The sequence below is a fragment of the Clostridium sp. C2-6-12 genome (genome assembly GCF_009928485.1).
Lineage (GTDB): Bacteria > Bacillota > Clostridia > Clostridiales > Clostridiaceae > Clostridium.
Genome location: NZ_JAABNP010000014.1, coordinates 57,672 through 115,342, shown reverse-complemented (window position 1 = coordinate 115,342; position 57,671 = coordinate 57,672). Strand labels below are relative to the sequence as shown.

The 57,671-nt window shown below is 29.0% G+C and carries 56 protein-coding genes and 2 pseudogenes (2 of these 58 cut by a window edge); 11 read left to right on the top strand and 47 right to left on the bottom strand.

The annotated features are described in order from the left end of the window. From GXK56_RS13500 to GXK56_RS13445, 12 genes and pseudogenes are all read right to left on the bottom strand, one after another. Positions 1 to 1,468 carry the 5' portion of a sigma 54-interacting transcriptional regulator gene (locus tag GXK56_RS13500; protein ID WP_243156117.1) on the bottom strand. The gene continues 80 nt to the left of window position 1, outside the view, so 1,468 of the gene's 1,548 nt are visible here — the first part of the coding sequence; the start codon lies at positions 1,466 to 1,468; its stop codon lies beyond the left edge, outside the window. A gap of 157 nt (positions 1,469 to 1,625) precedes the next feature. After that, positions 1,626 to 2,447 carry a phloretin hydrolase gene (locus tag GXK56_RS13495; protein WP_243156116.1) on the bottom strand — a complete coding sequence of 274 codons (822 nt, stop codon included), beginning with the start codon at positions 2,445 to 2,447 and terminating at the stop codon, positions 1,626 to 1,628. A 385-nt stretch (positions 2,448 to 2,832) separates the two neighbouring features. Further along, positions 2,833 to 3,768, bottom strand: a complete 936-nt coding sequence (locus GXK56_RS13490) for a cyclase family protein (protein ID WP_160688189.1) — start codon at positions 3,766 to 3,768, stop codon at positions 2,833 to 2,835. A gap of 166 nt (positions 3,769 to 3,934) precedes the next feature. Next, the gene (locus GXK56_RS13485; RefSeq protein ID WP_160688188.1) at positions 3,935 to 4,720 is read right to left on the bottom strand and encodes an SDR family oxidoreductase; all 786 of its coding nucleotides are present in this window, start codon (positions 4,718 to 4,720) and stop codon (positions 3,935 to 3,937) included. Between the two features lie 41 nt (positions 4,721 to 4,761). Further along, the gene (locus GXK56_RS13480; protein ID WP_160688187.1) at positions 4,762 to 5,103 is read right to left on the bottom strand and encodes a cupin domain-containing protein; all 342 of its coding nucleotides are present in this window, start codon (positions 5,101 to 5,103) and stop codon (positions 4,762 to 4,764) included. A 24-nt stretch (positions 5,104 to 5,127) separates the two neighbouring features. Next, entirely contained in the window at positions 5,128 to 5,787 is a 660-nt protein-coding gene (locus GXK56_RS13475) for a 3-oxoacid CoA-transferase subunit B (protein ID WP_160688186.1), read from the bottom strand. Beyond that, complete coding sequence (gene atoD, locus GXK56_RS13470) at positions 5,787 to 6,440, bottom strand: acetate CoA-transferase subunit alpha (RefSeq protein WP_160688185.1); 654 nt, start codon at positions 6,438 to 6,440, stop codon at positions 5,787 to 5,789. The genes GXK56_RS13475 and atoD overlap by 1 nt, the downstream gene beginning before the upstream one ends. A gap of 326 nt (positions 6,441 to 6,766) precedes the next feature. Then, positions 6,767 to 7,834: a butyrate kinase gene (gene buk / locus GXK56_RS13465; RefSeq protein WP_160688184.1), complete on the bottom strand. Its 1,068-nt coding sequence runs from the start codon at positions 7,832 to 7,834 to the stop codon at positions 6,767 to 6,769. A gap of 459 nt (positions 7,835 to 8,293) precedes the next feature. Then, positions 8,294 to 9,202 carry a hypothetical protein gene (locus tag GXK56_RS13460; RefSeq protein WP_160688183.1) on the bottom strand — a complete coding sequence of 303 codons (909 nt, stop codon included), beginning with the start codon at positions 9,200 to 9,202 and terminating at the stop codon, positions 8,294 to 8,296. Between the two features lie 440 nt (positions 9,203 to 9,642). Continuing rightward, positions 9,643 to 9,837 (bottom strand): annotated as a pseudogene (locus tag GXK56_RS13455) (AAA family ATPase); the annotation flags it as partial. 184 nt (positions 9,838 to 10,021) lie between these two features. After that, the gene (locus GXK56_RS13450; RefSeq protein WP_160688182.1) at positions 10,022 to 11,479 is read right to left on the bottom strand and encodes an AraC family transcriptional regulator; all 1,458 of its coding nucleotides are present in this window, start codon (positions 11,477 to 11,479) and stop codon (positions 10,022 to 10,024) included. Between the two features lie 271 nt (positions 11,480 to 11,750). Continuing rightward, the gene (locus tag GXK56_RS13445) at positions 11,751 to 12,704 is read right to left on the bottom strand and encodes a flavodoxin family protein (protein ID WP_160688181.1); all 954 of its coding nucleotides are present in this window, start codon (positions 12,702 to 12,704) and stop codon (positions 11,751 to 11,753) included. 230 nt (positions 12,705 to 12,934) lie between these two features. Between GXK56_RS13445 and GXK56_RS13440 the strand changes: the two genes are divergently transcribed. Then, positions 12,935 to 14,185, top strand: a complete 1,251-nt coding sequence (locus GXK56_RS13440; protein WP_160688180.1) for a helix-turn-helix domain-containing protein — start codon at positions 12,935 to 12,937, stop codon at positions 14,183 to 14,185. A 193-nt stretch (positions 14,186 to 14,378) separates the two neighbouring features. Here GXK56_RS13440 and GXK56_RS13435 read toward each other — a convergent pair whose 3' ends face one another. The 9 genes from GXK56_RS13435 to GXK56_RS13395 form a co-directional block, all read right to left on the bottom strand. Next, positions 14,379 to 16,313: a Cache 3/Cache 2 fusion domain-containing protein gene (locus tag GXK56_RS13435; RefSeq protein WP_160688179.1), complete on the bottom strand. Its 1,935-nt coding sequence runs from the start codon at positions 16,311 to 16,313 to the stop codon at positions 14,379 to 14,381. Positions 16,314 to 16,612: 299 nt separating this feature from the next. Then, the gene (locus tag GXK56_RS13430; protein ID WP_160688178.1) at positions 16,613 to 17,941 is read right to left on the bottom strand and encodes a nucleobase:cation symporter-2 family protein; all 1,329 of its coding nucleotides are present in this window, start codon (positions 17,939 to 17,941) and stop codon (positions 16,613 to 16,615) included. 302 nt (positions 17,942 to 18,243) lie between these two features. Then, complete coding sequence (locus GXK56_RS13425) at positions 18,244 to 18,795, bottom strand: Uma2 family endonuclease (protein WP_160688177.1); 552 nt, start codon at positions 18,793 to 18,795, stop codon at positions 18,244 to 18,246. 228 nt (positions 18,796 to 19,023) lie between these two features. After that, a complete protein-coding gene (locus GXK56_RS13420; RefSeq protein WP_160688176.1) occupies positions 19,024 to 21,306 on the bottom strand; it encodes a molybdopterin cofactor-binding domain-containing protein in 2,283 nt (760 codons plus the stop codon). A 3-nt stretch (positions 21,307 to 21,309) separates the two neighbouring features. Beyond that, the gene (locus tag GXK56_RS13415; RefSeq protein WP_160688175.1) at positions 21,310 to 21,768 is read right to left on the bottom strand and encodes a (2Fe-2S)-binding protein; all 459 of its coding nucleotides are present in this window, start codon (positions 21,766 to 21,768) and stop codon (positions 21,310 to 21,312) included. After that, the gene (locus GXK56_RS13410) at positions 21,758 to 22,558 is read right to left on the bottom strand and encodes an FAD binding domain-containing protein (protein WP_160688173.1); all 801 of its coding nucleotides are present in this window, start codon (positions 22,556 to 22,558) and stop codon (positions 21,758 to 21,760) included. Before GXK56_RS13410 ends, GXK56_RS13415 begins: the two co-directional genes overlap by 11 nt. A gap of 292 nt (positions 22,559 to 22,850) precedes the next feature. After that, the gene (locus GXK56_RS13405; protein ID WP_160688171.1) at positions 22,851 to 24,563 is read right to left on the bottom strand and encodes a methyl-accepting chemotaxis protein; all 1,713 of its coding nucleotides are present in this window, start codon (positions 24,561 to 24,563) and stop codon (positions 22,851 to 22,853) included. 253 nt (positions 24,564 to 24,816) lie between these two features. Next, a complete protein-coding gene (locus tag GXK56_RS13400; protein ID WP_160688170.1) occupies positions 24,817 to 25,380 on the bottom strand; it encodes a GNAT family N-acetyltransferase in 564 nt (187 codons plus the stop codon). A gap of 37 nt (positions 25,381 to 25,417) precedes the next feature. After that, complete coding sequence (locus tag GXK56_RS13395; protein WP_160688168.1) at positions 25,418 to 25,996, bottom strand: nucleotidyltransferase family protein; 579 nt, start codon at positions 25,994 to 25,996, stop codon at positions 25,418 to 25,420. Between the two features lie 280 nt (positions 25,997 to 26,276). Here GXK56_RS13395 and GXK56_RS13390 point away from each other — a divergent pair, with 280 nt between their 5' ends. Continuing rightward, entirely contained in the window at positions 26,277 to 27,341 is a 1,065-nt protein-coding gene (locus GXK56_RS13390) for a galactose ABC transporter substrate-binding protein (protein ID WP_160688166.1), read from the top strand. Positions 27,342 to 27,416: 75 nt separating this feature from the next. Here GXK56_RS13390 and GXK56_RS13385 read toward each other — a convergent pair whose 3' ends face one another. From GXK56_RS13385 to GXK56_RS13315, 15 genes are all read right to left on the bottom strand, one after another. Beyond that, positions 27,417 to 28,199: an alpha/beta hydrolase gene (locus GXK56_RS13385; protein ID WP_160688164.1), complete on the bottom strand. Its 783-nt coding sequence runs from the start codon at positions 28,197 to 28,199 to the stop codon at positions 27,417 to 27,419. 83 nt (positions 28,200 to 28,282) lie between these two features. Next, positions 28,283 to 28,432 (bottom strand): hypothetical protein, encoded by a 150-nt coding sequence (locus GXK56_RS13380; RefSeq protein WP_160688162.1) that lies wholly within the window; start codon positions 28,430 to 28,432, stop codon positions 28,283 to 28,285. 184 nt (positions 28,433 to 28,616) lie between these two features. Then, positions 28,617 to 29,654 (bottom strand): selenide, water dikinase SelD, encoded by a 1,038-nt coding sequence (selD, locus tag GXK56_RS13375; protein ID WP_160688160.1) that lies wholly within the window; start codon positions 29,652 to 29,654, stop codon positions 28,617 to 28,619. A gap of 67 nt (positions 29,655 to 29,721) precedes the next feature. Continuing rightward, on the bottom strand, positions 29,722 to 30,378 hold the full coding sequence (locus GXK56_RS13370; RefSeq protein ID WP_160688158.1) for a class I SAM-dependent methyltransferase: 657 nt from the start codon (positions 30,376 to 30,378) through the stop codon (positions 29,722 to 29,724). 164 nt (positions 30,379 to 30,542) lie between these two features. Next, entirely contained in the window at positions 30,543 to 31,445 is a 903-nt protein-coding gene (locus GXK56_RS27800; protein WP_202127882.1) for a GGDEF domain-containing protein, read from the bottom strand. Position 31,446: 1 nt separating this feature from the next. Next, positions 31,447 to 32,094, bottom strand: a complete 648-nt coding sequence (locus tag GXK56_RS13360; protein WP_160688156.1) for a cobalamin-dependent protein — start codon at positions 32,092 to 32,094, stop codon at positions 31,447 to 31,449. 33 nt (positions 32,095 to 32,127) lie between these two features. Beyond that, complete coding sequence (locus GXK56_RS13355; protein WP_160688154.1) at positions 32,128 to 32,532, bottom strand: hypothetical protein; 405 nt, start codon at positions 32,530 to 32,532, stop codon at positions 32,128 to 32,130. 359 nt (positions 32,533 to 32,891) lie between these two features. Then, positions 32,892 to 33,182, bottom strand: a complete 291-nt coding sequence (locus tag GXK56_RS13350) for a DUF5316 domain-containing protein (RefSeq protein WP_160688152.1) — start codon at positions 33,180 to 33,182, stop codon at positions 32,892 to 32,894. Positions 33,183 to 33,236: 54 nt separating this feature from the next. Then, complete coding sequence (locus GXK56_RS13345; protein ID WP_160688150.1) at positions 33,237 to 33,716, bottom strand: NUDIX domain-containing protein; 480 nt, start codon at positions 33,714 to 33,716, stop codon at positions 33,237 to 33,239. Between the two features lie 14 nt (positions 33,717 to 33,730). Continuing rightward, entirely contained in the window at positions 33,731 to 34,189 is a 459-nt protein-coding gene (locus tag GXK56_RS13340; RefSeq protein ID WP_160688148.1) for an 8-oxo-dGTP diphosphatase, read from the bottom strand. A gap of 26 nt (positions 34,190 to 34,215) precedes the next feature. Beyond that, the gene (locus GXK56_RS13335; RefSeq protein ID WP_160688146.1) at positions 34,216 to 34,554 is read right to left on the bottom strand and encodes a nuclear transport factor 2 family protein; all 339 of its coding nucleotides are present in this window, start codon (positions 34,552 to 34,554) and stop codon (positions 34,216 to 34,218) included. A 21-nt stretch (positions 34,555 to 34,575) separates the two neighbouring features. Beyond that, positions 34,576 to 35,088, bottom strand: coding sequence for a GNAT family N-acetyltransferase (locus tag GXK56_RS13330; RefSeq protein ID WP_160688144.1), 513 nt, complete (start codon positions 35,086 to 35,088; stop codon positions 34,576 to 34,578). Between the two features lie 337 nt (positions 35,089 to 35,425). Next, positions 35,426 to 36,052 (bottom strand): sulfurtransferase-like selenium metabolism protein YedF, encoded by a 627-nt coding sequence (yedF, locus tag GXK56_RS13325; protein ID WP_160688142.1) that lies wholly within the window; start codon positions 36,050 to 36,052, stop codon positions 35,426 to 35,428. Between the two features lie 75 nt (positions 36,053 to 36,127). Next, positions 36,128 to 36,574 carry an HIT family protein gene (locus GXK56_RS13320; RefSeq protein WP_160688140.1) on the bottom strand — a complete coding sequence of 149 codons (447 nt, stop codon included), beginning with the start codon at positions 36,572 to 36,574 and terminating at the stop codon, positions 36,128 to 36,130. A 36-nt stretch (positions 36,575 to 36,610) separates the two neighbouring features. Beyond that, positions 36,611 to 37,378, bottom strand: a complete 768-nt coding sequence (locus GXK56_RS13315) for an acyl-CoA dehydratase activase (protein ID WP_160688138.1) — start codon at positions 37,376 to 37,378, stop codon at positions 36,611 to 36,613. A gap of 245 nt (positions 37,379 to 37,623) precedes the next feature. On the opposite strand from GXK56_RS13315, the gene GXK56_RS13310 reads away from it, so the two are divergent. Next, the gene (locus tag GXK56_RS13310) at positions 37,624 to 38,028 is read left to right on the top strand and encodes a pyridoxamine 5'-phosphate oxidase family protein (protein WP_160688136.1); all 405 of its coding nucleotides are present in this window, start codon (positions 37,624 to 37,626) and stop codon (positions 38,026 to 38,028) included. A gap of 162 nt (positions 38,029 to 38,190) precedes the next feature. Here GXK56_RS13310 and GXK56_RS13305 read toward each other — a convergent pair whose 3' ends face one another. From GXK56_RS13305 to yqeC, 3 genes are all read right to left on the bottom strand, one after another. After that, positions 38,191 to 39,342 (bottom strand): double-cubane-cluster-containing anaerobic reductase, encoded by a 1,152-nt coding sequence (locus GXK56_RS13305; protein WP_160688134.1) that lies wholly within the window; start codon positions 39,340 to 39,342, stop codon positions 38,191 to 38,193. Between the two features lie 32 nt (positions 39,343 to 39,374). Continuing rightward, on the bottom strand, positions 39,375 to 40,166 hold the full coding sequence (yqeB, locus tag GXK56_RS13300) for a selenium-dependent molybdenum cofactor biosynthesis protein YqeB (RefSeq protein ID WP_160688132.1): 792 nt from the start codon (positions 40,164 to 40,166) through the stop codon (positions 39,375 to 39,377). A gap of 76 nt (positions 40,167 to 40,242) precedes the next feature. Next, a complete protein-coding gene (gene yqeC / locus GXK56_RS13295) occupies positions 40,243 to 41,049 on the bottom strand; it encodes a selenium cofactor biosynthesis protein YqeC (RefSeq protein WP_160688130.1) in 807 nt (268 codons plus the stop codon). A 781-nt stretch (positions 41,050 to 41,830) separates the two neighbouring features. Between yqeC and GXK56_RS28745 the strand changes: the two are divergent. After that, a pseudogene (locus GXK56_RS28745) lies at positions 41,831 to 42,736 on the top strand (cysteine synthase family protein); the annotation flags it as partial. A gap of 75 nt (positions 42,737 to 42,811) precedes the next feature. Continuing rightward, on the top strand, positions 42,812 to 43,405 hold the full coding sequence (locus tag GXK56_RS28740; protein WP_347707955.1) for a class I SAM-dependent methyltransferase: 594 nt from the start codon (positions 42,812 to 42,814) through the stop codon (positions 43,403 to 43,405). Between the two features lie 259 nt (positions 43,406 to 43,664). On the opposite strand, the gene GXK56_RS13285 is transcribed toward GXK56_RS28740, so the two are convergent. The 7 genes from GXK56_RS13285 to GXK56_RS13255 form a co-directional block, all read right to left on the bottom strand. Next, positions 43,665 to 45,365 carry a methyl-accepting chemotaxis protein gene (locus GXK56_RS13285; protein ID WP_160688126.1) on the bottom strand — a complete coding sequence of 567 codons (1,701 nt, stop codon included), beginning with the start codon at positions 45,363 to 45,365 and terminating at the stop codon, positions 43,665 to 43,667. A gap of 435 nt (positions 45,366 to 45,800) precedes the next feature. Beyond that, complete coding sequence (locus GXK56_RS13280) at positions 45,801 to 46,850, bottom strand: NADH:flavin oxidoreductase (protein WP_160688124.1); 1,050 nt, start codon at positions 46,848 to 46,850, stop codon at positions 45,801 to 45,803. A gap of 182 nt (positions 46,851 to 47,032) precedes the next feature. Continuing rightward, positions 47,033 to 47,350 (bottom strand): metalloregulator ArsR/SmtB family transcription factor, encoded by a 318-nt coding sequence (locus GXK56_RS13275; protein ID WP_160688122.1) that lies wholly within the window; start codon positions 47,348 to 47,350, stop codon positions 47,033 to 47,035. Between the two features lie 114 nt (positions 47,351 to 47,464). Continuing rightward, positions 47,465 to 47,815 (bottom strand): PilZ domain-containing protein, encoded by a 351-nt coding sequence (locus tag GXK56_RS13270; RefSeq protein ID WP_160688120.1) that lies wholly within the window; start codon positions 47,813 to 47,815, stop codon positions 47,465 to 47,467. 656 nt (positions 47,816 to 48,471) lie between these two features. Next, positions 48,472 to 50,406 carry an ABC transporter ATP-binding protein gene (locus GXK56_RS13265; protein WP_160688118.1) on the bottom strand — a complete coding sequence of 645 codons (1,935 nt, stop codon included), beginning with the start codon at positions 50,404 to 50,406 and terminating at the stop codon, positions 48,472 to 48,474. Continuing rightward, complete coding sequence (locus GXK56_RS13260; RefSeq protein WP_160688116.1) at positions 50,393 to 52,132, bottom strand: ABC transporter ATP-binding protein; 1,740 nt, start codon at positions 52,130 to 52,132, stop codon at positions 50,393 to 50,395. Before GXK56_RS13260 ends, GXK56_RS13265 begins: the two co-directional genes overlap by 14 nt. Before the next feature lie 55 nt (positions 52,133 to 52,187). Then, positions 52,188 to 52,619: a MarR family transcriptional regulator gene (locus GXK56_RS13255; protein ID WP_160688114.1), complete on the bottom strand. Its 432-nt coding sequence runs from the start codon at positions 52,617 to 52,619 to the stop codon at positions 52,188 to 52,190. Between the two features lie 255 nt (positions 52,620 to 52,874). Between GXK56_RS13255 and GXK56_RS13250 the strand changes: the two genes are divergently transcribed. The 6 genes from GXK56_RS13250 to GXK56_RS13225 all read left to right on the top strand — a co-directional run bounded on the left by GXK56_RS13250 (position 52,875) and on the right by GXK56_RS13225 (position 56,988). Further along, positions 52,875 to 53,720, top strand: coding sequence for a Spo0B domain-containing protein (locus tag GXK56_RS13250; protein ID WP_160688112.1), 846 nt, complete (start codon positions 52,875 to 52,877; stop codon positions 53,718 to 53,720). Between the two features lie 153 nt (positions 53,721 to 53,873). Next, positions 53,874 to 54,365: an NfeD family protein gene (locus tag GXK56_RS13245; RefSeq protein ID WP_160688110.1), complete on the top strand. Its 492-nt coding sequence runs from the start codon at positions 53,874 to 53,876 to the stop codon at positions 54,363 to 54,365. Positions 54,366 to 54,391: 26 nt separating this feature from the next. Next, a complete protein-coding gene (gene floA, locus GXK56_RS13240) occupies positions 54,392 to 55,387 on the top strand; it encodes a flotillin-like protein FloA (protein WP_160688089.1) in 996 nt (331 codons plus the stop codon). Between the two features lie 72 nt (positions 55,388 to 55,459). Then, positions 55,460 to 55,858 (top strand): hypothetical protein, encoded by a 399-nt coding sequence (locus GXK56_RS13235; RefSeq protein ID WP_160688087.1) that lies wholly within the window; start codon positions 55,460 to 55,462, stop codon positions 55,856 to 55,858. Positions 55,859 to 55,875: 17 nt separating this feature from the next. Beyond that, positions 55,876 to 56,619, top strand: a complete 744-nt coding sequence (locus tag GXK56_RS13230) for a LytTR family DNA-binding domain-containing protein (protein WP_160688084.1) — start codon at positions 55,876 to 55,878, stop codon at positions 56,617 to 56,619. Positions 56,620 to 56,754: 135 nt separating this feature from the next. Further along, positions 56,755 to 56,988 (top strand): hypothetical protein, encoded by a 234-nt coding sequence (locus tag GXK56_RS13225; protein WP_160688082.1) that lies wholly within the window; start codon positions 56,755 to 56,757, stop codon positions 56,986 to 56,988. Positions 56,989 to 57,091: 103 nt separating this feature from the next. Here the strand turns inward: GXK56_RS13225 and pulA are convergent, their stop codons facing one another. Continuing rightward, positions 57,092 to 57,671 carry the 3' portion of a type I pullulanase gene (pulA, locus tag GXK56_RS13220; RefSeq protein ID WP_243156115.1) on the bottom strand. Its footprint extends 2,420 nt past the window's final position, so only the last 580 of its 3,000 coding nucleotides appear in the window; its start codon lies beyond the right edge, outside the window; it ends in the stop codon at positions 57,092 to 57,094.

Genomic DNA, 57,671 nt, shown 5'->3' with positions numbered 1-57,671 from the left:
CTTTATAGGTACTTCCATGTTTTCTTAATGCATTTTCTATCATTTCTTTTTCTAGCATATCAACTGCTTTTTTTAAAGGCATATCACCTTCTAAACCAGGAATTGTGATTTTGTCCATACCTACCATATTAGCTATTTCTGTTGAATTGATGTATGGATTATCATTTATAACTACTAATCTTTCTATAGCATTTTCTAATTCTCTTACATTCCCAGGCCAATCATGATATTGGAAGGTGGCTAAGGCAATATCTTCAAATTGTTTCTTTTTATTATATTTAATATTAAGCCTTTCAAGAAAACCATTTGCCAAAATAGGTATATCATCTTTTCTTTCTCTAAGTGGAGGAATTTTTATAGGTACTACATTTAAACGGTAAAATAAATCTTCTCTAAATTTCCCTGCTTTAATTAATTCACCTATATTCACATTTGTAGATGCTATTATTCTTACATCTAGTTTTATTGTTTTTGTACCACCAACTCTCATTAGCTCTTTTTCTTGAATAACCCTTAATAATTTTGATTGAAGATTCAAAGGCATTTCACCTATTTCATCTAGCAATATTGTTCCCCCATTAGCCATTTCAAACATACCCAGCTTATCTTTATTTAAAGCTCCAGTAAAAGCTCCCTTTTCATATCCAAACAGTTCTGATTCCATAAGGCTGTCAGGAATAGCAGCACAATTAACTTTTATATATGGCATATTTTTTCTATTGCTTTCATTATGAATCTGCCTTGCAAATACTTCTTTACCACTTCCAGTTTCACCTGTTATTAGCACTGTAGCCTCTGTCTTTGAAACATATTTTATTAATTCTTTTAATTCTTTAATTTTTATATTTTCCCCTATTATGCCTTCTGTTTTTCTATATTTATTTTTAAGGGATTTTAATTCATCTAAATATCTTTTGCTTTTATTTTCTGCTTCTTCTAGTTCATCTTTCAGCTTAATAAGTTCTGTTAAATCTCTCATTACTGTTAATACATGAGAAACCTGACCCTTTTCATCAAAAAAAGGTGTTCCCGTTATCAAAACCTTTTTATTATTTTTCATAATAACTGATAAAGAGGAAACCTTCTTTTTCTTTTTTATCACTTCTAAGGATACTGCTTCAGTAAAATATCCTTCTTTAATTAGCATATCAATATTTTTCCCAAGTATATCTTCTTCAGTAATACCAGTTATTTCTGTGTATCCTTTACTTATTGATACTACAGTGCCCTTATTATCAACTACGCATATACCATCAGAAATGGCATCTCCTATAGAAAATGGACTTAATTGTATTCCTTTATAAAAATTTAGTTCACTAATTATTTCCTTTTGCTTCTTAATCGTTTTCTGAAATGAATTTAATAAAGCTAAAGTAACATCATCGACCTCTATAGATTTCTTATCTTTTAATATGGCTACTTCATTTCTTATATCATTTTCTATTTCAAAAACATTCTTATTCATCATTAAAAACTCCATTCAAGAATATTTTAGTTTTCTTTTTTTAGATTATTACACACTAACTATATCAAACTAATTTAATGGATTCAATGACAATTTCATCAAAATTTAGACTTTCATATTATTCTTATTTATACGTTCTATCATTGAACTTAATTTGATTTTAAAAATTATTCTTTTCTTCTTTAAATATTTCTGGAAGTATTTGAGCTAAATGTGAATATTCCTTTATATTATGTAGCAATAAATTTTTAGGTACATCTTCTGATATAGTCATTTCGTCAGTAATACCTTTAATTTCTCTTCCTTCTTCTACATTCCATCCTATCCAAAAGCGAGTTCTAAGCTCTACTCCACCTTCAATTTCCCTTAAAAAATGCGTTATTACAGTTGGAATTGAAGTCTTTGAACCTTCTTTATCAACATGACCTACTCCACAAATTATAGTGCTACAGTCTTCAGTTCCTATCTTGCTCACATTAAACCCTAAATCCTCTGGATTTTTAAAGTTAATCTTTATCTTATCTAATCCCATTCCTGTATCTTCAGTAATTTCATAGGTTGTATTCCATAAACGCTCTCTATAGGATAAACTATTATTATTAATACGTTCTTTTCCAACTATTTCAACTTTATGATGATCTTCTAAATTCCATATTTTATATCTAAGGTCGTCAAGTCCATGCCAAGCAAACCACCATTCAAACATTTCAGCAGTCACTCCAGGCATTATAGTTAAATTAGCTAAGAAGCCTGTCCCATCATCCATTACACAATATCCAATTTCAGTATCCAAATATCCTGGATCAAATAAATCATTTCTGTCTTCAAATTTCAAAGCAAGTGCTGGCTCTATTTGCCCCTTATTAACCATATCATAAAAAGCATCATGTGCTGGTGCCATTTCTAAATTATAATATTTATAATAACTTTTTGATTTATCCTCTTCCATTATTGGAACCTTTTGAAACATATTTTCTTCCATCTGATACTATCCCTTCTTTTATTAATTATTCCTTATTACATATTTCTATATTTTTGTATTACGACCAATACATTATTGTATTGGTAAATTGCAAATAAAAAACACATAAATATATTTTTGTGCTTTCTCTTAATAATTATTTTATTTTTACTCAGTTTAATTTTTTAAATTTTAAGGATACTTCATAGAAGCATCCTCAAAATTTATCTTAAATATAAGGTAACTTTTTGTAATTGGTTTACTTAAAAATTAATCTATCACGTTTAATTAATCATTTATGGTTATTAACTTAATTATTGAGGATCATATTGCTTTAATAATATCTATATATCACTGGATTGAAAAGCCGCAGGCTTTTCTTTATTAATGTTAACTGTTAACTGACTTAAAATCCTCCGTAAGTGTATGTTCTCTCTGGAACATCATTTACATCATCTTCATCTATTTCAGCAACGCAACGAACCATTGAACCATCTCCCATGTACCATCTGATTGGCATACATAAGAATTTGAAGCGTTTTCCAGATACTTTATCTAAATTTCCACCAAGGTTTTCAACACCAACAATACCGTGTCCTAACATTTGCTTATGGCATGGTTCCCAAGTTCCCCAGCAGCCAATTGCTTCTAAATCACCAAATTTAGCATCATATGCTTCTTTACCATGAATTCTAATGTATTCATCTTTATCAAATTCAGCATATGCTTCTTCACCAAATTTTTCTTTGTATTCTTCTGTGATTGGTCTTCCTGAATTACCAATTAAGTTCATACGAGTACCGCCATTATTACCCATAGCAGTATGTAATGGATGGTCTAAAGCTTGCATATCCATAGCTACGCATTTAACTTTATGTTTTACAAACCATTTTCCAGCTTCAACACCTGTACCACATGAATAATGGTAGTATTCTTTTGAATCATCAAATTTACGATGCATTCCTGTATTTAAACAAAGAACCATTCCTTCTAATTCTTCTGGTTTGATATTTGCACGCTTACAAGCATCTTCAAGATGTTCTGGTAAGATTAATCCCCAAGGTTCAATGTTTATTTCTAAACATACTGCATCTCCCATGTATGCATCAACTGGCATTTCATGAGTGTAACGAGCACGTCTTCCGTCAAATTCATATTCCATAACGTGACGTGGAGCATCACAGTGAGTTCCTGTATGTTGAACACAATCTATTCTTTGTGTAAGAACTCCACCTTTTGCTAAAGTATGCATTGAATCAATTACTGGCTTTACGAAATAAGGCCATCTTGGTATATCTGCACTAAAAGGATGTGTTAAGTCTACATATATTTTTTTTCCCATTTTAAATTCCTCCAAATATCATATATATTTATTTTTATATTTTTCTAATTTCGATTTATATTAACTTCGCATTATTATTTACATTATTAGTTGTTTAATTGTTAGTGTTATAGTGTTTAGTTAGTTTTGTTCATATATTTCCCCTAAAAAGATACGAACTGGCTTATTAGTTAGCCCAATATCCACCTTCAGTAGCAACGTTAGCTCCTGTCATAAAGTCACTAGCACTTGATGCTAAGAAGATACATGGTCCTACAAAATCTTCTGGTTCTCCAAGACGTCCTACTGGAAGACGTTTTAAGAAGTTTTGATAAACAGCACTTTCTGGATCAAACATCCATTCAGTTAAATCTGAACGGAACACTGTTGGGTTGATTGTGTTAACATTGATTTTATATTTTGCTGTCCATTCACAAGCAAGTGATTGAGCCATGAGGTCAATACCACCTTTAGCTGTACAATAACCTGTGTAATTTGCCATTCCCATTTTAGAACGTGCTGAAGATACTAATATAACTTTTCCACCCTTACCTTGAGCTATCATCTTTTCTCCAACATATTTACAGAATAACCATGTACCTTGAACATCTGAGTCCATGATTTTTTTCCATTCTTCTAAAGCTTGTTCAACTATTGGTTGTGGGTTATTGTACCCTGCTGCTGTTACTAATACATTGATTTCGCCAAATTTAGCTACTGCATCATTAACAACTTTGATTACATCTGCTTCAACTGCTGGATCTCCTGTAGAATATCCACATTCAATTCCTTGAGCTTCTAATTCACTGCAAAGTTCTTGGCACTTTTTATCACTTCTTCCTGTAACAAAAACCTTCATTCCAGCTAAACCATATCCAATAGATACAGCTTTTCCTAAAGCTCCTGTTGCACCAGTGATTACTGCTACTTTACCTTTTACATCAAATAAATTATTAATAAATTTTGAATCCATTTTTTCTCCACCTTCCTGCCTATTAGGTCTTTGGAAATATATTAATTATTGCTTACAACTACTAAAACAGTAGCTATTTTATTAGTTTCATTAATCATTTCTCTACCTTCATTTGGTCCAATAAAGATAGAATCGTCTTTTTTAAGTACAAAAGTTTCGTCTTTTGATTTTACTGTTATTTCACCATCTAAAACGAAATAGATCTTTTCAGTTGGAGAATCTTCATAAGCATATTCAGCTCCTCCACCTGGTAGGAAATATGACATTCCCATCCAAAATTGTTTTGCACCTGTTTCTGCTTCTCCGTGTAACTTCATAGCTTTCATATCAAAATGCTTTGGAGCATTATAAGGTGATACATTTTTTAATTCTACTTTTTTCATTTAAATCACTCTCCTAAATATTATTTAAACTGCAATGACTCTTAAGTCATCAGGTATAATCAATTCAGCTTCAGTTGCATTTATTACATCTTCAACTGTTAAGCCTTCAGCAATTTCTTTTAATAGAAGCCCTTCTTTAGTAACTTCCATAACTGCCATATCTGTAACTATTAAACTTACCTTACCTACTGCTGTCAGAGGAAGTCTACATTGTTTAAGTATTTTTGACTCTCCTTTTGCAGTATGAAGCATTGCAATTATTACCTTCTTTGCACCGCTTACTAAATCCATAGCCCCACCCATACCAGGAACCATTTTTCCAGGTATCATATAATTTGCAAGGTTACCTTTTTCATCAACCTCTAAAGCCCCAAGAACTGTGACATCAACATGTCCGCCTCGAATTATTCCAAAAGATGTAGCACTATCAAAAAATGCTGCTCCCTTGTTAATAGTCACATACTGTGCTCCTGCATTAACAATATCCTTATCTTCTTTTCCATCTTCTGGAGCATTGCCTAATCCAACAAAACCATTTTCAGATTGAAATATTACATCGATTCCATTTGGAAGATAATTTGCAACCATTGTTGGTAATCCTATTCCTAAATTTACAACATCTCCATCTTTAAGTTCCATTGCAATTCTCCTTGCAATAAACTCTTTAGCATTTTTACTATCCATTAATTGCCACCTCCAACAATATAATCAACAAAAATACCAGGTGTCATAACATGATTTGGATCTAATTCTCCAACTTCAACTATTTTTTCTGCCCCTACAATAACTAAATCTGCTGCTGTAGCTATTAAAGGATTAAAGTTTCTTGTTGAAGCATTGTAGAAAATATTCCCCTTTTTATCTACTACCGATCCTCCAATTAGTGCTATGTCTGCTCTTAGAGGCAATTCTAAAATAAACTCTTTATGGTTTAATTTAAGTTTTTGCTTTCCTTCTTCAACAGCTGTTCCTATGCCTGTCTCAGTTAAAAAACCTCCAATTCCAGCTCCACCGCATCTGATTCTTTCAGCTAAAGTACCTTGTGGTACTAAATCCACTTCCATTTCTCCACTATTCATTTGCTTCCCTGTCTCTGGATTTAATCCAATATGGGATGCTATTACCTTTTTAACCTGCTTATTAACAACTAACTTTCCTATACCTTTATCTGGCAGTCCAGTATCATTTGCAATAATAGTTAAATCTTTTACGTTTTTCTTAACCATCGCATCAATAAGCATCTCAGGAGTACCTACTCCCATAAAACCACCTACCATAATAGTCATACCATCTTTAATATGCTCCATTACTTCGTCGATACTTTTAACCTTTTCCACTTCATACACCTTCTTCTTACTATGTATCTTTCAACGATAATATATAAAGCAATTACCATGCCAACTTTTTATAAAAATTCGAATTATTTTTTTAATATTTATCAAAACCTGTATTTTGCTCGTTTTTTTCATTAGTAAACCTTTTGAATTTTAAATTAAAGCTATAGTTTTATTGCTACTATTGAAAACGTTCTTATTAAAAATCAAATATTTTTAATACAAAAATGTATTAAAAACAAAAAAGAGAAGCCATTAACTAACTTCTCTAAACGTTTTCTCTTTTAATACATTTCTGCATTAATAATACACAAATGTATTAAAGTTTTCTAATACTCTTTTGCTTCTTCTTTTCCTTTTAATATTCTAATAGTTCCTTGAGCTAATGCCAGCATTTCATCCTCTCCAGGATATACTATTACAGGCGCTATAAAGGATATATTATCTTTAATATAATTAACCATAGGTTTTCCAAAGGCCATACCACCAGTTAAAATTATTGCATCAACTTTTCCTTTAAGAACTGCTGCTGCAGCTCCAATATCCTTTGATACCTGATACCCCATTGCATCATGAATCAATTTTGTTTTTTCGTCTCCTACAAGCATGGCTGCTTCAACTACCCTGCCATCATTTGTATTAAGATAAGATACAAAACCACCTTTACCTGTTATCTTTTTTAACATCTCATCAAGAGTATATTTTCCACTAAAACACATACGTGCCAAATCACCAGCTGGAACGCTTCCACTTCTTTCTGGTGAAAAAGCCCCTTCACCATCAATTGTATTATTAACATCAATTACTCTTCCATTTTTATGAACACCAACAGAAATGCCTCCACCCATATGAGTCACTATAAGATTTAAATCTTCATAAGCTACACCCTTTTCTTCCGCATATCTTTTAGCAACAGCTTTTTGATTTAAAGCATGAAAAAAACTCTTTCTCGAAATCTCTGGCATGCCTGATATTCTTGCTATATCCTCCATTTCATCAACAACTACTGGATCTACTATATAAGCTTCTTTGCCAATAGACCTTGCTATTTTTTCAGCAATTATAGCTCCTAGATTAGCAGCATGCTCTCCTTGAGGATTATTCTCCAAGTCATCCAGCATTTTTTTATTAACCTTATATGTACCACTATCCAATGGTTTTAAAAGGCCCCCTCTTCCTACTATTGCATCCAAGTCATTTATATCTACCTTATTATCTTCTAGTATTTTTAATATTACTTCTGTTCTAAAATCCTTTTGATCTATTACTTTGTTAAATCTACCTATTTCTTCTGATGAATGTCTTATAGTATCTTTAAATATTTCCTTTTCTCCTTCATATACAGATACTTTTGTTGATGTTGATCCTGGATTAATTACTAATAATTTATACTTCATATTTCCTCCTCTTATTAATTCTCAAGAAATTCCGTAGGAAAAGTTAATAAGTTCTTCGTTAGAGATAAGTTCCGTATTGTGGCATAGCCACTCCTTTTATAGGTGAAAAGTTCCTAATTGCACTTCGTGCTCCTTTTATAGGTGTATATTTTGTTCTTCGAACTTTCTCTTTAGAGCTTTTATATTTGGAAACCTGAACTTTCTCCCTGGAACTTTCATCATTAATTGTTAACTGTTAATTGAAATATATATTAGCAACTTGTATGCCAAAGTGATTTTAAGCGCTAATTACTTATTTTCAGGGTAATATTATTAATAATGTTATTTTTGTTTCTTTTAATCAATACATTTTAATATTATTTTCAATTCATAATTGTATCAAATATATAAAAAAGCAAAACCCATACTAATGTATCTATAGGTTTTGCTTAAAAATCTCAAATTTAAATTTTTACCTTATTAAAAGTTATTCATATTATTAATTTCTCCAAGTTTTGAATAAAACTCTACTAAGTCCTTATTATTTTCAGTAAAATAGAAATTAAATTTATTTACTTTAGTATTAATAGCTACCATTTCAATATTTTGATGTTCTTTACTCTTCTCAAACTTTATATTATTTATTTTTTCTATTGGTATATATACAAAGCTATAGCTATTTACAGGTTTTTTCCCATACTGAATTGGATCACCTTTATTTATAATCAATAATTCTTTATGATTTAATAAATGTACTGTACTCAAAAGTAGCTTTGATCTAATTAATCCAAGTATTTTTTGCCCTATTCTCTTATTATTATTTAAATTAATAGCAGGTTGAGAAACCATTATAGGAAAAACATCATCTTTTAATGCCATTTCTTTTATAAGGTTTTCATATAGCATGTCAATTTCACTATTATTAGTTTTATTAATTACTGGCACATTTTCATAAGTACTTTTAGTATACTTATTTCTTATTATTTTCATAAGTTCATATATTATTCCTATTGATACAGTATTATATGGAATAACTAATGTACTGCTTTTTAAGTAAATGGTCAGTCTTCCTAATAATAAAGATCTATAATTTTCTATGCTTTCTACTTCATTATAATAAAATCTTATTTCTTCAACTTCTTTTTGGTTACGCTTTAAGATATACCCATAGTCTTCATACATTCCAATAACATAATCATATAAATCCATTTCTGGTTTTGCTTTTCTTCTCTCTATATCTCTAGGTATTTTTATTAGCATTAAATACTCTTGATTTTCTTTATAGTATGGTATAAATAATGGTGGCATTGGATTTTTCTCGGTGATTTTGTAAATCCAAGGACCAAATGCATCATATTCACTAACTATAATTTTATTTGGTTCTATCATTTTAATCAGTACCTCAAACTTTCTCTTTTCCTTCTAAATAAATGTTGATTATACATACACAGTAACTATTTCTTTGTTATTTGCAATAATTGATTCCTTTTTGTATTCTTTATTTCGATTAAAATTAAATACAAGTAAAAATATATTTACTCATATCTTTGTAGGTTGTTCTTGATTTTGAAAGCATATAATTGTAGATTATTTCTTCAAATATTTTATTACTTATTTCGATTCCACTAATACCCGGTTTAAAAATACCATAAGTTAAACCTATGTTGATTAATGGATCAAGCGCATTAAATAATATCATTTCTCCATTTATTAAAATCCTTTTTACTAAGTCATATAATTCTTGATTATTTTCAAGATTTTTAACTATACTTTCAAATAAGGTATTAACTTAAGTCGCCTACCCCTTCAAAGCTTATAGAAATAACTTAATACTCTTCATTTTGGGTTAAGTTTTTTTCAAGCATAAATAATGCTGTTGTCTTCCCATATTGTCTTGGCCTGTTTATTATGAAATATTTCCCTTTATCTATAAGTTTAATAACTTTTTCTAATTTATCAGATATATCTACCATATAATGTATTTCAGGTATGCACGTTCCTGTTACATTAAATTCCTTTTCCATATTTCTCACCATCCCATAGTATTATTCTATCATATATGTATTTTATTTAAACACTCTAGATTGGCTTTTTACCTAAAAAATATCAAAAGCAGTAGTATCATTTTATCTACTGCTTTATCTCACCTATTATATAAATTTGTTCTCTCAAATTGTAATTTATTATGACATTTTTCATAGATTCTGTTTATATTTTATTTTGTAATATTATTTCAATTTGTTTAATAGCCTCCATATCATTATACATAGCTTTATATCCTTCATCAGCAAGAATCTTTCTCATTTTTGGATCTCGAAACTTTTCAAAACCAGCTTCATCAAATGTAAATCCCTGACTCCATAAAAAGCCTCCATATTTTGCGCATTCTTCCCATGAGTTTATCGCTATCTTTAATTCTTCCGCCCACTCAGGATATTTTTCTATAAGAGTTCTATAATATCCTACTATTTGGCCTCGTTGGTTAATTTGGCAAAGTGCATCACAGTATATAATAAATCTATGTTCTAGACTATTCACACCATGCTCATCATTTGGATTATCTTCGGATGGATGAAGTGAGCATTTTGAAAAATCATCATTTTCAAGCTGCCTTAAAAAAGATCTCCATGCTGCAAATCCAACCTTTTTTCCACGTATTTCATTTTTCTTAGAGTGCTCTACAATCCTTTTAAATGCTTCTATAATACAATTTTTTTCTATTTCAGGTTTAGTTTTTTCTGTCAAAATCACGTAGCTTTTGAGTTCTTTTTCCCAATCAGCTCTTATAAAAGGTTCTCCATTACTTTGATAATAATCCCAACCTATAATTTTTTGTCCATTGTCTTCATATCCATAAAAGACACCATAATCATGTTTACAACCGTCATCTGTAATTCCTTGCGCTAAAACTGAAATCCCCTTATTTAATGAATTAACAAAATCTTCCCTTATTTGTTCTTCTGCTATGTTTATTGGTTTTCCATTTTCATCACGCTGAATATCTATTCTTCTAACCTTCCAACCGATTGCATCTAGTAATTGACTTTGAATTTCAAACGGAGTTTCATTACAATTTTCAAAATCTTCATTTCCGAAAATCCATTTACCTTCTGTCCAGCAAAATCTGTTTCCAAATCCGCTATATGCCAACAATTGAGGATTATTAATATCTTCATCTAACCCCTTAAGAGCTCCATATAAAGCTCCAGTAAATGAAGTTAAATAAGCAAAACCATCTGCAGACATTGTAATTAACGGGACATTTGAAATTACCTTTCTTTCCATATTAAAACCACCTCTTATATCTATTTGTATTGAAAGTGGAGAAAAACATTTTAACTTACCCATAGATTTTTTAGCAGCAGACGGTGTAACACCATGAAATCTGATGAAGGCCTTTGTGAAGCTTTCTGCCGTTTCATATCCATATTTCAAAGCAATATAAACTATCTTATTGTCGGATGTGGTTAGTTCACTGCCAGCAAGTGTTAGTCGTCTGTATCGAATATAATCGCCAATTGTTATTCCTGTTACAATACTAAAAATTCTTTGAAAATTTGCGTTTGATGAATAAACACTTTTAGCAACTTGTTCAAGGTTAATATCTTCAAGCAAATTATCTTCAATATAATTAATTGCTTTTTGCATACTTTGAATCCATTCCATATTTATCCTCCCCTCATACAAAATAATAACAAAAAGGTTTACAAAAATCTTGATTTAAAATGCTCCAATGTGTCCGATAATACTTCAATATTCCTGTTCCAATCCGAACATTATTTAAAAACATTATAACCCATATACTTACAGCTAACAAGACACCTTATCACACTCTAAAAATCCAAGTATATATTCTATAAAAATTCATTATTTTTATACTCTCTAAAATAAAGGACTTATGCAAATCAGAATGGTTTTGCATAAGTCCTTTATCAATCTATTTATTTATCTCTATAGTTGGGAATTTTAAATTTTTGTACTTCTCAAACTTTTCTTTAACTACTGCTAAATTTTCTGGTGTATAGAAGCCACCTTGTGTATGCATAATTTCTTTTACATGCTCTGCTCTTCCTTCAGTATCTGTACGATCACGGCTTAATCCATCTTCTTGAATTACAAACTTCCACTTACCGTCTTCTGTCTTTTCTAAATTTCCGCCTGCACCACAAACTTGGCATTCAACTGGGAAAAATAATCCATCCCATTGTTCTTCTCCTAAAATTAATGCATTTGAATGACAATGTGGACACCATCCCATACCTTCATCTCCAAGCCATTCTCTTTCTGCTACTGGTGTATTTAATGATTTCATTATGTTTTCACCCATCTTATGAGCACGTTCAATCATATCATCATGTAATAAGCATTGTTTTGGAGCTGGTACTCTTGTTGCTAAATACATATCAACTACTTTGAAGTCATTTGTAAAGCAAGTAGCTTGCATACTTTCTAAAGCCATTGATTGCCACGAACGAGTAGATCCTCCAACTGCAATTAAACCTGCAACTCTGTCTCTATGTTCAATTGCTCCAATAAATTCTAAAAATGCTGATTCATAAGCTAAGTTTCTATGCATAAATTTTGAAAAAGTTGCTGTTGGCATTAAATCATATGTTGGTGCTGTTGCAATTATAGCATCTACATTTAACATAACCTCCATTATTGCCTCTTTATCATCTGCTTTACTTAATGTACAGCCTACATTTTTACCATTACTCATACCATGTGTACATGCTGTACATCCTGAACATTCTTCAATGTGATAATCTCTTAGATTAATCATTTTTACTTCTGCACCCTGCTCTTGACATGCTAATAATGCTTCCTTTAATAAAATTTCTGAATTTGAATCTTTTCTTCCTGCAGTAATACCTAATACTGTGAATCCCATAATATCTTCTCCTTTTCAAAATTAAATATTTTAATAAAATTTGTTTATACTTTTGGATTTTCTCACTATAATTAAATAAGAATTATATTATTAATCTACAAAAATACACTTTGTTATAATATTAACACTTCATAAAATCGTCTTCATCAAAAATAAGTCTTAAAATATGACTCATAAATTTATATAATTAAGACATTTTTTCAATTTACTAAAGTGAGGAGAACTTTACCATGGATAAAGAAATTATATATAAGAAAAAATACGAACTTTACGACGGTTTATTTTCACAAAATAGTATAGATGGTATTCTTAATTTAGCAGAAAAGTCTTTAAATAATCCTATTTTTATTTTAGATACAAGCTATAGAGTCATTACGCGTTCAAAGCTTGCTAAAGTTGAAAATTCAAGTATAGAAACACGTAATGGTTCTAATTATCTATTATTAGAAACAATAAATTTGATGAAAAAAAATAAGTGCATAGATAATATCTACAAAAGCAATACTTCTTTTTTTCATCATGATGAGCAAAATTTAATATTCTGTTCTATTAGAATAAACGATATTTCTATTGCCTACATAAGTGTTTTGGAAAGTAAACGTAATTTTAAAGAAGAAGATTTAGAATTAACAAATATATTATCAAAAGTTCTATCTATACAAATGCAAAAAGAAAATCTATTTATAAGTAATACAGGTTTAGACGAAGAATATTATTTAATGGATTTATTAGTAAACGGTATAGATAATGTTGAATATGTTAAGGAACGCTTAAAATATATAAATTTTAATTTAAATGATCATCTTTTATTACTTTCAGTCCCTTTTAAACAAAAATATAAAGATTATAGGCATAATTTTGGATTAAAGCAGCTTATAGAAAGCTGTAAAAATATTTTAGGCAATTGTATTTCTACATACTATAAAGATAGGATTATTTTTCTTGTAAGCAGTGAAAATGAAATTGTTATAAATGAAAATACAAAAGAAAATTTATTAGAATTTTTGAAACTAAACAATTTACGTTGTGGTATAAGTATTAATTTTCAAAATTTGTTTTACATAAAAGATTACTATAATCAATCTATTTATGCCTTAGAATTATCATCTTATATGAATTCAGCTGATACTATTAATTCCTTTGAAGATTATGTTGAATATTATTTTTTTTACATGTCTACATCCCAAAACAATGACTTATATAAGGTTAATTTATTAACTTTAATTCATCCTTGGATTAATAAACTAATTAAATATGATGAGCAAAATAAAACAGAATTTTTTAACACTATAAAAACTTATATTGAATGTAACAGAAATGCAAATGATACTGCTTCTAAATTAAATATACATAGAAGCACACTATTTTATCGCTTTAATAAGATTCAGAATCTATTAGATATTTCAATAGAAAATTATAATAACTTGTTTAAATTAGAACTATCTCTAAAAATTATGAATTTCAAGAAATTCGCAAAATAATATAATTGTAATATTATCTATCCTTAATCAATATAAAATCTCTATAATTATGCTATTAATAAGATTATTCAAAAAGTATAATACAAAATAATAAAAAGAAGCTAACCCACACAAGTTAGAGTTAGCTTCTTTTTAGAAATTTCTAAACTTATTATATAAAATCACAAGCTTTTCAGCTATAAACTGATTTAATTTATTTATAAATATCTGAAAACTCAATATTAATACTTTGAACATAAGCTTCTTTTGAACAATCTCGGCTTACATCCGCTTCCTTTTCATCTGGAATAATATTTGCTGGAAGACCTATTATAAATTCAGTTCCCTCTTTATACTTACTCTTAACTTCTATGGTTCCTTTATGAAGCTCTACCAATGCTTTTACTATAGTAAGTCCTATGCCACTGCCTTCATGACTTCTATTTAAAAGCGGATCTACCTGTTTGAACCTTTCAAAAAGCAACAGCAGTTTTTCCTCTGGAATACCTATTCCTGTATCTTTAACTGAAATAACAACATGATCATCTTTATCATACAAATTCACTTTAATGGTATCTCCAGGATTCGTGAATTTAGTTGCATTTGAAATTAAATTAAGTAGAATTCTCTCTAGCTTTTCTAAGTCAAAAGCCATAATTTTTTCTTCTTGATCTGTGTCAAATACAACAATTCTTCCCATAGATTGCAAATAATCAGCGGTTGATTGTATTATGTCCTCTGTAACTTCAACTATATTTTGATTTCTCAACTTAAGTTCCATAGATCCTGAATCTATCCTAGTAATATCTATCAAATTATTTACAAGTCTAATTAATCTGTAACAATTTTGTTTTAAATTGTTTATATAGTTGTTTATTTTATTTATATCTATTGACTCATTTTTACTTATAACCACATCAAATAGTTGTACTGTTGAAAAGATAACATTTAAAGGTGTCCTTAATTCGTGAGACATATTAGCTATATATTCAGTTTTCATCTTATCATATTCAAGTCTTTCTTCTAACAATCTGTTATTTTCCACAAGCATTTTATTAAAACTATCAGCTAGTACACCTATTTCATCATTGCTTTTTACGTTGCATTTTATTTTTAAATCACCTTTTTCTGCTATCTCCATACATCTTTTTAATCTATTAATAGGCTTTACAAAACTACTTGCCATAAATAAGGCTATAATTGCACCTATAGCAATTACTATTGTACCAGTGTATATTGTTGTTTTTACAATCATTTTAGCTGGACTTATTAATTCATCGTAATCAGCAGTAATAACTATGCACCATTTCCAAGGTTCAAAATATTTATAATATCCTATTTTTCTTACACCTTTATAATAGTATTCAGTAGTTCCATTTTTAGTTGAACATATATTTTGAACAAAATCATAATCCTTTACATTTTTGTCTATTTCCTTGGGATGTATTACTACATTTCCATCTGAATCTAATATGTATGCATATCCAGTTTCTCCAAATTTAATGTTTAATAAAGTATCTTCTAGATATTTATTAATAACTATATTACCAATTCCTATTGCTCCAATGATTTTTTTATCTTTATCAAATATAGGTTTCATTCTAGTTATGTATCCATTACCTTCTATATCAATATTTCCTATGTACTCTTCACCTTTAATTGTCTTTTTATAAGCTTCTGAATTGCTCGATATATATGTTCCAATTAAGCTTTTATTCTCTTCAAATAAAGTACTTGAAACTCTAATTAATTTATCGTCGTTTAATAAAAATATAGTTGCAACAGTTCCTGTAGATAATTTTATCTTATTAAGTAAAGCATCATCTAAAGAAATTCTTTGATTTCCTGAATATAAAATAGGTAAATCAAACTCTCCAATCCTTATGTATTCATTATAATCTACTCTAAAATCATTGAAATTATTCAATAAACTGCTTGCAAAATTCAAATCACTATAGGACTTTTCTTTAAGCAAGTCATTTCTTACACTTAGGGTTGTACTAATTGATTCAGTTAAAAGCTGACTTTTTTCATTTACTGCTTTTAAAATTCCACTTTCTGCTTTTTGAGCAATTAAAAAACCTAACACATTTACAGTAAATAAAATCAATACTAAGTAACTAATCACAAGTTTATATTTTATTCTCATTAAAAATCCTCTTCTCATGTCTATAATAAACTTTAAGTCAAAATAAATTAATATAACTTTTACTAAAATACACTTCATTTATTATACCATAAACCTAAGAAATCACACCTATATTTTTCATAAAATTACAGTTTTAACTTTAATAACAATTGTGGTGTATATTAATTTTTTATTGTAGTAAAGTATTTTCTCAATTTTATTAGAAAAAATTTTTTCTTCACTAAAAAAGCAAACTAAATATTTCTACTTAGTTTGCTTTTTTAATTGATTTATTTATCACATATAATATTCAAGAATAACTATTTTATATCACTTTCAACTTCTTTAACATTGTAATTTAAAAATCCATTTAAAACTACGGCTACTATAGAAGTTGTAACTATACCACTGCTAAAAATTGATTTAAATATACTAGGTGTTTGAGCTAAAAAGTCAGGTACCATTGTAATTCCAAGTCCTAAACCAATAGATACTGCAACTACCATCATATTTGTACTTTTGCTGAAATCAACTTTTGAAAGCATTTGTATTCCAGCAACTCCTACCATTCCAAACATTATAGTAGTAGCACCTCCTATAACTGGTTGTGGAATAATTGTAGCTAATGCTGCAAATTTAGGCATTAATCCAAGTAAAACAAGGATACTTCCTGAAGCAATTACAACATAACGACTCTTTACCTTGCTTAAAGCTAAAAGCCCCAAGTTTTGATTGAAAGTTGTATATGGGAAGGAGTTGAATATACCACCTAAAAGTGTTGCAACACCTTCTGCTCTTAATCCACGAACAATATCTTTTTCAGTGATTTCTTTTTCACATACTTTACTAATTCCAATAAATGTTCCTGTTGATTCAATCATTACTACTAACATAACAAAAGTCATCATTATTATTGATCCAAGATCAAATTTAGGAAGACCAAAGTTAAATGGATGAACGATGCTTATCCACTTTGCATTTAATACTACATCGAAATTAACTTTCCCCATAAAAGCAGCAACTATTGTTCCTACTACTATACCATTCAATACTGAAATTGCTTGAAGAAAGCCTTTTAAAAATTTATTAGATATTAGTACAACAATCATTACTACTGCTGCTAATAAAAGATTTTCCATACTTCCAAAATCCTTAGCACCAGCACCACCACCAGCACTTTTAATTCCAACACTTACCAAAGAAAGACCAATCATTGTTACTACTGTTCCTGTTACTACTGTAGGGAAAAACTTTAATATCTTTCCATAGAGAGGTGCAGCTAGTACAACTATAACAGCTGCTACTATTATGGAACCATAAGCTGTTTCCATACCTAAATTTTTACCAATAATAATTAATGGACTTACAGCTGCAAAGGTACATCCTAAGATTGCTGGTAATTTAATACCTACATATGGACCTATTCCAATTGCTTGAATTAAAGTTGCTAAACCACATGTAAATAAATCTGCAGCAACTAAAAATGCTAACTGCTCTGTTGATAAACCTACAGCACCACCAATAATTATCGGAACTGATACTGCACCTGCATACATAGCTAGTACATGTTGCAAACCTAAAGCAGCAAGCTGACTCATTGGCAGCATTTCATTTACTTGGTCTTTAGCCGAAATATTGTTTTTTGACATAATGAACCCCCTTAATTTACTTTTTAAAATAAATTTAATAATTTCATATAAATTTTATAAATATAAACAAACAATTTTCAAAAATAATCTATAACTATACATTATTCTTGTTAATTTATTGTTTTTAGCTCTAAAATTATTCTACCATATTTTTCAGAAAAGTCGAATGTTTTTTTTAGTTTTTAAAAAATTATTCGTGAACTCGTAAAAATCATTTATTTTAATTAGTAAATCAGAAAATATCTTTAAGTAAATATCTCATAACAAAAATTAAAAAGAGCTGCTACTAAAGCAACTCTTTACTACTTAAATATATCATTTAAATTTATTTTTAAATCTGGAAAAACTACAGATACATATTCATCATTATTCTTATATACATTAACTATCTCATATGCTCCATCAATTAATTTATGCTGAACAATAAATCCATTCTGTTCAACAAAATTATATTCTAAAACACCAAATTTCTCATAAGTATCATATTTTCTTCCCTTATCAAATTTGGCTGTAGATTTTGAAAGTATTTCAAAAATTAGTTTAGGAGCCGAAGTGAAACTTTCCCCTTTTTTAGTAGCATCTTCACACATAACAAAGATATCGGGCTTATATTTTCTAATATCATCTTTATAATTAAAAATAACTTCTATTTGTTCATCATAAACTTTACATTTTGAACCCTTTAAATATATTGAAAGTTCAGTTAAAATATTGCTTTTAATTTCATTATGCTTTATTGAGGTGGTTGAACTCAAAAATATTAATCCATTATCATATTCAGCTCTTCCATCATAATGAGATTGAATGTCCTCAAATTCATCTTCACTATAATTATGGATGTAATCGTAATTCACACACTATTCCTCCTTTATTATTTCATTAACACTACATTGTTATAGCTTAATATAGTTAAATTATTAATCTATTCTATAATTATTATATCAAAAAAACTATTAACACTCATTAAATTTAGCAATATTTAATTTACCCGCTTAGCTATAGCTTTTATAATGATACTACAAAATCATAAAATAAACCTACCATTTTTATTTTCTATGGTAGGTTTATTTTAATACAATTTGTTACTTTTTATCACCTAGCATTCCCATAACTATTTTTTCAGCTGTTATAGGCAATGTTCTCACATTAACTTTTGTACCATTATAAACTGCATTTGCAATAGCTGGCGCCGGTGTATTTATTACTATTTCCCCTATTGATTTAGCTCCAAATGGACCCGAAGGCTCGTAGCTGCTTTCAAATTCAACTCTTATAGTCCCTACGTCAAGACGAGTTGGAATTTTATATTGAAGGAAGGTATCATTTCTCATTCTTCCATTTTTGTCATAGCTTACTTCTTCATATAAAGCCATACCTATACCTTGCCCAATTCCTCCTTCTACTTGAATTCTTGAGAGGTTTGGATTTATAACAGTTCCACAGTCAACTACTGCAACGTAATCAATTATATCCACTTTACCAGTTAACTTATCAATTTCAGTTTCAACAAGTCCAACCATAAATGGTGGTGGTGATATTTTTGAATAATGGGATTCAAGGGCACTTAATACTTTACTTCCACCAACAAAACTTGCATAGCCTAACTCTCTTAATGTCATTTCCTTGTTATCTTTAAGTGAAAATACCTTTTGTCCATCAAATTCTACATTTTCTATAGGACATTCAAGTAATTTTGCTCCTTCTTCTACTATCTTATTTCTTAAAGTTTCACAAGCCTTTACTACTGCTCCACCAGTAATATAAGTTGTACTTGAAGCATAAGAACCAGTGTCATATGGAGATTGATCAGTATCCACACCATGAACAACAATATTATCCACTTCACAGTCTAAACAATCCGCTGCCATTTGAGCAAGAATTGTATCACAGCCTGTTCCCATATCAGAAGCACCTATCATTAAAGTATAAAAACCATCATCATTTAATTTTATTTCAACTGATGCAGTGTCAACATTAGATATACCTGATCCTTGCATTGCCATTGCAGCACCTACTGATCTAACCTTACCATTACCCATATCTCTGCATGGATATTTATTATCCCAATCTATCATTTCCTTAGCCTTAGCTAAACATTTATCTAAGGTACAGCTATTAAGCTTTTCATTGTAATATGCAGGCATTACTTGTCCTTCTGCAACCATGTTCATTTCTCTTATTTTTACAGGATCAATATTAAGCTTAGCTGCTAATTCATTTACCGCAGATTCTAAAGCAAATAAACCTTGAGTTGCTCCATATCCTCTATAAGCTCCACTGCTCATAGTGTTTGTATAGACAACATCATATTCAAATTTATAAGCATTAGCCCCATTATATAATGGCATTGATTTATGACCAGATAAACCTACAGTTGTTGGTCCATGTTCACCGTAAGCACCATCGTTAGATAAAGTATACATATGTATAGCCTTTATAATACCATTTTCATCAGCACCTAAACGTACTTTAATTTCCATTTCATGCCTTGGACTTCCAGCTATCATACTTTCTTTACGAGTGTAAACAATCTTAGCAAGCTTTCCTGTTTTCATAGTTACAATTGCAGGGAAAACTTCTGCAACAACAGTTTGCTTAGCTCCAAAACCTCCACCAATTCTAGGTTTAATAACTCTTACTTTTGATTTTGGTAATTCAAGAGCATTTGCAAGTATACGTCTTACATGGAAAGGAACTTGAGTCGAACTTGTAATGTTTAATCTTCCATAAATATCAAGTTCAGTGTAAGTTCTGAAAGTTTCCATCATAGCTTGGCTATTAGCTTTAGTATGATATGTTCTTTCAATTACATGAGCACATTTTTTAAATTCTTCTTCCACATCACCAAAGGTAAAGCCTCCAGTTGAGCAAAGGTTTCGTTTTGGATCATTTCCAATCTCACATAAAGCTTTATAATTATCTTCTGGATGAATTATAATTTTATTATCCTTAGCTTGTCTAAAATCTAATACAGCTTCTAAAACTTCATATTTCACTTTTATAAGTTTTAAGGCTTTATCTACACATATATCATCTGCTCCCGCAACTATAGCAACGGGGTCTCCTACACATCTTAGTCTTTTATCTAAAATCAATCTATCATATGGACTTGGCTCTGGATAAGATTGTCCTGCCATAGTAAATCTAGATTTTGGTACATCTTTATATGTTAAAATACATTCTATACCTGGCACTTTTTCAGCTATAGTTACATTTATATCTTCAATTAATGCATGAGCATGAGGACTTCTAAGTACTTTTACTACTAAACAGTTGCTTGGAGCTATATCATCTGTATACACTGGTTTACCAGTTAAAAGAGACATGGCATCTTTTTTTCTTATTCCTTTACTTACTGCTTTCATCTCTTAGTCCTCCTTCCTATATGCTAAATAATTCTTAACTGCTCTAAGCTGGCTCATATAGCCTGTACATCTGCATAAATTGCCACTTAAATATTGTTTAATTTCTTCTTCTGTTGGATTTACTAATTCCTTTTTCATAGCTAATATGTTCATAATAAATCCTGGACTGCAATAACCACATTGATCTGCCCCTTGATCTGCCATAAATCCAGCAAATTCTTCTACTTCTTCTTTCATTCCTTCAAGTGTTGTTACATGTAAGCCATTTGCCTTAGCTGTTAGTGTACTACATGACAAAATAGGCTTTCCTTCTAAATGAACAGTACATAATCCACAATTTGCAGTATCGCACCCTCTTTTTACACTATAAAAGCCCTTGCTTCTTAAATAATCAATTAATAAAATGTCTGGTTTAATATCATCTTCAAATACTTTATTATTTATCCATAATTTAATTAACATGAGTACCTCCCATAATTTCTTCTATTCCTCTATTTATTAAGGCTTTAGCAAGAATTTGTCTATATTCTCTGCTTCCTCTCATATTAGTTCCAAATTTAACTTCTTTTATTATATAATCTGTCAAAGCTTCAATTTCTTCTTTAGTTGGAGCTTCACTAAGGATTTTTCCTGATTCTTCAACTAATGTGGCTCTTTGAGGTCTTGCACCTAAAACCACCTGCCATTTATCTTCTACTTTTGAAACCGCTACAGCAAGGACTGGAATATCTGTTGCACTCATTCTATGTGTCAAATAAGCTGTTTTTCTAGAATCTTTTTTTATTATAATCCTTACTAAAACATCTCTGTCATAGTACATATCTTTATAAGATGTTAAGGATATAACCCCTCCATTATGAAGTTCTACATAAGTATCTAAGGCCAATAAACAAGTTAAAATATCTGAGAAGCCAAACCTTGAATAAATACTTCCTCCAATGGTTGCACAGTTTCTAAACTGTACTCCTACAATGTGTGCTAGAGCTTTAGCTATAGCTCCATTAAAGTAAGAATTTAAATTTTTATTAGTTTCCATGTCTCTCAAAGTACACATACAGCCTATTTTAAAGCTTCCTTCATCTTCTTCAATCTTATCTAAGCCTAACTTTGATAAATCAATAGCTGTTTGAATGTTACGACTCCCCATCTTTAACCAGCCAATGCCACCTAAAATAACATTGTTTCTTTTTTGATTTAATTCATAAGCCTGTTCCATTGTTTCTGCAACTACATAATTTTTAATTGTAAACAAGTTTTTCCCCCCTATATTTTAGGCACATTCTAAAAAATAATAGATTAATATATCTGCTATTTTCTTTTATGTTCCTTAATTGCTTAAAATGCGTCATTTTACTTTATTACTCATTTCACAAAATAAATAAAAATGGACTAATTCATCAAAAATTGCCACTATCTAGTTTATATTATAAACGAAACTAATTAATATTAATATGAAAATTTATCATTAAAACATCATTGACAATTTATATCACATTAGAAAAACCCAACAGAATCTTATATTTTCTGTTGGGTAGAATTTAACATTAAATATTAAATTTTTGAATTATTTCATTAAGTTTTTGAGCTAGCTCTGCCTGACTTTGAGCTGTTAATGCTACATGCTCTAGTGCTTGAGTGGTTTCATTCATACTTTCTTTTATTGTTTCTGCCTGTTCACTAGATTTTTGTGCTGTTTGCGCCATGTTCTGCATTGCTTCACTAACTTGTCCTACTGTTGCAGTAATTTCTTCTGACATGGCTGCTATATTTTCAGACATATTACTTACAAAGTCAGCATCACTATAATATTGATTGCCTGTTTTTTCATAGTCAACAAATTGTTCTTGTACATTTTTATCAATAAATTCCAATATGTCATTTCCAGTATCAATACTATTTTTAAATGCTTTTTGTACCTTTGTAATAGTTTCTTGAATACTTTTTACAGCTTCTCCTGATTGTTCAGCAAGCTTTCTAACTTCTTCTGCTACAACTGCAAAACCTTTTCCTTGCTCTCCTGCTCTTGCTGCTTCAATAGCTGCATTAAGTGCAAGCAAATTAGTTTGTTCTGCTATACTTGCTATTGCATCTGCCATTTCTTTAACATTTTCTACTACTTTTCCATCTTCAACAGCTTTCATCATCTTTTTTTGTTTTTCATTGAATATTTTTTGAGATTCTTCAATTGCTTTTTGACTATTATCTTTAACTTCTTTAGCCTTTATTTTAGATGTATTAGCATTATTACTTCCTTCCATAGCTTTTTGTGATAATACATTTATACTTGAATCTACTTCTTGAATTGATGCACTTATTTCTTCTGTTTCAGCACTCGATTCTTGCATATTGGCTGCAATATTATTTACTGCTTCATCTACACTAGCTGCTTTAGATGATATTTCTTCTACTGTTGCAGAAAGTTCTTCTGATGTTGAACTCATATTTTGAGAATTATCAACGATGGTTTTAACAAGTTCTATTATATTAACTTGAGCCAGAGATAAGGATCTTCCTGTTTCTCCAAACTCATCTGTTCTATTTACTTCAAAGTTATAAGTCAAATCATAATTAGCTAGTTTTTCACCAAATGCTTTTATTTTTTGAAGTGGTTTATTTATATCGTTTGCTAGTATTAATCCAAGTATAATTGCTAAAATAAAACCACCAAAGCTCATAATTGTAATAATTATATTATTTTTTTCATTAATAGCTATAATATCATCATTTGCTAATTTTGCATTATTTAAATTTATTTCTATTAAATTATCCAGTGATTTAAACATTGGTTCAGTAACTTTAGGTATTTGAAGATATTCTTTTCCGGCTTCCTCAAATTCACCTTTGTCTACAAGACTAAGAACACCTTCTCTTAATGTCCTATATTGTGTTAAATTAGTTTTAAAAGTTTCATATTCTTTCTTTTCATTACTGCTTATATTAATACTTTCAAATTCACTCATATACTTGTTATTTTCTTCTTTATCAAATGCTATACTTTTTTGTAATTCAGCCTTTTTAGAGTTATCTTTCACATATGCCAATTCAGACATATTGCCTCTAATACGTTCTAAATTCGCTTGCATATCTGTTAATATATATACAATTCTGAGATTTTGGTTATATATACCTTCAGCATTTTTACTTACTTCTTTAAGTGATAATATTCCTATTCCACCAACTAAGCCTATTAAAAGTGATACAATCACAAATGCACCTATAAGTTTAACTTTTACTCTTATATTTCCTAAGGATTTCATAATACCATACCTCCTCAAATGAATTTTCTGAAAAGTCTGACAATTTATTTAATTAATTATACAATATTATCTCTTAATTATCAATTTTATCCAAAAATTTTTTTTCGACATTAATTATTTTTTATTTCTTTACTATAATTTTATATATAAAATTCTTATAGCCTCTGGGATAGTTTTTCAAAATAATAGATTTTCTCCATATAAAAAAACACCTTCCCTAATTCCAAATAATTAGGCAAAGTGCTTATACAGCTTATATTCTTTTATAATAATATGAAGAATATTCAGTTCCATCATGACCAATCAAACTGTTTTCAGTAGGTAAGAAACCAAATTTCTTCAAAGCATTTATTCTTTCCTTTGCAATAGGAATAACTTTTGTAGCTATCATATTACATTCAAACAATGAGTAAGTTTTATCTATAATCAGCTTTAAAATATCAACTATACTTTCTTCTTTTTCATAATCGCTTCTTAAATCTAAACGAAGAAGCCCGCAATTAGTGAAATAATCCTCCGCATCTCTATGAAATAATTCTATAGTTCCAATTGCAATATTATAGTTTTTATCTACAATAGCCCATCTTACAAACCACTTTTCATCATATGATAACTTCCAAAAATCCATAGCCTGCTTCATTCTTTCACTTGTAGTATAGTAAAAATCATCTCCATTACAATTATCACTATTAAATAAAGGAACTGCTTTCTTATCGGAATATACTTTTAGAAGATCATCACAATCCTCTATGGAAATAAATCTTAACTTGAATCTTTCATTTTCAAATTCAGGGCAATTAACATATACACTATTCATATTTATTCTCCTTAAATATTAATAATCTAATTTATTTTCAGATTAACTTCTCCAGTTCTTCTCTAGTATCAATATCCATAAGCTCTGCTTCATTATTAATTTTAACTTTCTCTAAATCTTCAAGATGTTTTTTCATAACTGCTTTTCCTCCAACATCTCCATTTAAATTTAATAGCTCCTCTTTATACTTTGCAGAAAATATAGTTGGATTACCAAGTGTTTCGTTATATGCACAAGCCATTCCCTTGTCACTTATTATAAAGCTGCTTATTAATTCTTTAATACTTTCTAAGGATATAAAAGGCTGATCACAAACCATGAACATATATGCATCTGCTTCTAAGTCGGCATTTATACCTAGCTTAATAGAATAAGAAATACCAAGTTCACTTTTATGGTTCAGAACAACTTTTATTGGATAATTAAGTAAAGCTTCTTTAATCACTTCATATTGAGTAACTAGAATTATTTTATTAAATTTTAATTTAATAACCTTTTCTATTACATTCATGTACATTGGCTTTCCATTAACTACCTCTATTAATTTATTACCCTTAAATCTAGTGCTGTTTCCCGCTGCCAATAATATTAGATTTATCTTTTTTGATTTATTCATAATTTTTTTCCTATAACATTAATATTGTTTTTATATTAATAATAAACCAAATTTTAAATAAAGGCTATATTTTTACATAATATTTAAATTCATACATAAAGAAAAAACAATATACTTATAGCTCACTCAAATTCATTGAATACACGATTTTAACAACTAAGTTATATATAGTTTTTCTAGCCTCATTAATTTAATAATCTAGATTAATATTTCTATATAATACACAATCTAGTATTGAATATTATTTCATAAAACAATTATATTAATTGGAGGATTATTAATGAGAATATTACGCAAACTAACAATATTAACACAAGTTATATTAATTATTTTTACATTGATTAGTTCCACTGAAATTAAAGCATATTCTAATTCGAACATAAATACAAGTAATAGAAAAGTAGCAAATATTGCAGTATTATTGTATAGTTTTGATGATCTGTATATGTTACAAATCAAACAAAGTCTAGAAGAAATTGAAATGGCAAATAAAGATAAAGTTAAGTTTACTTTCTATGATGGAAAAAATAATATAAGTGTGCAAAATGAAACAATATATTCTCTTCTAAAAAGCGATATTGATCTATTTATATTAAGATTAGCTGATACAAAAGAGGAATTCATAAAAGATATTATTTTTAAAATTAAATCCAAAAACATTCCAATTATTTTTATGGAAATTCCTCTTGATATAGTATCAAAGTTTTCCCAATACTATAATAAAGCAGTTTTTCTATATTCAACTTCCAGTCATGAAGGCGAATTACAAGGCAAAATTATTGCTGACCAATGGAATACCAATAAGAGCTTTATAGATAAAAATAATGATAACATATTACAATATGTATTGCTAAAAGGTGCTGTTGATAATCCATATGCTATTGAAAGAACCAATGATGTTATTTCTGCAATAAATAAGTCAGATATAAAGACTGAGCAGCTTGCTCTTGTAAATGCTAATTGGTTTAAAGATTTAGCAAAAACTGCTATTGAGAACTTATTTCTTAAATATGATGGTCGAATTGAAGCCATCATAGCTAACAATGATGCTATGGCAATAGGTGCTATTGAAGCACTACAAAAATATGGATATAATCTAGGTGATAAAAACAAATATATAACAGTTGTTGGAATTGATGGACTAGAAGAAGCAAAAGATCTAATTGATAAAGGACTTATGACTGGTACTCTTATTCAAAATACGAAAATGGTAGCTGAAGCCGTATATAATATTGCTATGAATTTAGTTAACAATGAAAATCCTATAGAAAATACACCTTATCAATTAAATAATGGATCAATTATAGTTCCAGAATCCTACCAAGAATATATAAGTAAAAATTAAACTAATACTCCATAAAATTTTTCAATGAATTAAAAAATAGTGCTTGTACTCAATAGGTGCATGCACTATTTTCTATTAAGCATTTTTTCTTGAATAAATTATGCCTTTACCTATAGCTTCCGCTAATCCCTTTGGATTCTCCCAAGCCATAGAATGACCTGCATCTTTTACAATTTCAATATTTATTCCTTGTTTATCTAATTCATTTTTATCATCATCTGGCAAAGATTCTTCCCCAAAGATAAACGTTCTAGAACATTTTAGAGAATATAATACTTCGCGCCATGACGGTATTCCTCCAGCAATTGCTGACTTTGAAATTCTGCTTACTGCTTCTGGAGACCATACAGATAAGGTAGCTGCCCACATAGAATTTTTTCTTGAATTTTCAATAACAACTTCATCATATATGGAATTTACAAAATCCTCTTCTTCATAGGAGCCAAACTCATATGTTGGTGCCCCTGGTTTACTTTTGTCTAAATTTGATTCACTTAAGATAATAGCTTCAACAATATCTCTGCATTTATGCGCAAGTTCAATTGCTACAGGTCCTCCCAAGCTGTGTCCGAAAATAATAACTTTATCAAGCTTTAGTTCTTGAACAAATTCAAATAAATAATCTGCATGTGCCTTCACTGTATATGGAAAGGCCTCTGGCTTATCACTAAATCCACTTCCAAGTAAATCCACTAATATTCTTCTATGGTTAATTAAATCAGTTTGTGCCGCCACCTCGGGATAATCAAAAGAACCTGCACATCCTAAGCCATGAATAAATATTATTGGCGTATCTTCACCTGGAAAATCATGATATCTCATTTTATTATTCAAATTATCTACTACATACTCTTTCATAAAAATCTTCCTTTCTATACATTAACTTTCTCTTATACCCTACATTTTTAAGAAATATTATAAGTTTATAAATTTAAATGTATTTAATTAATGCCTTCAATTTCCGAATATAATCTGCTAAAATATTCATCCATAAATTTAAGTCTTTCTTTGCCTATTTCTTTTGCTTTCTTCGTATACAGTTTATCTGGAACAATTTCTATTATTTTTTTATGCTTCATTTCAATATTCATATACTAAACCTCTTGTAAAATATTTCTACAATATATGATACAGAACAAATGTTCATTTGTCAATTTATTCTATTTCTTCTTTATTCCTTGTTAAAGTACAATGACTTAATAATTTACCTTTCCTATAAAATATATAAAAAAATCGCACCATTCTCACAATAGAACAATGCGATAATTATATTGACTATCTAATAACTATATCTACCTGGCCTTTATCAATAACCTGTCCAATAACTTTAGCATGAGCTGTAAATTCACCTATTCTAGCTAAATATTCTTTAGCATTTTTTTCAGGAAGTGAAATTAAAAGCCCCCCAGAGGTTTGTGGATCTAATAATACATCCTGCATTTCCTGGGAAATATTTAAGTTTAAAGTAAACTTATCTTTTAAATAATCCAGATTATTATACATACCTTCTGGAATAATTCCCATTTTAGCATATTCTAAAGCTTCTCCAATGATAGGAACTGAATCACTGAAAATTTCAATAGTCTTATTACTTCCATTAGCCATTTCGAAGCTGTGTCCAATCAAACTAAAACCAGTTATGTCTGTACACGCATTTACTTCTAGCCCATTCATACATTCTTTAGCATATTTATTTAAAGTACACATTATGGCTGTAATTTCATTGATTTTACCTTCATTAAGCAATTCTGCTTTTGCCGCAGTATTCATTATTCCAAGGCCTAAAGGTTTTGTAAGTATCAAAACATCTCCAGTTTTTGCATTGCAATTTGAAAGAATTTCTCTTGGATGTGCAAAACCAGTAACGCTAAGTCCATATTTAGGTGTTGGATCAGCTATAGTATGCCCTCCTGCAATAACAGCACCAGCTTCCTTAACTTTAGCATATCCACCTGAAAGTATTTCTCTCATAATAGATATATCCAAGCAAGATGGGAAGCAAAGCAAATTCATAGCAGTTGCAGGGTTTCCTCCCATTGCATAAATATCACTTAAAGCATTAGCTGCTGCAATCTGACCAAAAGTATATGGATCATCAACCATTGGTGGAAAAAAATCTACTGTTTGGATAGCTACTGTATCATCATTTATCTTATATACACAAGCATCATCATTAGTTTCAAAACCTACCAAAAGATTAGGATGTTGAAATTTAGGTAAACTGCTTAAAGCCTCATGAAGAATTCCTGGACCTATTTTAGCTGCACAGCCTGAAGTTTTAGTTAAACTTGTAAGTTTTATTTTGTCTGTCATATAGCATTATCCCTCCTAATATATAGGTTCTATCATTAGTTATTTATTTTAATCAATTGTCTATTACCTATTTTTTCTGTCCACTTATATAAAAATATTTATTATCTTGTTTTTTATCATTCATATAACAATAATCAATATGGCGCACTTTTTCAATATTAAAATTGCTAAATAAATTTAAAATATCTTCAAGATTAGCATAAAAATGAGGAACATCATTTTCTGGTCCTTCTTCTTTATTTAATACTGTGTTATCATCAATTTTAGGAAACCCAGACTTACTGAAATCCCAAGATTCTTTAGAACACATTGAAGTATATATTTCTCCGCCTTGCTTTAGAACTCGTTCTATTTCACTTATAATCTTCTTTATACCTTCTGAATCAGCATGTGATATAGCATGATAAACAAATACACAATCAAAGGAATTATCCTCATATGGTAATGTAACCATATCCCCTGTTCTCGCGTCAATATCTAAATTTTCTTTCCTTGCCCATTCTTTCAAGTAATTCACACCATAATCCGATATATCTATAGATGATACATCAAAACCATTTTGTGCAAAAAATATTGAATGTCTTCCTAATCCAGCGCCCAAATCCAAAACTTTTTTATACCCTAAAGCTGACCATTTATTTGCAAGATAATAAACATCCTCAGCTGGTATTAACCAAGGTGATTGGTTTGCTTTTTCCCATTCCCATCCTTTTGAATCAATCATTAAAATCCCTCCAATTAAAATAATACTGAATTAAGTTATAAAATTAAACATTATTTTTCAACTTTTAACTATTTTAATAAGCCTTTCTTTTTGTTCCGCTTGAAAGAATACATCTTTTCATCAACTTCTTTTAAATATTTATCAATGTCGAAATCATTTATGATTTAGCTTGCTTTAATACCTATTATTCCATAAGACAATTCTGATATTTTTGTACATTTTTTAAATTGTTTATTTATTTCCTCTATAAATTTTGTAGCTTCTTCTTCATTTATATTTAAACTCATAATTATAAATTCATCTCCGCCTATTCTAAAAATTAAATCTAAATCCTTTCTTAGAATATCCTTACAAATCACTACAAATTTTTGCAGTAACTCATCTCCACTTGAATGTCCAAATTTGTCATTTACCATTTTAAAATTATCAAAATCAATGGCTGTTAATACTATTACAGAATTATCTTTTCTTATTCTCTCAGCATATTCATTAATTTTTATATTAAAACCTCTTCTATTATAAGCACCTGTTAAAGAATCTAATAGAGCTATATTTTCTAGGGACTTTGTATATTCCAAAAGCTTTGCATTCTGCTTTTCTATAACTCTTTTAGAATTTATCAACTCATTATTCAATCTTGATATTTCAGAATATACTGATTGATCTAAATTTTCATTGTTTAAGTAATAATCTTTTATTTTGCTTCTTAGTTGATTTACATATGAACTATTCATTCTTAAAACATCATTTAAAATTTCATTTAATTCAATATGTGGACATAATCCAAATATAAGAATCTTACTTTTTTCATAAATTCCATTTAAACTCATATACAAACTATTCCCTTTAAAATTAAAATTAACTTCAAAATCAATCACATATCCTTTAGTTCTTATGGCCTTTAGAAAATCAAAATATTTTTCATTAGATTTTGCCTCTATATATTCATATAAATTATTTCCCACATTAAAAATCTTTTCAATATTACCTTTACTTATTATACTTAGAATATTCCCATTTTCATCACATGAAATTGCAAAGTTATTTATATTGTTACATGCATTCATATCATCCTTCCTTTACCATATAACGCTCTTGCTTCTCCACTAATTCATTTCCTATTCTAACTGATTCATATGCATTTTCCCCATACCCATCAGCATTAGTCTTTTTCCAAAGGCCCTTTACTTGGTTAAAAATGCGTCCTCCAACTATAATCTTAATATCCCTTAAAGCTTCATTACTTCTAATATTACTTATTAAATCCGTTGCAAATTGAATATTATTTCCCATTGTTATTGAAATTGCAAGAAGATCAACTTTTTTCTCCTTTAATTCTCTAATGATAGCCTGTATTGGCAGATTTGCTCCTAAATAATAAGTATCCCATCCATCTAATTCAAAAAAATCTGTAACCATTCTAATTCCAATTTCATGTAATTCATTACCTGCACTTACAGAAAACATTACTTTTCCTTTATTAGTGCTATTTTGAAACAAGTATGGATAAATAAGTGATACAATATGTTGAATAAGAGCTGTGCAGTAGTGCTCTTTTGCAATAGATATCTTTCCATTCATCCATAAATCACCTATTTCATAAAGTGCACCTTGAAGGTATTTAATATAAACTTCTCTTATATCTACATTATTTTCTAGCTTATCTAAAATAAATTTAGCTGCCTTTTGCTTTTCAAAATTCAGTAAATAATTCAAAAATTCCCTAGCTTCAATACATATTTCACTATTTTACTCTTCTTCTCTTTCATAAATATCAATTAGTTTTTTAATACTCTCATCTATATATTCATCAACAGTAAAATGATCTTCTAAAATCAATTCGTTATTTAGAACCTGTTTCATACATTTGAAACTAATAAGTAATTCCTCCATAGGAATTTTAATTTTTTTCATTAATTTAGCAAGCCATTTTATATAATTAAGATAAACTTCTTTGCTATCAATTCTTATAGCTGATGATAAAAAGCTTAAATTGGTTTTTATATCTTCCAAAAATTTTTCTTTTTGTATTTTATTATATTTTATTATCAATTGTGGTTGTATTATAAGCTGCAAATCCATAATTGTTTTTGAGTATTCATCCAAATTACTATTTATTTTTTTAGAAAATTTTAAATTCACATTCTTTACCATAGCAATCTTACTCCTCATTAATGTACTGTTTATAAATTAATTAAGCTCTACAAACCTATTATTATGTTTAAATTGTTGGTGAACATTTACTTTTCGATAGTTATTTTAAAATTTTTCTAACCTTATGCTATATTTAATATATTTCTACATCTACATATTTTTTCCTTTATAAATTTACCTTCATTTTCCCTTTATTTCCTTCTTTATTCTACATTTTATGTCATTTATTATTTCCAAAAGCTTTTTAATAAACATTATGCTAAAATTATTACTTTAGCATATAGTGACCAAATTAATAACAACAGAAAAAAAGAGCTATCCACTAATTAGGACAGCTCTATAGGCATACTAGGCTAATATTATTTTATAATCAACAATACTATAATAGACAATAAGTTGGGTATTGAAAATAATAATACATATTTTATTATTTTCATCTTGTTATTTCTGTCATCTTTTGTTTCACTCAAAAAATTATTTCTATACATTTCTCCACTAATGAATGATCCATTTAATATGCCTGCTACAATAAAAGCACCAGCAACAATAATACCCGTTATTTTTAATGTTATAGTATAATCATTTAGGAAAAAACCTATTAAATTTGCTATAATTACAAAAAATAATCCAATTATAAATGATGCTTTCAAAGCCTTCCCCCCATATCAATTATTATTTTTTTAAGAAAGTTAAATCAAATATTTTTAGCCATGATTATATGCTATATGGTCAGCCCCATAAAATTTAGGAACTTCGCTATGTATCATTTCTAAAATATTATCATTTAAAAAATCAGGCATAATACGTATTTTCTTTAAATCGCTAATATTAATCCATTCACTTTTAAGTTGCATATCATCTATTTCTGTAGGACTAACTGTTTCTTTATTTTTTAGTTTGCAAATAAAAATATGATACATTTTATGAATATATTCTGGGTACAATTCTATGGTTTTAGGATTTTCACATATTTCTTCATACAAGGCTGAAAATCTCACAGGTATAACATTATATCCAGTTTCTTCAAGACATTCTCTTATTACAGCCTCATGCAAGGTTTCGTATGTGTCCTGCCCACCACCTGGCAATGAATAATAACTTCCATGATACTCATCAAAACACTTATTTAATAATATTTGGTTTTCATTTAAAATAATTGCTTTTGCTGTACTTCTAATACTCATTTTTGCCTCCTTAATTAATATAACTTAACTATCCAATCTTCACCTAACTTGTTGCGTTCATACATAAATTCACTATAACCATCTGAATCAAAAACTTTTAATAATTCCATAAAATCCTCTACTAACTTATAATCCTTTAAAGAATCTCTATGAATCCATTTCATTTCTCCCTCTTCAGAAGAAGTTAAAGTTCCTTCAAATTTATCAGTCTTAAACAACAAAACAATATACCTTTCATCTTCGTCTGTTTGAAATTGCTTAACTCCACATAGTTTAGGTTCCCTTATAGCTAAACCTGTTTCCTCGTAAATTTCACGGATAATTGCCTGAACAAAAGATTCTTCCTTTTCAACATGTCCTCCTGGAAACGTAAATCCACGCCAATCTTTCTTAATTCTATTTTGTAACAAGATCCTATCCCCGTCATAAACCATTCCGAGTACTGTTACTATGGCTTTTTCAGATCTGCTCATTGTTTTCTCCTTACAAAAAGTTTAATCTAATTTATATCAAAAACAAACCAAACTTTTTTTATAAAATTGTTCTCAACTTGATAAACTGCCACAGCTTTTTTTATCTTACCTTTTTCTAACCCTGTAACCTCTTCATGATCAATAACTTTATTTCCTATTACAATTCTATTTTTAATTTCTGCATGTACCTTTAATACTTCAAATCTTTCTCTATAATTATTTCTTAATTGATCTTTACCCTTTATCATAATTGAATTATCATCTAAATTATAGATTTCAATATTATCATCGTAGGTAGATACAAAGCCCTCTAAATCATGGCTATTATAAAACTCTAATTGTTTTTGAACTAATTCTTCTATCATTAAATTTACTCCTTCACTTACTTAATTATCTATAAATCTTCCCATTATTATCATATCTAAATAGCCTTCATCTGTTTTTATGAACTTCTTTCTTCTTCCTTCTTCAAGGAATCCAAATTTCCTATAAAGCTTAATTGCTGAAAGGTTATTTTCAAAAACCTCTAGCTCTATTTTTTCAATTCCCTCAGCCTTTGTATATTCAATAATCTTTTCCATTAATATACTTCCTATACCTAAGCCACAGTATTCTTTTAAAATAGTTATTCCAAAGGTAACATTATGCTTTAATTTTTTTAAATCACTTCTATCTAAAGTAGCTGATCCAACTATTTTCCCATCTATTTCAGCTAATAAGAAAAGTGCTGTACTTTTCATATATTCTATTTCATTATCAACAGTTATATTAAATTCTTCTGCAGTGTGAGGAAAGAAGCCTGTTTCCTTCATAACCTGTTTAACCATTAATATAATTTCTTCTGCATCTTTTGGCTCTGCTTTCCTTATTTTTAAACTGCTATTCTTAATTTTCTCCATAATTATCCCTCTTTATCATTTATCAAAATTTAAGTTCTGATTAAAAATGTACGCTAATATTATTATAGAAATTCTAAAGGAATTCCACCATTCATTATGAATTGTTAAGATACATTATTAATTCGAACTTATATATCACATATTTTCATAGTTTAATATAAACATATATTTATATTAACCTAGGTTCATATTTTTATATTTACCTAGATTTATATCTTCATATTTAAATATATAAATAGTTAAATATTTATAGTAATAATCAGCTTTTCACGACATTTATACAATTTCTATTAAATAATACAGTAGATATGATGTTGTATCAAATTTAAAATAATAACTAAAGTGTAATAACTTTTGCAGCTTCCTTCATTTGATTTGTTATATCATACATATTGCTCACTTTTCCAACTTTAAGTTTTTCCTCAAGTCCATAAAAATTTAAACAAGCTCCACATACTAATATTTCAACACCTTTATTTTCTAAATCCTTCAAATGTTCTATTGCTTGTTCATTTAATGTAGGAACCTTTACTCCATCATTCATAAATAAAATAGATTTCGGTAATTCCTCTCCTTCTGAAATTGTATAAAAGTACATTTTCATTAATGACTTTCCAAGTTCTTCGTTTCCTGCACCAATAATTTCTTTACCTATAAAAACAGTCCAAGCTCCTAAAGAATTTTTATTTTCTTCTACTTTATTTAATATTTCATTGCATTCTAAACATTCCTCTTTTTGATTAGCTATTTCTGAGTCTTTTGAAAAATAAACTTTAAAATTATTCTTATCTTCCTTCACTTCAGTTATAAACCCTTGACTATTCGCTAATTTTTGAAGATTTTGTACTGCTATATTATTATCAACTTCAACTGCAAAACTTTTATTTCCACCATCAATCTCTTTCTTTGCCATTATTACTGGAATTGGACAATTCTTGCCTTTTGCATCTATTACTTTATTCATTTCATCTACTTCCTTTCTGTACTCTTTTGTTTTAATTTAAGAATATTAACTACCATTCAATTATTTACTTGATTTTTATTTTGAACATAGGCGTACAATTTCATTTTTAATCTTTTCTTTCAGTTCTTTTCTCTGCTCTTCATTTGGTCTTGTAGATTCATCAAACAATTCTTCATTTGACAATTGATATACAGAGCTAATTATTGGAGTATCACCTTTTACTCTCGGATATAAATGCCAATGAATATGCTGACATCCATTTCCAAGTAGTTCATAGTTCATCTTATCAGGTTTAAATACATTATAAATAGCCTCTGCTACAATAGACATTTCTTCAAGATGTTTGATTTTAAAAGAGCGTTCTAAATTATGTAATTCAGGACCATGCTCTTTACAATTAAAAACCGTATAGCCCTTGAACCTCTGAAACCATCCTAAAATCACATATCCTGTTTCAAGTTCCATAATAAAATATGGATCTTCCTTAATGTTTTTTTGCATATCACACATTTTACAGTTCATTCTATAACCCCTTGCATAAAATAATATTAATCCTAATTATTTAAACTCACCAATTTTTCTATATCCAACAACAGCTGCACCAATTGCGCCCACATATTGGCATAAGTCATTAGTTAATACTTTTCTATTGAGATAGCTTTCAAGGGTTTGCCTAAAACTTTCAGATTGAGCAAGTCCACCACTAAAAAATATATCTCCATGTAAATTTAATCTTTGTGCAAAATTAGCTGTTCTTTTGCAAATTGAATGAATTATTCCAAAAGCAATATCACCTCTATGAACATCTTTTGCAAGAAGGCTTATAATTTCACTTTCTGCAAATACAGTGCACATGCTGGATATGCTTACAGGATTTCTATCTTTCACAAACTCATCTATATTTGCCACATCTTCTTCTAAAGTCCTCATCATAACATCAACAAATCTACCAGTTCCAGCTGCACATTTATCATTCATTAGAAAATCAACAACATTTAAAGAATTATCTAATAAAATAACTTTAGAATCCTGTCCTCCTATATCTATAACCCCTCTAATAGTAGGATTAAGAAAAGCAGCTCCTTGGGCATGACACGTTATTTCTGTTATAGCTTTATCAGCTTCTTCAAGTAAAGCTCTTCCATACCCTGTAGTTATTGTATATTTTACATCATTTGAATATAATTCATTATAAATTTTGTATATACTTTCTTTTGGTTTTGCAGAAGTTTTTAAAATTATTTTCTTTATAATTGTACTACCATCAAACAGGACTCCCTTTGTAGTTGTTGATCCTGAATCTATTCCTAAAGTATATTTACTCATTATTTTTCACCTTGTTTTCTATGTTTATTTATATACAAATTATAATAAACTAAATTCTTACAAAAAGATATACCATGGAAAATTTTAGTTGATTAACAAAAATATATTGCAACTTATTTCTGAGTATGATATAGTTAAAACACAATTTAATTGAATTAAATTTAATTTTATATTTTTGAGTTAAATTAAACTTAATTTCACAGAAGCATTTATAAATAATATAATTATAAAAGGAGATTTTTAAGATGGAAAAAATAATTAACTTTTTAGAAAAAAATAATGTAGGTATAGTGGCAACTTCTGAAAATAATATACCTCATGGCAGACCACAACATATTCATTTAATAAGAGATGGTAAGTTTTACTTTACTACTGCTAATGTAAAAAAAGCTTATGCTCAGCTTAAAGAAAATCCATACATTGAATTTATAGTAACTACTCCAGATTACATAACAGTTAGAATGAGCGGAAAAATCGAATTTACAAATGATTTAAAGGAAAAACAACTTGTTATAGATAATGCACCTTTAGTTAAAAAAGGATACGAAACAGCTGACAATCCAATTTTTGAAGTTTTTTATCTTCAACATGGTGAAGCTTCTTACACTAATTTGTTATCTGGTGAACCTTCTGAAAATTTCACTTTTTAGAAGATAAACTTTAATATATTTTTACATAATATATAGCAGATCTTTAATATAAGTAAATCCTATAGCAAGAACTGCTATTTAATAGATTCCTTAAATAGAATGCAAAAAGTGAGAGACTGTATTTATTCTTAAATCTCTCACTTTTATTTTCATTTATTATATTTAAAGCATTTCTATAAATGCAGCCATTCTTGTATTTAATTGACCTATATCATTTGTAGAAAAATCAGTTTCAACACTCATATAAGGTTTATTCTTATCATTATTTACAAATCTTTTTATTGATAAAGTTTCCACATTATATGTATGACAAGCCGTTAATATTACATCAACAACAGCATCCACCTTATATTCATCCATCATTTTATTAAGTAATTTAATTCTATTAGGGTTAGGACTCATACACGAACATCCAATTGATAAATATTTACGTGAAAGTGCATCATAAACATCTGGATTTTCTTCATCTACTAATTCATCAACAGCTTTTGCAACACTGCAATTTTCAAAAGCAACTACATATGCACCATTATCTTCGATTGCCTTTATAACTTTTTCAGCAGCACCGCCAATAGGACATCCTGTAATTAATATACGTGGTTTGGCTTCATATTTCTTTTCTACTTCGTATTCAGAATTAATCTTTTCAATAAGTTCATCCATTTGTTTGGGGATTTCTTCTTTATCAAAGCTAAAGGTTGTCCCATTTATAACTTTAAATATGTCTTGCCCAAGCATTGCAACAGGTTCCTTCTTACCAAGTTCATAAAATTTCTTTAAGGCTCTACGTTCATTATTTTTTACTTTGATAGCCTTTCTTATATGATCTTCGCTTATTTCTACACCAAACATTTCTTCTAAAGTTGCTTTTAATTTGATAATTTCCTCTTTCCATAATTTAAGTCCCCCTTCACTTTGGGAATTTGGAAGCTCCATAACATGTACAGGTTTATAATCTGAAAGATACTCATACATTTTCTTTTTTCCATCACACGTTGTTTCACCAACAATTAAATCAGAAAAGAAAAAGAAAGGACATTTATCAGTTTTAGCAAAACCATAACTTGATTTAATTAATGGGCATAAATTACGTGGAAGATCTTGTTCTGCATCAGCAATTGTTTCATCAGATGTAGCACAAAGAGAAACTGTTGCAGCTCCCATAGCTAATGCTATCTCTTGAGGGAAATAGGTACAAAAAACTCCTATTAGTGGTATATCCTTATCTTTAAGCTCTTTGGCTTTAATAAAGGCATTTCTTCTGCCTTCAGCAAATTCATCAAATATCTCTGGTAAATTCTTTTGTAATTCCATACTTTTCTCCTTACATCTTTGTATAAATCTATTTATTTTCTCATGTTATTTAAATATAAAATAGCCTCCAAAACACCACCACCAATAGAACGCGCCTTATCTGAAACAGTAAAACAATGATCCTTTTCGCATCTTGGATCTATATCTCCACTTTTCATTCCTTTGAATACCTTAATTCCCTCTTGAAGCATTCCTCTAACTATTCCATCTATTTCAGCGTATATTGGAGCTTCATCTACATAAGCAACTATATCCCCTTTTCTCACATAATCCCCTATTTTTGATACAGGTGAAATTATTCCATCGCAAGTTGCCCTTATTAGTCTCTCAGTTGTATAACCTCCAATAGCTCCTGGTACACCTGTATTAGGTATTGCTCCTCCACTATATATTGCCTTTCCTAAGTAATGACCTCTTTTGGTTTCAATAACACAGTGACAGTCAACTCCTGCAGTAAATCCTGGGCCAAGGGCAATTACAATTTCAGCATCATTAATTTTAGTACCTAAATTTCTCTTAGCTATTATTGCATCAACTACTACATCAGGTTTAATTTGCTCAATAATTTCAGCTTTTTTATCTACTATTACTGGAATATTACCTTCTTCTATGGTCTTATATATATCCTGTTTTCCTTGAACCAACACGGCTTTAATTCCTTCTACTTCTATTTCTTTATCATATACAGCTTGGGAAAAAGCTACTGTTCTCCTAACTGTAGTTGGCTCTGAAATTTCTGTCATTACTATATTAAAACCACATTTTTTTAATCTGTGAGCAACTCCTGTTGCTAAATCTCCTGCACCTTTTATTAATATTATCATATGTAAACTCCTTAACATAATTGGTATTCATTATTAATCTGAATTTTTCTTATTTTTATATAGCACATATTAGACTTTAAGACTTAAAAGTTGTTAGTACCAATCCCTCTCCACCTAATCTAGAAATTTCATGAAAGATTTTTTTTCCTATCTCAAGTCTTTCCTCGTTATCTACTTTATTTACAATAACCTTATAATCACAATTTACATTTTTTCTTTGACCTTTATGGCTTAATAATATTTTAGCAACATCACTTTCATTTATAATATGCTCTTCCATTGTTTCTAAAAACTCTGACACTATATTAGGTCTATGGCAAGTTTCTTTAATTGTCTTTCCTATTGCATCAATTCCACATACTCCAACAACCATGTTGCTTCCCTTGAGTATTACAGGTTCATGCTCTGCTGGCATTTTTAACGGTAATCTTCTTGAACCATCAGCTTCAACAAGCACAAAATCAGCTAAATCTATTAAAGTTTCAGCTATCTCCTCAGGTAATCCCATTATTTTAATTTTATTTCTTTCCATATTATAAGATGTACTTTCTGCTTTCAATTCATTAGATTGAACTTTTACCTTTTCTTCATGATCTACCATTCCAGCTGTAATCATATTTTCACTATGTAATAACCTTATAATATCCTCTCTTTTTCCTGTAAGTATTACTTTATTTTCAGGCATAAACATACGAGTAGTAGTTGTTACTATTACCTTCTTCCCTTCTCTGCTTAATTCTTTTCCTAATTCATATATTAAGCTGGTTTTGCCTCCCCCTCCAACAAAGGAAATTATATGCTTTTTATTAGTATCTATTTTTAATGCATCTATAATTAATTGTCTTTCTTTTACTTCTCCATTACAAAACTCAAAAATTTTCATACATCACCTATCAATTTATAATAAAACTTGCCGCTCTCATCCTTCTTAAATTTACAGTATTATAATTAATATAATATATCCATTGGTATTAAAACTCCATTAAATTTTTATTTAGGCAATTTATTGTTTTATAGTAAATTTTAGATCATTTAAAATTACATTACCTATAACCTACTCCATTAAGATCTTATCTCCTAATATATTTCGCAGCTTATTTTTAAATTTCAATTGAACTTTTTCTTTATCTGTATATTCAATAACTAACTCTTAAATATAAGCTAAATTAATTGTATATAAACTTTATGTATTAGTCAAAGACTGTTAAATAATATGAATTGAAGAATAATTAATGATGAAAAATAAACGTTCCAGCTGGATATTCATTTTTCACCATTTTGAATTTGTTAAGTTTTAACAACTCAAAGTTTCATACTTCATTTGTATGTGGAATTAATTCTTATAGCACTAGTTATCTAATCAAGCTTTAATTATAAATATTGATATAAATTAACACCTAGATTTTCACATGGCTAAATATAAATAATGAAGTAGTCTAGTAACATTCATATTATAACTGCATATTCTATTAATCATACATGTTTAGTAGATTTTAAAATATATATTTATTAAGCTTTGAATTTATTGTGAGCTCATTCCCATAATCAACAGCAAATATCGGACAACTATGAATTATCACAATTATAAGTTTAGGAGGCGATCTTTATGAATTTTTATTCCAAATCAGTACATGCAGGTACTTTATAGGTAAGGAGTGATATTAATGAATTATATTAATGATATTAGAGATTTAATTGGAAATACGCCATTGCTAAAGCTCAACCACATATCACCAAATAATAATGTAAATATCTTTGCTAAGCTGGAATACTTAAATCCGGGCGGGAGTATTAAAGATAGAATAGGAATGGAAATTATAAATGCTGCTGAAAAACAAGGTCTTTTAAAGCCTGGTTATACAATTATAGAAGCAAGTGCTGGTAATACTGGTATTGGTCTTGCCATGGCTGCTTTGGAAAAAGGATATCATTTAATAATTGTCATTCCGGAAAAATTTTCTATTGAAAAACAAATTTTGATGAAAGCTCTTGGGGCAGAACTCATAATAACTCCCGCTTCAGAAGGAATTGAAGGTGCAGTAGCAAAAGCCAATGCATTAGCAAAACAAATTCCAAACTCATTTGTTCCAAAGCAATTTGATAACCCTGCTAATGTAACTGCAAATATAAAGACTGGTAAAGAAATTTATGATGCATTAGATGGTAAAATTGATATTTTAGTTGCTGGGGCTGGTTCTGGTGGAACAATTGTTGGAATTGCGTCATATCTCAAAGAAAAAAATCCTGATATAAAAATAGTTTTAAGTGATCCAATGGGTTCCATATTAGGTGGTGGTGAAGAAGGTACTTACAAGGTAGAAGGTATCGGAAATCACTTCATTCCTAGTATTTTTGATATAAATTATATAGATGAAGTTGAAAAGATACCTGATGATGAATCTATGTATTTTGTACGTCTTTTATCACAAAAAGAAGGCATTTTAGCTGGTTCATCCTCTGGTGCTGCTGTAGCTGGTGCTATACGTCAGGCATATAAAACAAAAATAAAAAGTAACATTGTTGTTATTTTACCAGATAGGAGTGATAGATATTTTAGTCAAAACTTATATGATTTTTCTATAAAGTTATCTGATTTTCGTTTTAATGCTCTATTTGATGATTGGGCAGATAACTATGATGAAACTGTGTATAATAAAAACGGGGAGTATGAAGAGGTTTTTAAAAATTATACAGAAATATTAGATGAAACTGTTATGCATATTTCAAAATCTAAAGATGCTAAAATCCTTGATATTGGTGCAGGTACTGGAAATTTAACCTTAGCTGTATCAAAGGCTGGTTATAATGTTATAGGTATTGAGCCAAATGCTAAGATGCGTAATATTGCTTTAAAAAAAGCACCCTTAATACCCTTCCTGCCAGGAACATTTTTATCCTTACCTATTGATGATAATAGTATTGATGCTATTATTAGCAGTTATGCCTTTCACCATCTTACAGACTCTGAAAAAGAAGAGTCAATTAAGTTACTAAAAAGCAAACTCAAGAAGAATGGAACTATAATAATAACAGATACCATGTATGATTCTATTGAAAGTAGAGAATCTATAATAAAAGATAGCTATAGTAAGAACTTCCTAGCTCTAGCTCATGATCTTGAGACAGAATTTTATTCAACTTGTAAATTCTTAAAAAAATTATTTGAAGCTGAAGGTTTCATTGTAACCTTCCAACAAATGAATAAATTTGTTTGGATACTAACTGCTAAATTAATTTAAATTGTAACATGCATATAATGAAAAATATACGTCCATCTGAACCTTCTGTTATTAAAATATTTTCATCTAAAAATCTTTGAGCACTACGTCAAACGGGCTGTAAAATCTACTTTTATAGAAATTTAATTTTGATGAATAAAATTTTATGGGACATATATATTTAAGTAAAGTTTTAATAACTGCAAAAGGAGCTGTTGCAATTGCACAGCTCCTAAATTTAATACTCCATATATATGTCACAGAATTTTTAAGGCTATGGTTATACTTTAAAATTATTAACCATTCCAACCAGCTTATTGGTACTTACACTAACTTCCTTAATTAATTCAACAACATTTCCTGAACTTTCAGATATTGTATTCATATTTTCTGCAATATTATTGGTTCCATCAGCCAAATCACTATTTGAATCATTTATTTGCTTTACTGCATCAACAACTCTAATCATAGCCTCTAGCGTCTTATTAGATTTATTGCTAAATTCTGTTGTCATATCATAAACCATGGATGCATCCTCACTATACTGCTCACCAGTTTTAACAATCATCTCATAATCATTTATTACATCCACATTAATAAATTTAATCATATCTTGAGAAGTAGAAACCAAATTTTCTACTATTCCCATAACAACATTACTAATATTACTTATTTCTGATACAGTATTTTTAGAATCTTCTGCAAGTTTTCTAATTTCTTCTGCTACAACTGAAAAGCCTTTTCCTGCTTCTCCTGCTCTTTGTGCCTCTATTGATGCATTTAATGCTAATAAATTTGTTTGAGATGCAATTTCTAAAATAGCTTCTGATAAAACCTTTATCTTTTCTACTTCTTTAGATTTTTCAATAGCTTCTAACAACTTACTTTGAGTTTGTGAATTAATCTTCTTGGCATTTTCCATAGAATAAACTGCTTTATTTTTAAGTTCGTTAGCTCTATTTTTAATTAGCTTAGAGTTTTCAGCTTCTTTTTTTGCTTTTTCTGCAATTCCTTTTATATCTAAGTTAATTAAAGACGTAGTATTACTCATCTCTTCTGTTGACGCAGCAGTTTCTTCCATACCACTTGATAATTCTTCCGTTGTAGCATAAACTCCTTCAATTAATTCAGATAACTTATCTATATTTTCATTAGTCTTTTCAACTTTATTTTCAACATTTCTTGATTCATTAATAACAACATGGATAATCTGCCTAAAAGCATCCTGCATTAGATTAAAGCTTTTTGCCATTTCACCAATTTCGTCATTGCTATAAAAATCTATTCTTTGAGTCAAATCTCCGCCATTATTAGACATTTCATTAAGTTTTGAGAGTATTGTAGTTATTGGTGTAACAATATTTTTAGAAATATATCTCCAAGTTAAAACAAATATTATTACTAAGGCTAAAACAGATATTCCTATTAAAATTATTGTATTTCTTATATCATTTTCAATACTATTTATAGAAGTTTCAATATTTTTTGAAGCTACTTCATTAAATTTATCAACTTCCTCATTAATCTTTTCTGCAGTAGAATCAAATTCATCCATAGATAAATTTCCTTTTTCAGGACCACCATCTATGTAAGCTTGTGCCATTTTCTTTCCTGTTTCATAATAAGGCTTAAAACTTTTTTGTATGTTATCTAATTCACTTGCACTTTCTGGATTTTTTTCTTTAAGCTCACCCAAAACACGCTCTACACCCTTAGCAAAATTTTCTGCTTCATCGAATCCATCATCAAATCCTTTTGCTCCTCTTGTTGCACTTATGTCTGTAAGCCATTGCTGAACCTGTACAACATCTAATTTTAGTTCATCAGCTTTAGTGCTTGTATAAAAGTACTTATTATTCATCTCCCGTACTTTTTTTAAATTAGTACTTGTAGAGTTAAATTGCATTATCATAAATACTAAAAAAAACAAGCTAAGTGATATTAATGGTAACAATATTTTTAGCTTTATACCTTTTATCATGATACAACATTCCCTTCTTTAATCATATATCAAAGTAAATTTTATATAAAAAAACAGCTTACTTTGTAAGATAAACTTTCAAATCTGAAATGAAGTTTATTATTGTAAGCCACTTATTATTTGATTTTAGTTAATTTTTACTTATTAAGTATAATTATACTGTCGCCTAATTTTCATGTCAACATCGTGCTTATATTATAAATTTTACTAACAAAATTTTAACAATATTATATATTGCTTAATATCAAAGAAATAAAATTCCCATATAATTCAGATTGTTTATTCTCTGATTTATAATAATATAAACCTAGTTAATTTAGCAGAAAACTCGTTAAATTGATAAACAGCAAGTAATTTTGATTTTTCAAAACCACTTGCTGAAACTAAATTTATTTTATATTATTAATAGTTACTTAAAACAGACTTTAATTCATTTTACTTACTAGAATCTTTCTCAAACTTAATTTTTCCTGGACAAACTGCATCTGCATCCCCATGCCATCCACATTTTGGACAGTTAAAGCACTTGCCACTATTCTTTCCTTCCTTGGCGTCATTTGCCCAATTAGGATTTATAAGAAAATTTCTACCAATATCAACAATATCAATACCTGTTTCCTCTAATATTTCTTCTGCAGTTTCAATTGAATGTATTTTATCAACTCCAAATACCGGAATAGAAACTTCTTTTTTAATTTGTTCTGCTGCATAAACAGCCGCAGAGAACTTGTACCCTTCACTTACTTGTATTTCCAATTCACTTAAAAATCCATATGAAATATCAAGAAAATCAATTCCATTTTCCTCTAAAATCTTAGCATGGTTTATTCCATCTTCTATTGTAGGTTCAAAGCCACCTAAACGAATTCCAATTATAAATTCCTTTGAAGTTATTTTTCTAATTCCTTCTAAAATTTCTAATACAAATTTTTCGCGATTTATCCCATATTCATCATTTCTCACATTTACTTTTTTATTAAAAAACTGACATATTAAGTAGCTATGACAGCCATGAAGTTCAATCCCATCATACCCCGCTTCATAAGCTCTTCTTCCAGCTTCAATAAAATCCTTTTGTATAGTTTTTATATCTTCTATAGTCATTTCTGTTCCAATAGTATCTCTAAACTTATATGGACTAGGACATAATGGATTTTCTGATACTCCAACAACTCCTGCATGATGAATTTGTATAAATAGCTTACAGTCTTCTCCATGAACTGCATCTACTATTTTTTTAAGGCCTTCAATTTGTCCATCTTCCCATATTCCAAGCTGTGTTCTTGATAATTTTCCCTCTTTACTAACACATGTAGCTTCTTGAATTATTAGCCCAGCTCCACCTTTTGCTAATGCTCTATAACGCTCTATGTTTTCTTCTGCCACATATCCATCTTCTGTGTATCCAACAACCATTGGAGGTACACAAATACGATTCTTAATTTTCATTCCCTTAATTTTAAATTCTGTAAATAACTTTTCCAAACTCTCCACACTCCCATTACTTTTTTAATCTGAATATACAGATTTAATTAATCTGTAATTACCGATAAATAAAATCGTTAAATACAGATTAACACAATTAAAGTTTCATTACAAGATAAAAATTTTAAAGAGCAATAAATAAAAGTTCAGCAAATTAGGCTAATTTATTTATTACTCTTTTCTTACTTTTCTAATTCAATTTTAATCCATTTAGATATTTCTTTTATGGTTTTTTCATTTCTTCTATAATATGTATATTGACCAATGTTTCTTGACTCTACAAGTTCTGCCTCTTCTAATATAGATAAAAATCCTGATATAGTAGACTGACTGAGCCCTGCTGTCTTTCTTATTGATCCTACACATACACCACCTTGAAAATCGTCCATTACAGATAAATGTATCTGTGGAGCAAAATTCTTTTGTGGATCTTTCAACCATAATAATATATTCAATCTAGTTTCATTTCCTAGTGCTTTAAAAATCTTTACTGCATCCATTTTTTATCCTTTCTTTCGTAAATAATTCTATATTTTATAACTTAATTAATATTATCATATGGTTTTTAATAAATGCAATATACTATTTTATTAGAGGAAAAATAGGTTTTGTAATCACTTTAAATCTTTTAATATGCTTCTATATGAATCCTGCAAAGCAGCAAACTGACCTCCAATATAAAAGCCTGAATCGTATAAGTTCACATGCTGTACTTTAATAAGAGCAGGAATAGTAACCTTATTATATTGGAATGCAATTTCTAGCATATCATTAATTTTAAAATTTATCTCAGATAAAAATCCTATACCATCCATAGAAAGATCTATTCCTTGAACTTCTATATTTGCTTTTTTCATATTTATACTTTCTATCTTAAATTTATTATTATATTTATATCTACCATTTATTCTACGTTCTTTTTTAAATACAAGCTCTTTTTTATTTACATTACTATATCCTTTCATCGTTTATTCCTTCCTTACCCATATATTAATTCCATCTATAATATCTCCTAAGAATATTATAATCTAAAATCAAAAAAGTTTCTCATAAAAATTGCTTTTCTAAAAAACTAACAATTTTATTAATTAATTACTAGTTTTCTAACCAATCAAGCCATAATAAAAACTTGCTAAATATTCACTTAAAGGTTTAAAATACCATAGTCATATCTATTGAACTATAACTATAAATGTGCTATTATTACTTTAAAGAAAGATATAAATTCTTTTTTAATGAATCTAACTTCTGAAATATGCGCTAAGCTCTTATTTTGAACCTACATATTAATTGAGGGAGTTCAATATTTAGATGAGAAAATGTACTTTCATATGATGTCCATATATAATATGACATTGAAAGGGATTGAGTCATCTGTGCGAGCACCCACCTATCTGGGGATAGGTGGCAAAATTGGAGTACCGGTATTTTTGATCTGATTTTTAAATTTAATTTAAACGTTTAAGTCACTGCTTAATTATATTAAGCAGTGACTTTTTGTTATAAAAAAGTTATTAAACTAATTTTAAATTATAAAATTCTATAAATTCCTATAAAACATAAAACACTCTATAATAATGACTTTTCTCACCTCGTCATAATTACAGAGTGTTTCTTTATTTTATGATAATTCAAAAGCTCCTGTATACAATTGATAATACTTACCTTTTTCTGCAATTAAATCATCATGATTTCCTCTTTCAATTATTCTACCTTGTTCAAGTACCATAATTACATCAGAATTTTTAATTGTTGAAAGTCTATGAGCAATTACAAAAACTGTTCTGCCCTTCATTAGCTTATCCATACCATCTTGTACAATTTTTTCTGTTCTTGTATCAATACTTGAAGTAGCTTCATCAAGTATTAAAACAGGTGGATCTGCAATTGCTGCTCTTGCTATTGTTAATAATTGTCTTTGACCTTGTGAAAGGCTTCCTCCATCTCCAGTTAATACTGTATCATATCCCTTTGGAAGATGTTTTATGAATTGATCTGCATTTGCTAGTTTCGCTGCTGCACGTACTTCTTCATCTGTAGCATCCAGTTTACCATATCTAATGTTATCTGCAACTGTTCCTGTGAAAAGATGTGCATCTTGAAGTACAATTCCAAGAGATCTTCTTAAATCATCTTTCTTGATTTTATTTATGTTTACGCCATCATATCTAATCTTACCATCTTGTATGTCATAAAATCTATTTATCAAGTTTGTAATTGTAGTTTTACCAGCACCTGTAGCCCCAACAAAGGCAATCTTTTGTCCTGGTTTTGCATAAAGTTTTATGTTATGAAGTATGATCTTTTCATCATTATAACCAAAATCTACATCATCAAATACTACTTCACCATTAAGCTTAGTGTATGTAGTTGTACCATCTTCATGTGGATGCTTCCATGCCCAAATTCCAGTACGTTTTTTAGCCTCGGTTAAGTTTTCATTTTCATCTTCAGTTGCATTAACTAAAGTTACATAACCTTCATCCATTTCTTTCTTTTCATCAAGAAGTGTGAAAATACGTTCAGCTCCAGCTAATGCCATTATTACGAAATTAAATTGTTGTGACATCTGATTTACTGTTTGACTGAAGGTTCTTGTTAATTGTAGAAAGGTTGCAAGAGCTCCTAAAGTAAATGCTCCAAAACCACTTATGGCTAAAATAGAACCAACAATTGCAACTGAAACGTAATTAATATATCCTATGTTCCCCATAATAGGCATTAAGACATTAGCATATTTATTTGCATTATTTGCACTATTGAAAAGTTCATCATTTAACTTATCAAAGTTAATTTTTGCTTCTTCTTCATGACAAAATACTTTAACAACTTTTTGTCCTTCCATCATTTCTTCTATATACCCATTAACTAAACCTAAATCTTTTTGTTGAAGTCCAAAGTATTTTCCACTTTTAGCACCAATAGTTTTAGTAACTTTAAACATTAATAATATAATTAATGCTTCGACTATAATTAGTGGTAAGCTCAAACGAATCATAGCAATAAGTACACCAATTACTGTTATAACTGCTGATAATAGTTGAGGTATACCTTGGCTGATCATTTGTCTTAAAGCATCAGTATCATTTGTGTAAAGGCTCATTGTATCTCCATGAGCATGTGTATCAAAGAATTTAACTGGTAATGTCTCCATATGTGAAAACATATCATCTCTTATCCTTTTTAGAGAACCTTGAGAAATGTACATCATCATACGGCTATATGCATATGTTGCTATAACACCAACATAATAAACAAATGCCATCATTGCCATCATTTCAAGTAATGGTCCAAAATCAGGAGAACTTTGCCCTAATAATGGTGCTATATACTTATCTATTAAGTCTTTTATAAAGGTTGTTCCATAAACATTAGCAAGCGAACTTATAATTATCATCATTATTACCATACTAAATAGAAGTTTGTATTCCTTCAGTATGTATATCAGCAATCTTTTTAAAGTCTTTAAAGAATTTTTACTCATTTTAGCTCGACCGTGTCCACCACGTCCACCTGGTCCACGAACTGCCTTTGGCTTAGCATTATTTTGACTCATTATTATCAGCTCCCTTCACCTGAGATTCATAAACTTCACGATATATCTCATTATTTTTCAATAAGTCCTCGTGAGATCCAAAGCCATCTATTTTACCATCATTTAATACTATAATTCTATCTGCATCTTCTACTGAAGAAATACGCTGTGCAATTATAATCTTTGTAGTATCTGGAATTGTTTCTTTAAATGCCTTTCTAATTAAAGCATCAGTCTTAGTATCTACTGCACTTGTTGAATCATCCAAAATTAATATTTTAGGTTTCTTAAGAAGGGCTCTTGCTATACATAACCTTTGCTTTTGTCCTCCTGATACATTACTTCCACCTTGCTCAATGTAAGTATCATATTTATTTGGTAAATTTTCTATAAATTCTTCAGCCTGAGCTTGTCTACACGCTTCAATTATTTCTTCATCAGATGCATCTTTCTTTCCCCATCTTAAATTTTCTTTTATAGTTCCAGAAAATAATACATTCTTTTGTAATACCATTGAAACTTCATCTCTAAGAGTTTCAATATTATACTTTTTAACTTCAATTCCACCAACTTCAACAGTTCCACTTGTTGTATCGTATAATCTTGGAATAAGTTGAACTAATGTAGATTTTGCACTACCCGTTCCTCCAATAATTCCTATAGTTTCACCTGAATTAATTTTTATATTTACATCTTCTAAAACACACTTATCTTTATCATTGCTATATGAGAAGCTTACATTATTAAATGTGATAGCTCCATCTTTTACTTCATATATTGGATTTTCTGGATTAGTCAAATCACTTTTTTCATCTAATACTTGAATAATTCTTTCTGCAGATGATTTTGACATAATTACCATTACAAAAACAAAAGATATCATCATAAGACTTATCATTATATTAGTCGTATAAGCAAACATACTCATAAGCTCGCCAGTTGTCATTGAACTACCAACTATCATCTTTGCTCCAAGCCAAGAAAGAAGTAAAATACAAGTATAAACTGCAAACTGCATAGCTGGTCCATTAATTATTATTAATTTTTCAGCTCTTATAAAAAAGTTATATAAAGTTTCTGAAGCTTTATAAAACTTGTTTGTTTCATGCTCTTCTCTTACATACGCCTTTACAGTTCTAATAGCAGTTAAATTTTCTTGTACACTAGCATTTAAATCATCATATTTCTTAAAAACTTCCAAAAAATATGGATGTGCTTTTGTCATTACAAAATATAATACCAATCCTAAGAAAATTATTGCTCCTAAAAATACCAAAGCCAATCTTGAATTAATATAAAAGCTCATTGACATTGCAAAAATAAGCATAAATGGTGCTCTTACAAACATTCTTATTAACATTTGAAAAGCATTTTGAACATTGGTTACATCTGTTGTAAGTCTTGTTATAAGTCCTGCTGTAGAATACTTATCTATATTCGAAAAAGCAAAATCTTGTATATTGTAATACATTCCTTTTCGTAAATTTCTAGCAAAACCAGTTGAAGCACTAGCTGCAAATTTTCCTGATAAAACACCACATGCAAGAGACATAAAAGATGCACCTAGCATTATAGCTCCAAAGCTATATACATATTTCATATTTCCTTTATTTACTCCATTATCAATTATTGATGCCATTAATACAGGAATAATTGTTTCCATTATTGCTTCTAGTGCAACAAATAATGGTGTTAACATTGTGTCTCTTTTAAATTCAGCTATATAACCAGCTAATTTTTTTATCATAATAATCCTCCTTTTGTTAGGTTTCTAACTAATATTTTTTCAAAAAAAATTTGCCCTAATCAGCAATTTTATTGGATAATCTATCAATTAATGAAACTAATTGATCAAACTCTTCATCGCTTAATTCGTCCCTCAAGGATTTATCAAGCTCTAAAATATGGTCATGAACATTTCTTTGAATTTCTTTACCTTTTTCAGTAAGAACTAACTTCTTTAATCTTGCATCTTTGGAAACACTCACTCTTTCTAAGATACCCTTCTTCTCCATTAATTGAAGTACACTTGTCACAGAAGAACGTCTAACATCAAGCTCTTCTTCTATGTCTTTTTGGAATATATCTCTTTTCTCAGAATTATGGCTAATAAAACCAAGTATCCTGCCTTGAACACCTGTTATACCATATTTTGCAGTTTCATTATCCAGTTTCCTACGAATTTTTGCAGATAAAATAATTATTTTTTTCCCAATATGTATTCTTTTATCCATACTTCACGCTCCTGTATAATTTGTTAGACTTCTAACATTTTTTTATTATAGGCTAAATTAAAATTCATGTCAATATGCAATAAAGTAAATTATTTAAACCTAAATTATTTTTAAATATATTAAAGAATATCAAAACATTTGTAGCTTTACTATCCTACTTAGCTTAATTTTCAGAAGTCAAATTATATTATTCAATCTATATTTTCCCTAAATCAATATAAAATATGGTAAAATATATTAATAAGGAGTGAGCATATGACATTAAAAAAACAAACCTACAATATATCCAAAATAATTTTAGTATCTATACTTTTGAATATAATACAAGTAGTTTTTGTCTCATTATTTATTTATTTCAAAAATAATAATCCATATATGATTGAAGGAAATTTTATTATTTATGCTATTGCAATAAGTACAGGCGTTAATAGTATTATTACAGGAATAATATTTTATAGCCTTTTATTTAAGAAAGGCAGCAGCAACTTAATAGATACTATAAATTATCTTGAAAACTTCAATAAAACACTTCGTAGCCAGAGACATGATTATTTAAATCACATTCAAGTTATTTATTCCTTAATGGAACTTGAAGAATTTGATGAGGCAAGAAAATATATTGAACCTGTTTACAAGGATATTGTTAGAGTCAGCAAGGCATTAAAAACTTCTAAGCCAGCTGTAAATGCTCTACTTCAAGCGAAATTGCAAATGGCAGAAAATAATAACATTGAAATGGAACTTGAAATTAAAAGTGATTTAAAATCACTAAATATGGAACCATGGGAATTTTGCAGGGTGATTGGAAATATAATAGACAATGGTATCTTTGCTTTAAAAGAAAAACCTAATGATAGATATATGCTTGTAGAATTTGCAGAAAACTTAGAAAATATAAGAATCAACATCTCAAATAATGGAGATATTATACCTAAAGAAATTATGAATAATATATTCAAAGAAGGTTTTACTACTAAAGATAAACAGGGTGAAGGTCTAGGTCTTGTTATAGTTAAAGATATTGTTGAAAAATTTAATGGTTCAATTTCGGTTATTTCAAACGAAAAAAGAACTTCCTTTGAAATTGTTCTTCCCAAATAAAATAAGCTTATGGTCTATATCTTTTAATTAGTTATATTACAATCTTTATAAATGACATTTCAAATTCAAAAATGTATATTTCAGAAGTTTTATATTACTAAACTTTATTAGAAAGATTATTATACTTATATAGATTGAAAGGAGGAGCAAAACATGAGCGTATTATTACCAGATATAACATTAGTAACAGTTTTACTTTTAATTATAGGCTTTGGGTTAATATTATTAGAAATGCATATTCCAGGCTTTGGTGTTCCTGGAGTAGTTGGAGCTATATGTTTAGTATTAGCTGTATTGCTCACAGCACAGAATTTTTCACAGGCTCTGATTATGGCTTTAGCAATACTTGCTGCACTGGGAGCAATGTTTGGAGTAGTTCTAACATGCTTTACAAAGGGAAAATTTTTCAAACCACTAATTCTTTCTGATGAACAAAAAAAGGAACATGGATATATCAGCTCATCAGATTTAGATTATTTACTAGGGAAAAAAGGGGTAGCCCTTAATGATTTAAGACCATCTGGTTCAGTAGATATTGATGGTGTAAAATTTGATGTAATATCAGAAGGTGAATATATCCCTAAAGGAACTGAAGTAGAGATCTTCAAAGTTAGCGGAGTAAAATTATTAGTAAAAAAGATTTAAAATAATATTTAAAGGAGAGATTATTAATGAATGCAGATTTATTTATGATTAAAATTATTATAGTTATAGCAGTTGTATCTTTAATTGCCGTATTTTTAACGTTTGTACCAATAGGATTATGGGTATCCTCTTTAGCAGCTAATGTTAAAGTAAGTATATTTAATTTAATTGGTATGAGACTTAGACGTGTTGTACCTTCAAAAATAGTAATTCCACTTATCAAATCAACAAAAGCTGGTATGGGATTAACTGTTAACCAATTAGAAGCTCACTATTTAGCTGGTGGTAATGTTGATAATGTTGTTAATGCATTAATTGCTGCTCACAGAGCTGATATAGATTTACAATTTGAAAAAGCTGCTGCTATAGACCTGGCAGGAAGAGATGTTTTAGAAGCTGTTAAAATGAGTGTTAACCCAAGAGTAATTGAAACTCCAAATGTTTCAGCTGTTGCTAAAGATGGTATAGAACTTTTAGTAAAAGCTAGGGTTACAGTTAGAGCAAATCTTGAAAGATTAGTTGGTGGTGCTGGAGAAGCTACTATTTTAGCCAGAGTTGGTGAAGGTATAGTTACAACAGTTGGTTCTTCTACTAGTCATAAAATAGTTTTAGAAAATCCAGATGCTATTTCAAAAACTGTATTAAATAAAGGTTTAGATGCAGGTACTGCCTTTGAAATTCTATCTATAGATATTGCTGACGTAGATGTAGGAAGAAATATAGGTGCTCAACTTCAAACACTTCAAGCTGAAGCTGATAAAAATATTGCTCAAGCTAAAGCTGAAGAAAGAAGAGCTATGGCTGTAGCTAAAGAGCAAGAAATGAGAGCTTCTGTTGTTGAAGCTGAAGCTGAAGTACCAAGAGCTATGGCTTATGCCCTTAGAGAAGGTAAGCTTGGAATAATGGATTACTATGATATGCAAAATGTTATCGCAGACACAAGCATGAGAAGTTCAATATCAAATGCAGGAAACAAACCAAAATCCACTACTTCTGATAAAGAAAATAAAAACAAAAAATAATTCTCCTTGAAATTAGATTCTAAAGGAAATTCCTTCATTATCATTTATGCCTAAAGAAAGGAGTGGATAATTATGAAATTTAACGATGCTTTTAATATATTAAAAACTATTGAAAAAGCTGTAAATGATCCTAACTTCATAGCAGATAGCCTAAAAAAAAGCCAGCTTTTCAGCTTCCCAAATAATAGCAGCTTAAATAATGCCACAGGCAATAATATCTATGCTGAGTCTGTAAATGCCAATAACCAAGTTACTCAAAGTGCTTCTGCTAACAATAATACAACTTATGAAAATAATAATTATGAAAATGCTGATTATTACAATAAAACTAAGACAGCCTTTTCTAACGAACAAGGCTTGTTAGATTCTATTACTCAAGATCTTACTTCTGTAAGATTACAGCAAGCTATTATCCTTTCAGAAATAGTTGGCAAACCAAAAAGTAAAACCAGAAAGAGAAGAAGATATTAATTTTAGGAGACTTTACTATGAATATAAAAGTGCTTATAGTTGACGATGAAAAAGGAATGAGAACCATAATCAAAAAAATCTTAGAGAAATCTGGCGGCTTTGAAGTTGTTGGAGATACAGACAATGGTGAAGAAGCTATAGGCATATTTAAAGAACATCGCCCTCAGGTGGTGTTCTTTGATGTAGAAATGCCTGGTTCTAATGGAATAGATTGTGCTAAGGTATTAACAGATATAGACCCAAAAACAATAATCATTTTTGCAACAGCTCATTCAGAGTATATGTCAGAAGCCTTTCAATTATATGCTTTTGATTATTTAATAAAACCCTTTAAGGTTGAAAGAGTAATGCAAACTTTATATAGAATAAAAACTCTAAATAAACCTAGTTATAGCGATGGTATAGATAAAATAATCAAACATGAAAAAGGACTAGATAAGCTTATGATAAAAAATAAGGATGGCATAAGCTTTGTTGACACTAAAGAAATTGTTTTGATTCAAAGAGAAGAAAGTTCTACTGTTATTTACACAAAAACAGACAATTTTACCACTTCTATTTCTCTATCTGATATAGAGGAAAAATTAGATCCTTCTCAATTTTTTAGGAGTCATAAATCATATATTATAAATTTATCCTTAATCACAAAAATATATCCATATGGTCGCTGGACTTATGTGGTGAAATTAAAAAATACTGATAAAGATGCTTTGCTTACTCATGAAAAATATGAAGAAATAAAAAGACTTTTTAGTTTATAACCCAAAATATATTTCACTTGATATTTTATTTTTCTAAAAATATATAATCAATTTTTAGGAATTCAAAACAATATATTTATGATGAAAATTTGATATAATATTTACTATATAAGTTTAATCTAAGGAGGCTAAATAATGGAACAAGGACAAGAAAAATTTCTAAGTTTTATTTTAGAAAGAATAAAAGAAGATAAAATTGATGAAGCAAAAGCATTGCTTGCAGATAACTTTAAGAAACTATCTGAAGGTAATTTCACACAAGATGATATTGCTCAAACTATACCTAAAATGCTTGCTTTATTAAAACCTGAAAAGGTTGAAGAAGTGCAGGCGATTATGAAACAATTTGCTCAAGATTTTCAACGTTAATAAAAGTTAGATTTGGTACTCCAAATCTAACTTTTATACTATATATTACAAATTCGCTTCTCTTTTAAATCAACAACTATTTATTATAACCTATGCCTCAAATTTATTTATTACTCTTTTCATAACTTTCTGTATCTACAAGTACATAAGAGCTATTTGCAGGAACAATAACTTTTGAGCCACAAATATCTTCTAATTTTTCAACTCCAGCTTTATCTCCATTTACTACTACTGTCCATTTTTCTGATGGTAAGGTTACTTCAACTTGTTTATTACTTGAATTGAATATAGCTGCAACTTTATTCCAATCATCATTTACAGTACTTCCATTCAATGTATATGCAATAACATTATCTCCTTTAAAATCTTTTCCATTTTCTAAGAATTTAAGATTTTCTTTAATATCCTTAGTAGTATTCATTCTGAATACTTTATGAGCGCTTCTCATTTTAATTAATCCTTGATAGTAATCATTTAAATCACGATACTCTTCTATTCTCTCCCAATTTAATTCATTGACACTATCTGGTGCATTATAACTATTTTCATTAAGAGTTCCATCTCTATTGACTTTTGTTCTTGCAAATTCCTCCCCTGCCTGAATAAATGGAATTCCTTGGGAAGTGAATATTAATGCTGCTGAAACTTTATTCATAGCTTCTCTTTCATTGTCAGATTTATTT

Coding starts and splice junctions, on each gene's coding strand:
- GXK56_RS13385 (WP_160688164.1), bottom strand. CDS start 28,199: ATGAAAGAGTATGTAGTAGATAATTTGAATAATAAAATGAGATATCAT.
- GXK56_RS13445 (WP_160688181.1), bottom strand. CDS start 12,704: ATGGGATTCACAGTATTAGGTATTACTGCAGGAAGAAAAGATTCAAAT.
- GXK56_RS13310 (WP_160688136.1), top strand. CDS start 37,624: ATGGAAAAAATAATTAACTTTTTAGAAAAAAATAATGTAGGTATAGTG.
- GXK56_RS13380 (WP_160688162.1), bottom strand. CDS start 28,432: ATGAATATTGAAATGAAGCATAAAAAAATAATAGAAATTGTTCCAGAT.
- GXK56_RS13230 (WP_160688084.1), top strand. CDS start 55,876: ATGAATATAAAAGTGCTTATAGTTGACGATGAAAAAGGAATGAGAACC.
- GXK56_RS13480 (WP_160688187.1), bottom strand. CDS start 5,103: ATGAAAAAAGTAGAATTAAAAAATGTATCACCTTATAATGCTCCAAAG.
- GXK56_RS13420 (WP_160688176.1), bottom strand. CDS start 21,306: ATGAAAGCAGTAAGTAAAGGAATAAGAAAAAAAGATGCCATGTCTCTT.
- GXK56_RS13340 (WP_160688148.1), bottom strand. CDS start 34,189: ATGAGCAGATCTGAAAAAGCCATAGTAACAGTACTCGGAATGGTTTAT.
- GXK56_RS13440 (WP_160688180.1), top strand. CDS start 12,935: ATGGATAAAGAAATTATATATAAGAAAAAATACGAACTTTACGACGGT.
- GXK56_RS13285 (WP_160688126.1), bottom strand. CDS start 45,365: ATGATAAAAGGTATAAAGCTAAAAATATTGTTACCATTAATATCACTT.
- yqeB (WP_160688132.1), bottom strand. CDS start 40,166: ATGATAATATTAATAAAAGGTGCAGGAGATTTAGCAACAGGAGTTGCT.
- GXK56_RS13335 (WP_160688146.1), bottom strand. CDS start 34,554: ATGATAGAAGAATTAGTTCAAAAACAATTAGAGTTTTATAATAGCCAT.
- GXK56_RS13275 (WP_160688122.1), bottom strand. CDS start 47,350: ATGGATGCAGTAAAGATTTTTAAAGCACTAGGAAATGAAACTAGATTG.
- GXK56_RS13245 (WP_160688110.1), top strand. CDS start 53,874: ATGAGCGTATTATTACCAGATATAACATTAGTAACAGTTTTACTTTTA.
- GXK56_RS13225 (WP_160688082.1), top strand. CDS start 56,755: ATGGAACAAGGACAAGAAAAATTTCTAAGTTTTATTTTAGAAAGAATA.
- GXK56_RS13400 (WP_160688170.1), bottom strand. CDS start 25,380: ATGAATAGTGTATATGTTAATTGCCCTGAATTTGAAAATGAAAGATTC.
- GXK56_RS13330 (WP_160688144.1), bottom strand. CDS start 35,088: ATGGAGAAAATTAAGAATAGCAGTTTAAAAATAAGGAAAGCAGAGCCA.
- GXK56_RS13265 (WP_160688118.1), bottom strand. CDS start 50,406: ATGAGTCAAAATAATGCTAAGCCAAAGGCAGTTCGTGGACCAGGTGGA.
- GXK56_RS13430 (WP_160688178.1), bottom strand. CDS start 17,941: ATGTCAAAAAACAATATTTCGGCTAAAGACCAAGTAAATGAAATGCTG.
- GXK56_RS13395 (WP_160688168.1), bottom strand. CDS start 25,996: ATGAATAAATCAAAAAAGATAAATCTAATATTATTGGCAGCGGGAAAC.
- GXK56_RS13355 (WP_160688154.1), bottom strand. CDS start 32,532: ATGGTAAAGAATGTGAATTTAAAATTTTCTAAAAAAATAAATAGTAAT.
- GXK56_RS13320 (WP_160688140.1), bottom strand. CDS start 36,574: ATGAACTGTAAAATGTGTGATATGCAAAAAAACATTAAGGAAGATCCA.
- yedF (WP_160688142.1), bottom strand. CDS start 36,052: ATGAATAAAGTAATAGATGCAAAAGGCAAGAATTGTCCAATTCCAGTA.
- GXK56_RS13450 (WP_160688182.1), bottom strand. CDS start 11,479: ATGGAATGGATTCAAAGTATGCAAAAAGCAATTAATTATATTGAAGAT.
- GXK56_RS13415 (WP_160688175.1), bottom strand. CDS start 21,768: ATGTTAATTAAATTATGGATAAATAATAAAGTATTTGAAGATGATATT.
- GXK56_RS13250 (WP_160688112.1), top strand. CDS start 52,875: ATGACATTAAAAAAACAAACCTACAATATATCCAAAATAATTTTAGTA.
- GXK56_RS13495 (WP_243156116.1), bottom strand. CDS start 2,447: ATGGAAGAAAATATGTTTCAAAAGGTTCCAATAATGGAAGAGGATAAA.
- GXK56_RS13405 (WP_160688171.1), bottom strand. CDS start 24,563: ATGAAATCCTTAGGAAATATAAGAGTAAAAGTTAAACTTATAGGTGCA.
- GXK56_RS13345 (WP_160688150.1), bottom strand. CDS start 33,716: ATGAGTATTAGAAGTACAGCAAAAGCAATTATTTTAAATGAAAACCAA.
- GXK56_RS13485 (WP_160688188.1), bottom strand. CDS start 4,720: ATGGATTCAAAATTTATTAATAATTTATTTGATGTAAAAGGTAAAGTA.
- GXK56_RS13460 (WP_160688183.1), bottom strand. CDS start 9,202: ATGATAGAACCAAATAAAATTATAGTTAGTGAATATGATGCATTTGGT.
- GXK56_RS13435 (WP_160688179.1), bottom strand. CDS start 16,313: ATGAGAATAAAATATAAACTTGTGATTAGTTACTTAGTATTGATTTTA.
- GXK56_RS13305 (WP_160688134.1), bottom strand. CDS start 39,342: ATGGAATTACAAAAGAATTTACCAGAGATATTTGATGAATTTGCTGAA.
- GXK56_RS27800 (WP_202127882.1), bottom strand. CDS start 31,445: ATGAATGCATGTAACAATATAAATAACTTTGCAATTTCATGTGATGAA.
- GXK56_RS13475 (WP_160688186.1), bottom strand. CDS start 5,787: ATGGATAGTAAAAATGCTAAAGAGTTTATTGCAAGGAGAATTGCAATG.
- yqeC (WP_160688130.1), bottom strand. CDS start 41,049: ATGAAAATTTTTGAGTTTTGTAATGGAGAAGTAAAAGAAAGACAATTA.
- GXK56_RS13255 (WP_160688114.1), bottom strand. CDS start 52,619: ATGGATAAAAGAATACATATTGGGAAAAAAATAATTATTTTATCTGCA.
- GXK56_RS13390 (WP_160688166.1), top strand. CDS start 26,277: ATGAGAATATTACGCAAACTAACAATATTAACACAAGTTATATTAATT.
- GXK56_RS13235 (WP_160688087.1), top strand. CDS start 55,460: ATGAAATTTAACGATGCTTTTAATATATTAAAAACTATTGAAAAAGCT.
- GXK56_RS13490 (WP_160688189.1), bottom strand. CDS start 3,768: ATGGGAAAAAAAATATATGTAGACTTAACACATCCTTTTAGTGCAGAT.
- GXK56_RS13270 (WP_160688120.1), bottom strand. CDS start 47,815: ATGAAAGGATATAGTAATGTAAATAAAAAAGAGCTTGTATTTAAAAAA.
- selD (WP_160688160.1), bottom strand. CDS start 29,654: ATGACAGACAAAATAAAACTTACAAGTTTAACTAAAACTTCAGGCTGT.
- GXK56_RS13315 (WP_160688138.1), bottom strand. CDS start 37,378: ATGAGTAAATATACTTTAGGAATAGATTCAGGATCAACAACTACAAAG.
- floA (WP_160688089.1), top strand. CDS start 54,392: ATGAATGCAGATTTATTTATGATTAAAATTATTATAGTTATAGCAGTT.
- GXK56_RS13370 (WP_160688158.1), bottom strand. CDS start 30,378: ATGATTGATTCAAAAGGATGGGAATGGGAAAAAGCAAACCAATCACCT.
- buk (WP_160688184.1), bottom strand. CDS start 7,834: ATGAAGTATAAATTATTAGTAATTAATCCAGGATCAACATCAACAAAA.
- GXK56_RS13260 (WP_160688116.1), bottom strand. CDS start 52,132: ATGATAAAAAAATTAGCTGGTTATATAGCTGAATTTAAAAGAGACACA.